The following is a 56,400-nucleotide window of genomic DNA, read 5'->3' on the forward strand; positions in this document are numbered from 1 at the left end:
GACGGGGGACTGCTCGGCGCGGCGTGGCGGCAGCGGTTCCGGGCTACGCCCTTCACCGCTGCCGCCACGCCAGTACTCTCATCCTGATTGACGCGCTGCTCTCATCTTGTTTGACGCGCGGCACCGCACCCGCCATGAGTTGTCTGCGCGATCTCTGGTCCGCCCAGACACCGAGCAACATCGAAAGCAACAAGAACGGCAGTGTTTGGGCGGTCTGCAGCCAGCCGGTTTGTCCAGCCCCCGCGCCGAGGGCGAAGACCGCAACGAGCGGCGTCGCTGCGAGACCGATCTGCTCGGCCGACTGAGCGGCCAGGTTGGACCATGCGAGCCGATGAAATGCAGGCGAAAGACGAGTGACGGGAGATTCGGAAGCGGTGCGAACGGACATTTTGTGATCTCCGGCTATCGAGTCACATCGATGTTCGCTGTCGCCGCTCATATCTACGAGCCGATTCTTGCTCTCCCATTCACTCCAGGTCGATCACCCGCGAAGGGTGCGTGTGCCGCCGCAATCAGAAGGTGATCGTCGCGCGCGCGCCGACGACGAACGTATTGCGCAAGGGGCGCGCCGGGTCGTTCGGATTCTGGCCTGCGCCCGCGTTGAACGTGTATTGCGCGTCAGCGGCCAGCATCCACCATGGTGTGACCTGATACTGGTAGGTCGCCTCGACAGTCGTTTCGCGCGTGCGCACGCCATAGGGGCCGCCGCCGAATGCTAGCTGATCGCGGTCAAGCGACGTGACATGGTTGCCGACTTGGATGTAGGTGACGGCGAGGCCGACGCTGTCGTTGTCCCGGCCCTGGAACGGGGCCTTCAGCACGAGGCCGGCATTGGCCGCGAAGCTCACGAGGTTTCGATCCCCGGGCGCGCCCATTACGCGCGCGAAAACGCCGAGGCTCTTCGGGCCCGACGGGTCGGGGCGCCAAATCATTTGATCGGCGACGGCATAGAAACTGTAGTCGCCGTGACGCGACTGCGCGGTACCGGTCGAAGCGGGATTGGCGAGCGACAACCCGTCGACGCCCATGCGCTGATCGGCGAAGTGGCCGTTGTGATACCAGACGCCGATCTTGTACGTACCCGGCAGGCCGCCGGAGCGTCCGGTGTTCGCATCGCCGTCCGAAGGCGGATTGAGCGCGTACTGCAACTCGCCGATGTAAAGGGCGCCGTTGTGCAGATTGAAGTTCGTACCGCTGAGGTTGTTCGGGTTGTTGCCGAGCGGATCGCCATCGAATACGCCCGCCAACGCGGTGACAGACGGTGCCAGTTGCGCGCGCACCCGCACGCCGAGTGCGGCGAGCGGATAGGCGGGGCCGCCGTTGGGCAGATCGTACGAGGGCAGTGCGGGCCACCCGAACATCGTATTGATGAACGTATTGGCATACGTGCTGCCCATGAATTCCTGATCCAGGCTTTGCTGGCCAATCTTCACGTCGACACGCTTGTCGAGGAACGACTGCTGGTACCACAGCTCCCACAGACGCGTCGTGGCCTGCGCCTCGATGCCGCTCGCGGTGTTGAGTGTGCCGAGGTTCGAAGTGCTCAGATTGCGGCCGTGAATCTGCAGCGCACTGGCGTTGAATGTGCCGCCCGGTAAGCCGATCGCTTTTTGCGTATCGACCGAGAGCGTCATCGTCGTCAGACCATCGTACGCGCCACCGCGATTTAGCCCTCCGCGGAGGTTCGCGAGGTATTCGCTGGTCTCGGTGATCTGCAGCGTTGCTCCGTACTTGCCGAGCCACGGACGGATTCCGCCCATGTCGCCAAGCAGCGTATCGCGTGACCAGATGTCGGTCGGCTTCGCCTGGCTGGCGGCGTCCGCTTGCGCTGCCTTCGGTTCGGCATCGGCTTGCGTATCCGCAAAAGCGCCGGTGCTCGCGAGGCTGGCGTAGAAAGCGACGGCTGCGCACGCAGCGCGGCGCACTGGATGACGAAAGCGTGCGCGAGCGGATAGCGCAAATCTCATTTTTTTCCCTGCATCGATTCGATTGACGTGTGAACGAATGCGCGCCCTGGCATGTATGTGCGACGGAAACGCAGTGCGGGGCATCGTAGAGGTTTCGCAACGCGAAGTCAATCCAAACGAGAATCGTTTGCGTTTATTCGGCCGGGCGTGAAATGTTACCGACTCAGAACCATTGGGCCAGCCCGTAGGGCGCACCATATCGGCCGCCGGCCGGCCAGCGTTCAGGAGCGGGCTTTTTCGCACGCGGGGGGAGTTCGCTTGTCGGGAGTGCGTTTCGCACCGCTGCGGCACGCGCCGGGGCTGGGCGCGCTACCTTGCATTAGGGCTGCTCGACGACAGCGGAGGTCAAGAATGCGCATTTCGGTATGGATGGCGGGCACCGTGTTCGCATTATTGTTGGCGTCCTCAGGTGCGCATGCGCAAGCGGCACCGACGACCGGCGGAACGGCTTGCGCGCAGCTGGGACGAGCGCAACCGTGTGCAACGAGTGTACGGCTGAGGCGTTGCTCAGCGAGGCTACGGCGCGATGCGGCGCGGGATCGACGATGCCAGCGTGAAGCGCGATTGAGCGAGCAGCGGTTGCATGACGAACGCATTGACGAGCAGCGGTTGCATGACGAACGCGTTGACGAGCAGCGGTCGCATGAGGAACGCGTTGACGAGCAGCGGTTGCATGAGGAACGCGCTGACGAACAACGGGTGCACGACGAACGCGTTCACGAACAGCGGCTTCGCGACGAACGCGTTCGCGAACAGCGGTTGCGGGCGGAACGCCGACGAGGTTAGCTGCCGGCGAGCGTACGCTACTCAAAAGCGGACATTTGAACTTAGCGAAAAGCGGACATTACAACTTAGCTGCTACAGCCCGAAAAGTTGATAATTCGCGTTATGTCAAATCAAGGACGGGCATCCCTCCATCATCTCGGGTTGACCCGTCCCGGATCATCGATCGCGAAATCACGCTCGCCCCACGTCTGGAAAGCCGCGTTTGCAAAGTGGTGAAAGCAAGCCGAAAACACATCGGAACTGCTGAATTTCGCTTAGTTTCCCGCAAAAGCTAATGCGTCGAGGGATATACCATTTCGGTTGAGTACCTGACTGGAGACGCCGGATGAAGCAATTTGCTTCCACCCGCCCCGACGTACTGGTAGTCGGCGCAGGACTGGTCGGCTCCGCCGTCGCTTACGGGCTTGCGCGCGAAGGCGCGAAAGTAACCGTGCTCGACCAGGGCGACGATGCTTTCCGTGCATCACGCGGCAATTTCGGACTCGTGTGGATCCAGGGCAAGGGCTATGGCCTGACGCCCTATACACGCTGGTCGCGCGATTCCGCGGCGCGCTGGCCGACGCTTGCGGCGACGCTCGCGGACGAGACGGGCGTTGATGTCGCCCTGCGTCAGCCCGGCGGGTTCCACTTCTGTTTTTCCGAGGATGAGCTGGCGGCACGCGAAACGCGCCTTTCGACGCTGCGGCGCGAAATGGACGGCGACTACCCCTATCAGCTGCTCGACGCGCGCGAAGTCCGCGAGCGACTACCTGCGGTTGGGCCAGCGGTGCTCGGCGCGAGCTATACGCCGATGGACGGCCATGTGAATCCCTTGAAACTGCTGCGCGCGCTGCATGCCGGCATGCAGCAGCGCGGCGTCAGGCTGGTGAGCGGCGAGAACGTGTCACGCATCGCGCCAAACGGCGCAGGTTTTACGGTGCACGGTGTTCGCGGTACCTGGCGCGCAGACAAGGTCGTGCTCGCCGCGGGACTCGGCAATCGAGCGCTCGCGCCACAGGTGGGACTTCATGCACCGGTTGAGCCGAACCGCGGACAGATACTCGTCAGCGAGCGTGTCGCGCCGTTTCTGCATCACCCCACGCTGAACGTTCGGCAAACCGATGAAGGCACCGTGCAGTTCGGCGATTCCATGGAAGACGCAGGCTTCGACGACTTCACCACAACCCGCGTGCTCGCCGACATCGCGCGTCGCGGCGTGCGCACGTTCCCGTTCCTGAAGGACGTGCGCCTCGTGCGAATGTGGGCCGCCCTGCGTGTCTATAGCCCGGACGGTTTTCCGATCTATGACGAGTCGCCCCGCTATCCCGGCGCGTTCGTCGTGACGTGTCACAGCGGCGTGACGTTGGCCGCCGCCCATGCGGCGCGCATCGCGCCGTGGATCGCCGGCGCGCCGACTCCGGAAGAGCTGCCTGCATTTTCCGGCAGTCGCTTCAGCCTTGCCAGCGCCATTCCGGTCCCAGCTCACTGATCTCGCCATGACATCCAAACCGTTATTCAAGACTTTGTCCGACGCTGATGCGCCAGTCCACATCTGGTTCAACGATCGATCGATGCGCGTGCCCGGCGGCCGGTCTGTGGCGGCTGCGCTGCTGACAGCAGGAGTCTCGCGGTTTCGTGCAACGCCCGTCGGCGCTTCGCCCCGCGGGCCCTACTGCATGATGGGCGCGTGCTTCGACTGCCTCGTGGAAATCGATGGCGTGCCGAGCCGGCAGAGCTGCATGGTCACGGTACGCGACGGCATGCGCGTCCGCTCTCAGGAGGGCGCACGTGAACTGCCGCCTGTCGTCGCCCAATCGCCGGAGCACGTCCGTGAGCGTTGAAAACGTTGCTGAACCCGCCCACGAACCGGTCGATGTCGTGGTCGTGGGCGCAGGCCCGGCGGGGCTCTTGGCCGCCGCGCGCGCGGCGAGCGCGGGACTTTCGGTCGTGCTGCTCGATGAACAGGACGCCGTCGGCGGCCAGATCTATCGTGCCATCAGCCATGCCGACGCCCGTCGCACGGACATTCTCGGTCCCGACTACGCGGCAGGCGCAGCCATTGCCGACGCGTTCACCCGCTCGGGCGCACACCACGTCGCCAATGCATCCGTGTGGCAAGTGACCCGGGAGCGCTGTGTACATTATCTGAAGGACGGCAAGGTCGGCAGCTTTCAGGCGCAGCGCATCATTCTCGCGACCGGTGCATTGGAACGCCCGTTCCCGATTCCAGGCTGGACATTGCCGGGCGTGTTGACTGCGGGCGCCGCGCAGATACTGTTGAAGAGCGCGGGTGAAGTGCCGGCGCAGCCGCCCGTGTTGGTCGGCTGCGGCCCCCTGCTCTATTTGCTCGGCTGGCAATACACGCGCGCTGGCGTGCCAATTCGCGCGCTCGTCGATACGACGCGCCACGAAGACCGCTGGCGCGCGAAGCGCTACGTCCTATCGGCTCTGCGCGCGTGGCCTTTGCTCAGCAAGGGCCTGCAGTTGATCCGCACGCTGCGCGAAGCTGGCGTGCCGATCCATGAAGCGGCCGACGATCTACGCATCGAGGCGAAGACGGATGAAGACGGCGTCGAGCGCGCCGCCGCGCTCAGTTTCACAACGCACGGGCGCCAGCATCGCATCGACGCTAACTTATTCCTGCTGCATCAGGGCGTCGTGCCGAACATTCAGTTCCCCCTTTCGTTGCGTGCGCAACATCGTTGGGATGAGGCGCAGCTGTGCTTCGCACCGGTTACCGATGTCTGGGGCGAACTGGACGTGCCCGGCATCTTCATCGCCGGGGATGGCGGCGGCATTATCGGAGCGCAGGCGGCGGCCGTCCAGGGCGCCCTCGCCGGGCTCGCTGTGGCCGAGCAGCTCGGCGCGATCGACCTGTCCACGCGCGATCGCGAAGCTTCGAGCCACCGCCGCAAGCTCGCTGACCTGAAGCGCATCCGCCCTTTTCTCGACAGCCTGTACCGGCCGCGCGACGCAAACCGTATTCCGGCCGACGACGTCATAGTCTGTCGCTGCGAAGAAGTCACCGCGGGCGAAGTGCGCGGTTTCGTTTCCTTGGGTTGCCTGGGGCCCAATCAGGCGAAATCGTTCGGGCGCTGCGGGATGGGACCTTGTCAGGGGCGCATGTGCGGGCTGACGGTAACTGAAATCATCGCGCGCGCACGCGACGTCGCACCCGAGACGGTCGGCTACTACCGCATCCGCCCCCCGATCAAACCTGTCACGCTCGGAGAACTGGCGGGCGACTGAGACCCAGCGCCGCGTGTCGGGCGCATTGTGTGATCACGTCGTTCCAAGCGCGCGTTTGAGAGCAGCCACACCGCTGCGCGGACTAGAGAGCACTGGAACTCGCACCGCTCCCAATTGCGGCACGAGCCGCGCCATCGAAACCTGCGCCAGCACGACGACGTCGACCTGCTCTGCCAGTGTCGAGATCGCGCGCTTCAGAATTTCGTCGTGCCGGGCGCCGTCCCCGCTGATGAGAGCCTCGAACGCACCCTCTGCAATCCGCTCGGTCACTTCGACCGTGCGGCCCAGTTCGTCGGCCTTCTTTTTAACCAGTCGAACGGTCGGTTCGAGCGTGGTCGATACCGTTGCGATCACCCCAATGCGATGACCGACCGAGCTCGCCTCTTCTGCCATCGCCTCATCGATTTTCACGATCGGCGTGGTGACGAACTGGCGCACCGAGTCGACAGCTTCGCCTACCGACGAGCACGCGTTCAAGATGATATCGACGTGCATCGCCTGCGCATTGGCCATGTACGAATGAATCCGGCTCGTAACTTCCGGAGTCAGATGGCCGGCTGCCCGCACGTCAGCGAGCACGCTATCGTCGACGATGTTGATAACACGCGCCCCGGGGATTTGCTCGCTGATTTGCTCTTTGATCGGTTGGACCGTGACCAGTCCCGTGTGAACCACGGCAATTGTCGTCATAGTTTGATGCGGCTCGTAGCAGGTTGCGGTCATCCGACGCGACGTAAGGTAGGGGCGACTGTACAACGTGTCGCGGACGCATCTAGAAATCGGCGACCTTGCCCCACGCCGAATCGCTGAACCGGCTCGGCCGATACGGTTTGGGGTCCACGATCGGTACAGCACCGGTAGCAAGATCCGCGATCAAGTGGCCGGCGCCGGGACCAATGCCGAAACCGTGTCCCGAAAAGCCTGCTGCCAAAATCAATCCCGGCATGCCCGGCACTTCACCAATACCCGGAACACCGTCCGGCGTGCTGTCGACGAAGCCGGCCCACGCGTGGGTGACCTTTGCTCGACCAAGTTCCGGCAGCAGATCGATGGCTCGGCGCTGCGTTTCCCTGATCGTCGGCAGGTCCGGTTTCGGGTCGAGAATGCGCACGCGCTCCATGGGTGTCGGCGCATCGACCCGCCACCGCTTCAATGTTTCATGCCCACCTCGCATACCTTCCAGGCCTCCCGGCAGGAGGTTGCGCCAGCGCTTGGCGAACATCGGCACGAACTGCGGCGCGAATCGCATGAACTGCGGCGTGACATCCACGCGTGCGCGGCCGCTGATGGCCAGTGCGTATCGTCCGTCGCTGCGGCGCGTAACGGATACGCCCGAAGTAAACAGAGCGTCCGGCAATGGATGCTCCACGGGAGACACGCTAAGGATGGATTGGCGGATGGAGGCCTGCGGAAAACGGATGCCGAGCTGGCGGCAGAACGAGGACGCCCACGCGCCTCCCGCTAGCACCACGGTTCTCGTCTTGATGACGCCGGCTTCCGTGATGACGCCGCTGACCCGACCGCCCTCCAATTCGAGGCCGCGGGCCGCACACTGCTGGTGAACGCTGCCACCGAGCTTCATGAGTGCGGCTGCCACGGCCGGCGCAGCCTTGGCAGGGTCCGCCGTGCCATCGCTGGGGGAAAAGACGCCGCCTTTCCAGGCGCGGCCGGTCGCCTGCCCTCGCTCGGCGGCTTGCCGGCTATCGAGCATGTACGTCGTCACGCCGGCGGTCTTCGCAAAATCATGCCAGTTGGACCAACGAGAGAGTTCGGCCTCGTCGTTGCTGAGGTACAGCAGGCCGCAGCGACGAAAGCCCGTGTCTTCACCGGACTGCATCGCAAATTGCTCCCACAGGTCGAGGCTCTTGCTGGCAATCGGCAACTCCCGAGCGTCGCGATTCTGCTGCCGGCACCAGCCCCAATTGCGACTCGACTGCTCGGCGCCGATCCTCCCCTTCTCGATCAAGGCGACCGACACCCCGCGCTGGGCCAGGTAGTAGGCCGAGAAGACGCCGATGATGCCACCCCCGATCACCACCACATCAGCCGCGGCCGGCAGCGTGGGCGAGGTTTGAATGTGTTGCAACGGAGGAGACATGATCAGTTTCGCTCGATGGGAACCCGGAGGTTTTGAATCGCGTAAAACTTCGCCACGCGCTCGCGGCTTTCCCATCCGATCGGTGCGCCTTGCGGCACGAAGAGCGCGTCGCCGGCGCCGAGCGACAGCGTGCTGCCGTCTGGAGCGGCGAACCGAACGCTGCCGGTTAGCAGATGCATGAACTCGTTCACGCGATGCGACCGGACGATCCGATGGTAAGGCGTCGAATCCCACGTGCCAGCGAGGTACTGTGCGCCATCGTCGGTGAAGACATTATCGCTACGGCATTGCGGCGCGGGGCCTAGCAGTATTTCCGCCGGTAGCGACGCGGAGGCCTTGAAGTCGGCGTCGGCCCGCAAGGGGATCAGTCCGCGCTTGGTCGGTTTCTCGCAAGCGGCCACGCAGAACACGAAGCGCACGCGAGACTCGGCCTGGACGCGAAGCGCTGTACCGGCCGCGATGACCGCACCCGCTTGCGGGCCGAGCACCAGCGGAGTCTCTCCAGCTGCTTGCAGCGTGAGGCTTCCTTCGACTACGACGATGGTTTCAATATGAGGAAACCTTGTAATGTCGAGCTCGCCAATGAAGCTTGCCCGACCCGCGGCCATCGAGTCCGGTCCTTCCCACGCGATCTCGCGATGTCGTGCAAACGGGTCGTCGTTGCCGAACGCCGCCCTGCGGAACGAGGTTGAAAGCGGTGCACCGTCCCCACGGTGCAGCACGAGTGCCACGGTCATTTTTGCTCCTGTTCATTGCGCGATTTCCGAACTTGCAGCCTGATCTAGCTCGTATCTGTAAAGCGAAGTCAATTTATCGCGTAACAGGCGGCGCGTGCGGTTGTTCGCGACGAACAAACCGCATGAACATTACGTTTTTGCCGGCGCATGCGGAATTTTGTGCTGCGTTGCCATCGGTGCCGCGGCTCACGGGCGAACCGCTCGGAGTCGGGCGATCGGACGAAGAACGAAACAGCAAATTTCGGAGCGTTGGCGGCGCGCTGGAGCGGTACATTGAACCTTTCCAGGCCATTCTTGGAGGCTGCATTGGCCACGCCACCGTACCTGTCCGCCGTTGCCGAGGCAGCGTTGGAGGCCGACGACAACGTTCCCGGCGAATGTCCATCAACGCAATCGCGCATCCAGACGCTCGATTGGCCCGCACTTTCGGAAACGCTCGACGAAGCGGGTGTTGGCGTCATCCCTCGCCTGCTGTCGGCCTCGCAATGCGAAGCGCTACGCGGCCTCTATAACGACCCAACGCACTTCAGAAGTCGTGTCGTGATGACGCGCCACGGGTTCGGTCGCGGCGAATATCAGTATTTCAGCTACCCGTTGCCCCCTCTTCTCCAGATGTTGCGCGAGACGCTCTACGCGTTTTTGGCTCCAATCGCAAACGGATGGAACGAGCGGCTCGGAATCGGCACCCGTTATCCTCGTACGCACGCGGCGTTCATCCGTCGCTGCCACCACGCGGGTCAAGTGCGCCCCACTCCCTTGCTACTGCAATATGCCGAGGGCGACTACAATTGTCTGCATCAGGATCTCTATGGCGAACACGTTTTTCCGCTTCAGGTTGCGATCCTGTTATCGCAGCCCGGGCGAGATTTCACCGGCGGAGAGTTTGTGCTGACCGAACAGCGTCCGCGCATGCAGTCGCGCGTCGAGGTCGTTCCGCTTGTGCAGGGCGACGCCGCAATATTCGCTGTCAGCCATCGCCCTGCAAAGGGCTCTCGTGGCGCCTATCGGGTCAATATGCGTCACGGGGTGAGCCGCTTGCGGTCGGGGCACCGGCATACGGTCGGCATCATCTTTCATGACGCGCTCTGAGCGTCAGGCGTTCATGCTGCAAAAGCCGATCGACGGATGGTCCGATGTTCATGCACGCATTGTTCAAAAACCGCGCCGAAGCCGGCCGTATGTTGGCCGATCGTTTGAAAGACACTACGTCCCACGACGCGGTCGTGCTTGCACTGCCGCGCGGCGGTGTGCCGGTCGGCGCCGAGATTGCTCGCGCGCTCGGCCTTGAGCTCGACGTGATGCCCGTTCGCAAATTGGGCGTGCCAGGGCAACCCGAACTCGCGATGGGCGCGATTGCTCCGGGTGGCGCCCAGTTCGTCGATCGCGAGATCATGCACTCGGCGCACGTCTCACAAGCCGCATTCGAAAAGGTGTTGGCAGAAGAACAGGCAGAGCTCGCTCGCCGGGAAACGCGCTATCGCGACCATCGCCCGCCCGCTTCCGTGGAAGGAAGAACCGTGATTCTCGTGGATGACGGTATGGCGACCGGCGCCACGATGCGCGCCGCCTTGAGCGCGCTGCGACAACGCAACCCGGCCCACGTGATCGTTGCGCTGCCTGTCGCGCCGCTGGGCGCCGAGTCGGATTTGACGGATCTCGCAGACGAATTCGTCTGCATTGCCCAGCCGGCTCTCTTTTTCAGCGTCGGGCAACACTACGACGAATTCGATCAAACGAGCGACGAGGAGGTCCGCCAGCTCCTCGGCGATGCCAACGACCGCATGTCGGACGCTTAGTCCGTCGCGTTCCGGAAACGAGCGGCGATCAGAGCCTCAGCTCGGGCGCCGTATATCGGCACTCGTACCGCTTGCGCACGGTCCCGTTCTCGTCGGCGCTTTCCAGATAGACGTCGAACTGCCAAAGCCGGGCCATATGTCTGAGCACTTCCTCGGTGTCGCCCGACAAGTGCCGGTTATCGCTCATGAAATGTCGCAGCGTTAAACTCCGGTCACCGCGGGTGTTGACCGACCAGACCTGGATGTTTGGCTCGCGGTGGTGCATGTCGTATTGCCGCGACAATGACTGACGCACGTGCTGATAGCCGCTCTCGTCGTGAATCGCCGATACTTCCAGCGTCTCGCGCGTATCGTCGTCGAGCACCGAGAAGAGCCGCATATCGCGGATCAATTGCGGCGAGAGATACTGCGCGATGAAACTCTCGTCCTTGAAATTGCGCATCGCGTAGTGCAGCGTCTGCAGCCACGGGGATCCGGCGATGTCCGGAAACCACTTGCGGTCCTCTTCGGTGGGCGCCTCGCAGATGCGGCGTATGTCGCTCATCATCGAGAAGCCCAGCGCATAAGGGTTGATCCCGCTGTAATACGGTTTCGTGACGGGGGGCTGATAGATGACGTTGCTGTGTGAATGGAGGAACTCCATCATGAAGCCGTCTTCGAGCAAGCCCTGGTTGTACATCGTGTTGAGCAGCGTGTAATGCCAGAACGTGGCCCAGCCCTCGTTCATGACCTGAGTCTGCCGCTGCGGGTAGAAGTACTGCCCGATCTTGCGCACGATGCGGATCACTTCCCGCTCCCACGGTTCGAGCAGCGGCGCGTTCTTTTCGGCGAAATAGAGCAGATTCTCCTGCGGCTCGGGCGGATAGCGCTCCTCTTCTTCCGCAGCAAGCGGCGTGTGATGCGCGGGCAGCGTTCGCCACAACTCGTTCACCTGCGATTGCAGGTACGCTTCGCGATCGCGGCGCAATTCGGCCTCTTTCGCAAGCGAGGGTTTCTGCGGCCGTTTATAGCGATCGACGCCATAGTTCATCAGTGCATGGCACGAATCGAGCAGTTCTTCCACGCGGTCGAGCCCGTAACGCTCTTCGCACTCGGCGATGTAGTTCTTCGCATAGACGAGGTAATCGATGATCGCGTGCGCGTCGGTCCAGAGCTTGAAGAGGTAGTTGCCCTTGAAGAAGGAGTTGTGCCCGTAGGCGGCGTGCGCGATCACGAGCGCCTGCATCGTCATCGTGTTCTCTTCCATCAGATACGCGATGCAAGGATTCGAATTGATGACGATCTCGTAGGCAAGCCCCATCTGTCCCCGGCGATAGCTTTTTTCCGTCGAAAGGAAATGCTTGCCGAACGACCAATGGCGATAATTGACCGGCATGCCGACGGACGCATAGGCGTCCATCATCTGCTCGGCGCTGATGAGCTCCAACTGGATCGGATAGACATCGAGCTGGTACTGCTCGGCGACTTGCGCAATATGCGTGTCGTACTCTTCGATCAGCTCGAAAGTCCAATCGGACGGCCACGGCAGGGGTCTGCGGTCGGCAACGTTCATGCGAGGTTCCTTCAGCTGCACAACGGGCGCCTCGACCGGGCGGCGCGCCGGCTCGGTCTCGGCGTGCTGCTTGCCTTGCTCGTGCGACCCGCTTGCGTGCGAGCCTTTGCGGCGACGCTCCGGCTGATATCCGCGCGATTCGTTATGCAGATGCTTAGTAGTCATGCGATGCCACCTGCTTTTCGAACAGCTCCCTGAACACAGGGTAGATATCGGCTGCGGCATCCACCTTCTTCATTGCAAGATGCGGCTGCGTCATGGCCAGCTGCGCATACTCCACCCAGAGATTCTGCTCTTCGGGCGCGACTTGAATATACGCGAAGTAACGAACCTTTTGCAGGATGTCGTCCTGCAAAATTCGACGGCATTTCGGCGAATCGTCCGTCCAATTGTCGCCGTCGGACGCCTGTGCGCCGTAAATGTTCCATTCGGTCGGCGAATAGCGCTCGTCCATGATCTTGCGCATGAGTTCGAGCGCGCTCGACACGACGGTGCCGCCGCTTTCCGTCGAATGAAAGAAGGTGTCTTCATCGACTTCTTCCGCCCGGGTATGGTGCCGGATGAAGACGACTTCGATCTTTTCGTAGTTCCGCTTCAAGAAGAGGTAAAGCAGGATGAAGAACCGTTTCGCGAGATCCTTGCGCTGCTCGTCCATCGATCCGGAGACATCCATGAGGCAAAACATGACCGCCTGACTCGAGGGCTGCGGCTGTTTGACGCGGTTGATGTAACGCAGGTCGAATGGATCGATGAAAGGGATGCGCCAGATGCGGCCCCGCAAATGATGGACCTCGTCCTCGAGGAGCCGGATTTCCTCGCTGTTGTCTCCCGGCTCGTTCTTCAGCGCTTCGAGCTGCTGCTCGAGCTCACGGAGCTGATTGACGAGCGGTGCGCCAAGGGCAATGCGGCGCCCGAGCGCACTGCGCAGCGAGCGAACGACATCGATATTGTTCGGCGTTCCCTCCGCCGCCCAGCCCGCGCGGATGTTCTTCCACGTAGGCACGGCAAGCAGATGCGTTTTGACGAGCCGCGGCAGCTCGAGATCGTCGAAGAAATACTGCATGAATTCTTCGCGCGAAAGCTCGAAGACGAAGTCGTCCTGCCCTTCGCCCTCGTTGCTGGCCTGGCTGCCACCGCCTCCGCTGCCGCCGTTCGGGCGCGGAATCTTGTCGCCCCGCACATAGTCTTCATTGCCGGGATGCACGAGCTCGCGCTTGCCGGCCGAGCCGTGCCGGAACATAGGTTCGGCGATATCCTTGCGCGGAATCGTGATGCTCTGCGTGCTTTGAATATCCTTGATGCTGCGATCGCGCACCGCCTCGGAAACAGCCCGCCGAATGTAGTTCTTTACGCGGCGCAAAAAGCGTTCGCGGTTCGCAATGCTCTTGTTCTTCCCTGCCAGCCTGCGGTCGATGATTTGGTGAAGCACATCCAGTCTCCCGCTTCAATTCCTCAAAGCGGTGCGCGCAGCCGCCGGGCAGACGGCATGCCTGCCCACCGCGCGTACCGCGAAACGCCCGGCCGGCGTCGGCCCGCCGGGCGCTGCGCCCTTCGTTACGAGGACTTGCGCACCCGCAAGTACCAGTCGCACAACAGGCGTACTTGTTTCGGCGTGTAGCCTTTCGCAACCATCCGATTGACGAAATCTTCGTGCTTGCGCTGCTCCTCGGCCGAGCCCTTTGCATTGAACGAAATGACCGGCAACAGTTCCTCGGTGTTCGAGAACATTTTCTTCTCGATCACCACGCGCAGCTTCTCGTAGCTGATCCACGCCGGATTCTTGCCGCCGTTTGCCGCCCGTGCCCGCAACACGAAATTGACGATCTCGTTGCGGAAATCTTTCGGATTGCTGATGCCGGCCGGCTTTTCGATCTTTTCCAGTTCGGCGTTCAACGCGGCGCGATCGAAGCTTTCGCCCGTGTCGTGATCGCGGAATTCCTGATCCTGAATCCAGAAGTCGGCATACGTGACGTAGCGGTCGAAGATGTTCTGACCGTACTCCGAATACGATTCGAGGTATGCGGTCTGAATCTCTTTGCCGATGAATTCCGCGTAGCGCGACGCCAGCACATCCTTCACGAACGACAGATACTTTTGTTCGGTCTCCGGCGGGAACTGCTCCCGCTCGACTTGCTGCTCGAGCACATACATGAGGTGAACGGGATTCGCCGCGACCTCGGTCGTATCGAAGTTGAACACGCGCGAGAGAATCTTGAATGCAAAGCGCGTGGACACCCCTGTCATACCTTCGTCGACCCCGGCGTAGTCCCGGTATTCCTGATAGGACTTCGCCTTCGGGTCGGTGTCCTTCAGGTTTTCGCCGTCGTAGACCTGCATCTTCGAGAAGAGATTCGAGTTCTCGGGCTCCTGCAAGCGCGTCAGCACGGAGAACTGCGCCATCATCTTCAGCGTGCCGGGTGCGCATACCGCGTCGGCCAGCGAGGAGTTGCGGATCAGCTTCTCGTAAATCTTGATCTCTTCCGAAACCCGCAGGCAATACGGCACCTTCACGACGAAAATCCGGTCGAGCAATGCCTCGTTGTTGCGGTTGTTCCTGAACGCCTTCCATTCGGACTCGTTCGAGTGCGCCAGAATGATGCCGTCGAACGGTATCGCCCCGAAGCCTTCCGTACCCTTGAAGTTGCCTTCCTGGGTCGCCGTCAGCAGCGGGTGGAGCACTTTGATCGGCGCCTTGAACATTTCGACGAATTCAAGCAACCCTTGATTCGCGAGACACAGGCCACCCGAGTAGCTGTAGGCGTCTGCATCGTCCTGCGCATACTGCTCGAGCTTGCGGATGTCCACTTTGCCGACGAGCGAGGAGATATCCTGATTGTTCTCGTCGCCCGGCTCGGTCTTCGCGATGCCGATCTGGCGGAGGACCGACGGATACCGGCGCACGACGCGAAACTTGCGGATGTCGCCGTTGTACTCGTGCAGGCGCTTGACCGCCCACGGGCTCAGAATGCTTTTGAGGTAGCGGCGAGGAATGCCGTACTGCTCTTCGAGGATCGGGCCGTCCTCGTCGTAGTCGAAGAGCCCGAGCGGCGACTCATTGACCGGCGAGCCCTTGATCGAATAGAACGGCACGCGTTCCATCAGTTGCTTGAGCCGCTCGGCGATGGACGATTTGCCGCCGCCCACCGGCCCCAGCAAGTACAGAATCTGCTTTTTCTCTTCGAGGCCTTGTGCCGCGTGACGGAAGTACGCGACGACCTGCTCGATCACATCCTCCATCCCGTAGAACTCGCGGAATGCCGGATAGACCTTGATGACCTTGTTCGCGAAGATCCGCGACAGCCGCGGGTCGTTGCGTGTATCGACCTGCTCCGGCTCCCCGATAGCCGTCAACATGCGTTCGCTGGCAGTGGCGTACGCGGCGGGATTGTCTTTGCAGAGCGCGAGGTACTCCTCAAGCGAGAACTCTTCCTCTCGCGTTTTTTCGAAGCGGTTCGCGAAACTGCTGTAAATATCCATGCTCCCTCCTCGCCCAAGTATGCGGTCGATGTCGTCTCCAGGCCACTATACCGAAACGACCTCGCTCGAATTCATCCTAAACCCTTTTAAATTATTTTTCACGGCTTACGTTGTTCACGTGACTACTAACTTGGAGATGCGACCGCGCTCGCCTACAATCTACGTCCGCGATGTAGCGTGCCTCTCGCTCCTCTTTCGCTCCCACCTTCGTATACGTTGCAGGTGTCGCGTTCGTCGACACATGTACGCTTCCGTTACAACTTTTCGCGTTGGAGCACCCTCCGCAAAAATGGCGGGCGGCGCCGCGCTGCTTGCGTCCCCATTTAGGGCGGACGCTAACGCGAACGCGTCGTGTGCAGGTGTGAGCCAATACGTTTCGTGCCGCCTCCGCGTGCTCTGCTCTATCTGATTTAACGGCCGGCGCGAACTTGCGCTTAAGCGATTTCCGAGGACGCGCCCCCCCGAGGAAACCCGCGGCGGGGCGGTATTGGCGAGGGGGGAATCAGCAAGCCGCTGCGTCGAGCTCGGCGCGCGTTGGAATCGAAGGCTGCGCGCCCGCGCGCGTCACGGAGATCGCCGCAGCGCGTTGTGCGAAACGCAGTGCTGCATCGGTGCTGGCGCCTTGCGCAAGCTGCGCGGCGAATGCGCCGATGAATGTATCGCCGGCCGCGGTGGTGTCGACTGCGGCCACACGCGGCGCCGGTACGTGGACCGGATCATCGCCGCCGAATGCCGCCACCACGCCCGCGGAACCCAGGGTGATCAATACATTGCGCGCACCTTGGGCCACGAGCGCCTGCGCCGCCACGACCGCGTCTCGAGGTGAGCCGATCGGCAAGCCCGTGAGGGTTGCCGCCTCCAACTCGTTCGGAACGAGGTAATCGACGAGTGGCAGCCACTGCGCCGGCAAAGGCCCGGTGACGGGTGCGGGATTCAGAATGACCGTCTTGCCGAGCCGGCGAGCTGCCGCAAGGGCAGCCATGACGGTCGCGGGCGGAGTCTCGAGCTGGCACACGACGACATCCGCCCGGGCCAGCACCGCTTCGTGCCGCGCGATATCGTCCGGCGTCAGCGCGCCGTTGCTGCCGGCGACGATGACGATCGAATTGCGGCCGCCATCGTCGACCAGAATCAGCGCGACGCCGGTAGGCGTCGAAGGCGTCGCGACAAGTGCGGCGCAGTCGATTCCTTCCGATTCGAGGCCCGCGCGCAGCGTGGCGCCATTCGAATCGTCGCCGATTCGGCCGATCATCGAAACCTGAGCGCCGAGTCGCGCCGCCGCGACGGCCTGGTTGCCGCCCTTGCCTCCCGGTACCTGCGCGAACGTCTGTCCGGCGAGCGTTTCGCCCGGCAGCGGCATGCGCGCAACCCGCGCGACCAAATCCATATTGAGGCTGCCGACCACCGCCACGCGCGCCGTGGCGCGCACCTGGCCCGGCACAACGTGTGCGTTCGCCGGCCCGTTCGCTGCTGTCATCCTGTTGTTCTCCGTCGAGATTGGCGGGCCTATACGTACTGCGCCGCGCCCGCATAGACCGCGGTCGATTCCCGCAGCACGAGGCGCGGCGAAACGACGCGACGCTGAGTCGGCCCCGACATCGAACCGTTGATCCGAGCGATCAACATTTCGGCCGCGGCCTCGCCGAGCGCGCGCACCGAATGCCCCACCGTCGAAAGCGCCGGATAAGTATAAGCGGCGAGTTCGATGTCATCGAAACCGATGATCGAGCATTGGCGCGGCACCGCAATGCCGCGTTCCGCCGCGACACGCAATGCGCCGATACCCATCATGTCGTTACAGGCGAAGATCGCGCTCGGCCGCACGGTATCGAAAAGGCGCCCCGCCGCATCTTGGCCGCCAGGGCCCGAGAAATCGCTTTCGACGATGGCCGACGGCTCGATCTCGATACCGCGCTCGGACATCGCCCGAATGAAGCCATGCACACGCATGGCGCTGACCGCCGTCGAAACCGGCCCCGAGATGCATCCAATTCTGACGTGTCCGAGTTCGAGCAAGTGGCGGGTCGCGAGATAGGCACCGCGTTCGTGATCGATCTGGACGAGATCGGCGGCGAGCCCCTGGATATTTCGATCGACGACGACGAGCGGCTCGCGCGCATCGGCAAGACTGGCCGCCAGCACCGCATCTTCGCCGGCCGATGCGATGATGAGTCCGTCGATGCGCTTTTCCTGCAACACGCGCAGATAGTTGCGCTGTTTGGCCGGATCGTCGTCCGAATTGCAGAAGAACATGCAGTAGCCCTCGCGCGCGCAGCCGTCCTCGATTCCGCGCGCCAGTTCGGCAAAGTACGGATCGCTGCTATTGGGCACGACGAGCCCGATCGTGGCGGTGGTCTTGGCCTTCAGGGAACGCGCCACGGCGGAGGGCACGTAGTTGAGTTGGCTGATCGCGCGCTCCACTTTCGCGCGCACATCCGCGGACACCGGCCGCGTGTTGTTGACCACGTGCGAAACCGTGGTGAACGACACGCCGGCGATGGCCGCCACATCCTTGATCGTTGCCATAACCCGTTTCTCTCTCGCTTGTTTTTCTTTGCCGCGGTCAAACCGCCTTTGTGCCCTGTTCTCTTTGCCCCGCCGCGCATCGCCTGCCGCGGCGGAACACGCTCTCTCAACTGCGTTTGCGGCTTCGGTAGGTGTCGAGCACGACCGCAACCACGATGACGGCCCCCGTGATGATCCGCTTCGTCGGCTCGTTCGCGCCCACTTGCGCGAGACCGGCCGCCAGCACCGAAATGATCAGCACGCCGAAGAAGGTGCTGATAACGGAACCGCGTCCGCCCATCAGGCTCGTGCCGCCTATCACCACGGCCGCGATGACCTGCAACTCCGCGCCGGCGCCCGCATTGGGATCGGCCGCTTCAAGCCGCGACACCTGAAAAAGCGCGGCAAGTCCGGAGAGCGCGCCCATCAGCGCAAACACCGCGACCTTGTAGGGCCGCGGATCGACGCCAGCCAGCCGCACCGCCTCCTCGTTCGTGCCGATGCCCACGAGGTGGCGGCCGAAAACAGTGCGCGTGAGCACGACCTGCGCGGCGATCATCACCGCCACCGCGATCAGGAAGGCCGGCGATATGCCGACCGCGATCGGGTTCGACAGGAAATCGAACGCATCGCCGATATACGCCGTGCGCGAATTCGTCATCTGATAAGCCAGGCCGCGCGCCGCTTCCAGGACGCCGAGCGAGACGATGAACGACGGAATCCGCCAGCCGACCGTCACCCCGCCGGTGATCGCGCCGGTCAATGCCGCGGCCGCCATGCCGGCGAGCGCGGCCGGCACAGGCGGCCAGTGCCATTGGAGCGCAGCGACGCTGACGACGGATGCGGACAGCGCCAGCACGGAGCCGACCGACAAATCGATGCCCGCGACGATCAGCACGAACGTCATGCCGACCGACATGACGACGAGGTCGGGAATCTGGTTGGCGATCGTGCTGAACGTATCGTAGGTCAGGAAGTGCGAGCTCAGCAGCGAAAAGAGCGCAACCATCACGGCCAGCGCACCCGCCAGGCCGAGGTAATTCGAAAGTCCAAGCCGAGTGCCGCCCGGCTTCACGCTCGGCGTCTCGTCAGCAAGGACAGGCGCACCGTCGGGGCGCGCGGATGGATCGGTCATGAAGCACTCCGTGCATTTCGTTCATGATCGGGAGCCGTTGGGCGAGTCCCCTTCATATGTCCTGCGAACGCTGCGGCGAGCAGCGCGTCCTGGCTCCATTCGTCGCGCTCGAACATGCCGGTCAAGCGCCCTGCCGACATGACGGCGATTCGATCGCAGATCAGCATCAATTCACGCAGATCGCTCGAAACGACGACGAGCGCGCGACCTTCGCGCGCGAGCGCCCCCATCAACCCGTAGATATCGAACTTCGCGCCGACGTCGATGCCCCGCGTCGGTTCGTCGAAAAGCAGCACGTCCGCCTCGCGCGCGAGCCAGCGCCCGATCACGACTTTTTGCTGATTGCCTCCCGATAGCTCGCCCACAGGCTGGGTCGGCCCGCTCGCGCGTACGCGAAGCGCGTCCATCTGGGTGCGCGCGAGCGCCTGCTCGCGCCGCGCGTCGATGAAACCCCAGCGTGCCACGCTTCCAATGTTGCCGAGCGACACATTGGCGGCGATCGAATGCGGCAGCAGCAGGCCCTCGCCCTTGCGATCCTCGGTGATCAGCGCAATGCCGTGCCGTACCGCATCGGCTGGCGAGCCGATATGCACCGGTGTCGGGGGCCGGCCCACTGCGATCGTGCCGGAATCGGCCCGGTCTGCGCCGTAGATGAGCCGCATGAGCTCCGTCCGACCGGCACCGATCAGACCGCTCACGCCCAGTATCTCGCCTTCCCGGACCTCGAACGACACGTCATGCACGACGTCGCCGCGTCCCAGCCCTTGCACCTTCAAAAGCGGCGCGCCGATCCGGCGCTCGCCGAGGTCGATGCGCTCGCCGATGACCCGCCCGACCATCAGCGTCACGAGCCGCTCGCTCGAGACGTCGGCCATCCGGGCTGTATGGACAAGTCTGCCATCGCGCAGCACCGCCACGCGATCGGCAATTCGCGCGAGTTCCTCGAGCCTATGCGAAATGTAGACGATCGCGACGCCATTCGCCTTCAGGCGCGCAATTTGATCGAACAGCAGGTCGACTTCGCGATCCGTCAGCATGGCGGTCGGCTCGTCGAAGATCAGCACACGCGTGTCGCCGATCAGATTGCGCGCGATCTCGACCATTTGCTGATGGCCAATGCCGAGCGCGCCAACGGGCGTGTCGGGATCGATCGAATCGAGTCCGACTCGCGCCATCGCGCGGTGTGCGTCCCGAGCCAGGCGCCGGCGGTCGATCCAGCCGAGGGCATGCGGCCCGCGGCGCGGCAAGTTGTCGAAAAACAGGTTCTCGGCGACCGTCAGCGTCGGCAACAGGTTCAACTCCTGCATGACCATCCGCACGCCGAGCGCCTCGGCTTCGCCGCGGCTCGCCGGCGCATAGGGCTTGCCGCCGAGCCGCATGGCTCCGCCCGTGGGGGCGACGAGGCCACCGATGATTTTCGAGAGCGTGCTTTTACCGGCACCGTTCTCGCCGGTCAAGGCCAAGACCTCGCCTGAGCGAAGCGCAAGCGTCACATCGGACAGCACCGGCTCGGCATAGGTCTTGCCGATCCCGCTCACCGCAAGCACTGCATCTGTATCGTCTGCGTCGGTCGAATCCATCGCGATCCTGTTCTCGAGGCCGCCCATCCCATTCCGGCGACATCGTGCGCCGCGCTGGCCTGTCGCATCACGCCTATTCTCACGGATAACGGCACCGGCGCGCGATACTTGAGTATTCGACTGAGGAGTGGGCCGGGCCGCGAGGGCGGCCCGCTGAGGCTTGAGCCGCGTTATTGTTACTTGACGACGCCGGCTTTGGTGACGAGGTCCACCGGCGTTTCGACGACGCTCGACAGGTCGGCCTGCTTCTTGTGCTCGGCAATCGCCTTGAGCGCCGTGTCGATGCCGAATACGGCTTGCTTGGCGGCGTATTGGTCGGCAGTCGCGAGGATCCGGCCATCCTTGAGCATCGGCTTGATGGCGCCGATGTTGTCGTAGCCCACCACGTAGACCTTGCCTTGCTTGCCTGCCGCGCGCACGGCCGAGACGGCACCGATCGCCATATTGTCGTTGCCGCACAGCAACGCTTTCAGGTTCGGGTACTGGTTGAGCATGGCCGAAGCAATGGCATTGCCCTTGTCGATCTCCCATTCGCCGGACTGGACCGAGACGACCTTGGCGCCGACTTTTTGCATCGCGGCCTTGAACCCTGCGGTGCGTTGCTGAGCATTGGTGGTCGTCGAAACGCCTTCGATGATGCCGACTTCGTCACCCGCCTTGAGTTTCTTCGCGAGTTCGTCGCCGACCTTCTCGGCGCCCTTCGCGTTGTCCGGACCGACGAACGGTACATTCAGGTCCTTGGACTTCACTACGTCGGGATCGAGCCGATTATCGATATTGACGACGATGATTCCGGCATCGACGGCCTTTTTGACGACCGGTACGAGCGCCTTGGAATCGGCCGGTGCGAGCACGATCGCATCGACTTTCGAATTGATCATTTGCTCCACGATATTGATCTGCGCCGCCGTATCGGTCTCGTTCTTGATACCGTTCGTAATCAGCTCGAACTTGCCGGCATTGTGCTTTTGATAGTCCTTCGCGCCGTTTTCCATGGTCAGGAAGAACTCGTTCGCGAGCGATTTCATCACGAGCGCCACTTTCGGCTTATGGGCCGTTTGCGCGGCTGCATCGGTGGCAGCGAACGGCGCGGCGGCGACAGCAACGAGGCTGGCCGCGACGGCAAGCATGCGGCGACGGGTGCGATGAACCATGAGCTTCTCCTTTTTTCGCATATTGTGATCGGCTCGCTAAAGCCTGGATTTTCGATTCGAACGTACGCTCGAAATCACCGGTATCGCCGTGCGATATGCGGGCGACGATATTTTGCGCGAAAAACCGCGCGCAACGCGCGATCCGGACCCCATATGCTGGACCGTTCCGCGGGCGCGCGCAAGGAGAAAGGGAAGAAGCCTCGTTAAAGTTGAAGCTTGGTCAAAGTTTATCGACGGAAGAGCCCTCGACTTTGCCGTCGATGATGTCGCGGGCGTACTGCAAGCCGATCTTGTGGGCCGCGATCTGATCGTCGAGCGGTTCGTGCTCCGGCACGCCGAACATTTCGGATTTGCCACGCTCGCCGCTCGCATTGCGAGAAATCATCACGACGATGTCGAAATGTCGCGGCGCGCTTGGCGCCTCGTCCGGCTCTTTTGCACGCCGCAACGCCTGCACGCCGATCGAAAACCCTTTGTACTGTTCTGTGAATGGTTCCGACATGGACCGAACCCCCGTGCGGTTGCACATAGGTTGAGGGCGACTGCCCGCCGAGCCCGCGAAACCCTCGCGCAGGCCTCCGGTGTAGGCTGCACGCAAAAGCTGTTCCGCGTGTGGATGAAGGCTGGGCTGTGGGCGGTGCCCCGATGACTGCATCCTGCGGGCGGTAAATAACAGAGAATTTGAAGAAATTACGCGCTCCTTTCGCCAAGCGGCCCGACTCCCGCGACGATTCGTCGCATTTCTTCTATGATGACTGCCAAGACGGCCCGCTACCCCCTACACCGATAAAGACGCCATGGGCCGACGTCTCGTCGTTGATGCGTAAAGCATAGCGGAGGCAACGAATGGCATGGAGACAGAACCGGTGGTTCAAGCGCTGGGTCGTCACGATCCTGGTTTGGGCCGTACCGGTGGCGCTCGTGGCGGTGCACGAAATTCGCGAAGAAATGGCTTACAACGTCGTCGATCGCGATCGTGCGCTGACCACCTGGGTGCTCGACGACGCGCAACGCGCGGCCGGCGCTACGGCCCGCTGTCACGGCACGCCGGACGAGGCGCGTGCCGCCGGCTGCCCGAGCGACGTCCTGGCGGCCAACGCGCCGCGCCAGCAAGCCGCGATCGACGAATATATCGTGCGGCGCAACACGCTTGCCAGTTATCTTTGGCACGCTTTCGTCGGCTACTGGGTCGTGCCGGCAGCCTTTCTCTTCGCATTGGGTCTCGTCGTGGCCGGCGTCAGGCGCGCACTGCGCCGCCCGCCCGTGCCCAAACGCCCGGTGGCTCACTGACGTGAAATCGGGACAGGTACGGGCATGCACCGTGCTTGTTACCTCGACACGCGCAGAATGCGCGGGATCGACGCTTCGTCCAAACCTGCCGTCGAAGGTTTGACCGACGGATCAATACGGAGAATGAGCCATGAACAAACAACAACGCTTCATGCTGAAGGCGGCAACCGCGGTGGTGGCCGGCGGCCTTGCACTCGCGGGCTGTACCACGACCACGAACAACGGCAGCCCGACGGCGCAAAGTCCAGGCAGCACGTCGTCGAAGCGCCAGGAGATCAATAGTGGCGTCGATGCGGCGTTGTCGCGGATGTACGCGCAGGTGCCCGGCTCCCGTGATCTGGTCTCGAGGGCGCGCGGCGTCCTGGTATTCCCGAAGGTCCTGCAAGCAGGCTTCGTGGTCGGCGGCGAATTCGGCGAAGGAGCGTTGCGTACGGGCGGTACGACCCAGGGCTACTACAACCTGATCTCCGGTTCGTTCGGGCTGCAGGCTGGGGCTCAATCGAAAACGGTCGTCTTTCTCTTCATGACCGATGACGCGCTCAAGGCGTTTCAGCAGCGCCAGGGATGGTCCGTAGGAGGCGACGCCTCGGTCGCGCTCCTGAAGATGGGAGCCAACGGCGCCGTCGACACCACCACCGCCACCAAGCCCGTCCAAGTCATCGTCATGACCAATGCAGGCCTGATGGGCGATCTCTCCCTGCAGGGCATGAAGATTTCCCGCATCAATCTCTAAAGCAGGCGTTTTGCCCTAGCGCGGCGCGCTCGCGCCGCGCTTGTGTCGCCCTCGCCGGCTTTTGCGCTCAGCTTGTTTTCGAATCGATTACCTTGAAGCGCGAGCGCTTCTGAGCGCGGATGACCGTCTGATAAGCCTCCAGGTACTGCCCAGCCATGAAATGCGAGGTGAAGCGTTCCTCGAAGCGTTTGCGCACTCCCGCACGGGAGACGGTATGCAGCCGGTTGACCGCGGCGACGGCGCTGATCTCGTCTTCGACGATGAACCCTGACACCCCTTCGTCGACCACCTCGGGCACCGAGCCGCGATTGAACGCGATCACGGGCGTGCCGCAGGCCATGGCTTCGATCATGACGAGACCGAACGGCTCCGGCCAATCGACCGGGAACAGCAGTGCGTGCGCGCCCGACAGAAACGTCGCCTTCTCGTCATCGGCGATTTCGCCGATGAACTCGACGTGCGGCAAGTCGAAAAGCGGCTTGATCTCGCGCTCGAAATACTCTCGATCGGCTGCGTCGATCTTGGCCGCGATGCGAATCGGCAAGCCGCAATGCGAGGCAATCCGTATCGCCGTGTCGACGCGCTTTTCGGGTGAAATGCGGCCTAAAAACGCGAGGTACCGCTGTTCGACCGGCTGCGGCTCGTAAAGCGTGCGCGGCAGGCCGTGGTACACCGTCCTCAGCCATTTCGCCTGCGGCATCGGATGGCGCTGAGCATTGGAGATCGAGATGACGGGCGCCGTATCGAAGGTGTCGAAAACGGGCTGCTGCTCGGGCAGGTCGAGTCGGCCGTGCAGCGTCGTGACGAACGGCGTGTCCTGCCGGTTGAACAGCGAAAACGAGTAGTAGTCCATATGGAAATGCAGGACATCGAACTCGTCTGCGCGACGTCGCACGAGTTCCATCAGCAGCATATGCGGCGCAATGCGGTCGCGAATAGCCGGGTCGAGCCGCAGCGCCCGCGGCCAGACGGCCTCGAGCTTCGCACTCGTTTTGGAATCGCCGCTCGCAAAAAGCGTGACGTCGTGGCCCAGATCCACGAGCGCCTCGGTGATGTATGAGACGACGCGTTCCGTGCCGCCGTAAAGCTTCGGCGGAACGGATTCGGTCAAAGGTGCGATCTGCGCAATCTTCATTCGGTGTGAACTCCATGCAAGCGGGCGAGGTTCCGGACAACGCGGCGCCCGGGCGCCGTGTCAGTTCGACCGATCAGGGCGAGACCCGGGCCGTTCGCATCGCGGCGGCACTCGAGCCTTCATTATTGAGTACGGCTCTCGGAAGGAAACGCGCCATTTTCACTTATTCCCGGCTGTTACAGTCGGGAAACATGCGCCAGGCGACTGTTTCAATCGTGTTTGCAGGGAAATGCCTTGCCGAGGCCGAGCGAAACACTCGTACTGGCGTTGTAATCGGCCAGTTTCGGGTTTTCGGCCACGTATTTCCGGACCGCATCGACGAGCTGCTGGGGCTTCACGCCGCTCGGCAGGCAGAAATACTGGCCCACTCGCGGTCCCGTGGTGCCGCCGATCGCGTCGATCGTGTTATAGACGCCGTCGGCGACTCCCAGTACGTACGCCTTGCATGCCGCGCGCGAAACCGTATCGGTTCGACCGCACAACCCATTGAGCTCGCTCCCCGAAAACGCAAATGCCGCCACCGGCATGGCGAGTGCCCCAAGGCATATCAAAGCCCGCAACATGGTTATCCTTTTCTCCGAGCGGTAAATCCGCGGGCTGTGAACCGGTCCCGTACCTCGCGACCGGTCGACCCGTCAGGCAGGCACGGCGCCAGCCGTGCCAAAAAACGCTTATTTTGCACCGTTTTGCCCGCTTGCAGGGGCCACAGCGGACGCACTCGCGGCGTCGCGGGCGAACATGGCCTCCAGCCCTTCGGTCGCGTCCTTCGCGTGATATTGCTTCGCGAAGTCCAGTGCGGTCATGCCGATCTGGTTCTTGACCCGCGGGTCCGCCCCTGCATCCAGCAGCACTTTCATCGTCGTGATGTGATTGCCCCGCGCGGCCATCATGAGCGGCGTCGTGCCGTTCGGCGAAGGCGTATCGAGATAGGCGGAATGGTCGATCAGCAGTTGGACGATATCGTCGTGACCGTTTGCCGCGGCATAGTGCAATGGCGCCCAGCCCTTTTTGTTGACTTCGGCATCCTTGTCGATCAGCAGCTTGACGAGATCCATATCGCCGTTCAACGCGGCGAGCATCATGGCGTTTTCATCGGCGCTATCCACCTTGTCCAGATCGGTCTTGGGATTCGACGCGAGCACTTTGGCCACCTTGTCCGACTTCTCGCGTGCGGCAAGGACGATGAGCGGCATGTGCAGCTTGTCGGGCGTCGTCATGTTCGGATCCGCGCCTTGCGCGAGCAGCTTGGCAATGCGCTTGTCATCGTCGAATTTGACGGCTTTCACGATGCTGTCGGTGTCGGCTCCGTAGGCCGGCGCCACGGCGGCCGCGGCCACGAGCGCGGTTGCGCACGCGGCAAGCGCCCGGTGCAGGCGACTGGCGGTTCTCAGGCGGCAGGCGGCGCGGCCGAGGCGTTGAATGAGCGGCAGGGTGAGCGTGTTCATAGGCAATATGGTTTTCCTTTCTGTTGCCTGACAAAGGCGAACGTGTCGTTCAGCTCGAGGAAGGCACGGCCGAGGCGAATAGTCGGAAGAAATTCCGGGTCGTCGCTTCGGCGAGCGCTTCCGTGGGCATATCGCGTATCTGTGCGATGAAAGCTCCGACATGGCTGACGTACGCAGGTTCATTGGGTTTGCCACGGTAGGGAACCGGTGCGAGGTACGGCGAATCGGTTTCGATCAGCAAGCGCTCGAGCGGTACACGCCGTGCGACGTCCTGCACATCGGTCGCGCTCTTGAACGTGACGATGCCGGACAGCGAAATGTGGAAGTTCTGCGCGAGCGCGCGCTCGGCGATCGGCCACGGCTCCGTGAAGCAATGCATGACGCCGCCCGGGACGTGAGCCGCTTCTTCCTCCATGATCCGCAACGTATCGTCGGCCGACGCTCGCGTATGGACGATGAGCGGCTTCATCGTCGCGCGCGCGGCGCGGATATGCGTACGAAAGCGCTCGCGCTGCCATTCCATGTCGGCGATCGAGCGGCCTTCGAGCCGGTAGTAATCCAGTCCGGTCTCGCCGATCGCCACGACCTTCGGATGCTTCGCGAGCTCGACCAGTTCCGACACGGTGGGCTCGCGCGCGTCTTCATGGTCGGGATGCACGCCGACCGACGCAAAGACGTTTTCATGCGCCGAAGCAATGTCGAGCACGGCCGGAAGCGTCTCGAGATCGACGCTGACGCATAGCGCGTGCGTCACATGCTGAGCCCGCATGTTCTCGAGCACTTCGGGCAGGCGATCGGCCAGTCCTTCGAAGTTGATATGGCAATGAGAATCGACAAACATCCTGTGTTCCTTTGCGCAACGGCCGAACGGATTCGCTATGCGATCCGCTTGCCGAGAATGACGAGATCGCGCTCCACGCCGTCCAGCACCGCGACACGGGGCAGCGTGCCCCAGTCTTCGAACCCCGCCCGGCGAAACAAGGCGAGACTGGGCGCATTGTGGCCGAAGATGAATCCAAGCGCGGTATCGATCTGAAGACCGGGCGCCGCTTCGAGCGCTTTTTCCAGCAGTTGCCTGCCTAATCCACGGCCGCGTGCGCACTCGTCGAGGTAAATGCTGAGCTCGGCCGTGCGCGCATAGGCCGGACGCCCGTAGAAGTCGGAAAAGCTCAGCCAGCCGATCATGCGCCCCGCGCCATTGGGATCGTCGCGCTCCGGCTGCTCGGCGACCCACAATGGCCGACGCGCCGCGCCGTGGGCGTGGAACCACCGCAGGCGGCTCTCGACCGTCACGGGTTCGAGGTCGGCCGTGACGCTGCGCGAGGCGATCGTCGAATTGTAAATGGCGACGATCGCGGCAAGATCGTCGAGGGTTGCATCCCGAATGTGTATCGACATGGCGTGGGCTCGTTTCAAGCGTGCGCGGACTGGACGAAGAGCTCGCGGTAACCGAGAAACAGCGCCTCGAAGACGAGACGCGCGTTGAGCGGATGGTTTTCGACCGCACGTTCACGCGCGACGGTCTTCATATAGCGCGCGAACGCATTGGCGTCGATCCGCTGCGCGCAGTGCGCGAGATCGCGCGCCGCCGCAGGAAAGTAGCGCGGCCGATGGGCGGTGCGCTCGGCGAGCAAGTCGTAAAGCCAGCGCTGCAGCCAGCCGAGCACGACGGGCACCGGAAGCTTTTGCAGCGCCTCGGCGCAAGCGAAGGCGTCGCATTGCGGGCCGGCAGCGAGCTGCTTGAGCGTGAACTCGCGCAGCGGCCGGTTTTCGTCCGCGGCGAGCGCCAGTGCGGCGAGCGGTGCGCCGCCCGCCATGGCGAGTAGCGCGTCGGCGTCCGCCACACCTTGCTGCGCAAGCCAGTCGCGCGCGAGTTCGGGGGCGGGCGTCGGCATCGGCCATTGGCGGCACCGGCTGACGATCGTCGGCAAAAGCCTGTCGAGGCGTGCCGAGACGAGCAGAAAGACGACGCCGGGCGGCGGCTCCTCCAATGTCTTCAGGAGCGCGTTGGCCGCCGCCGCGTTGAGCGCTTCGGCCGGATAGACGAGCACCACGCGCGCGCCGCCGCGATGTGCGCCCACGCCGCAAAAATCGAGCAGCGCCCGCACCTGCTCGATCTTGATTTCCTTGCTGAGCGTGCGCGTCTTTTTGCCATCTTCGCTGTCCGCTTTCTCGTCCCGCTCAGCGGCAGCCGCCGACGAGCCCAGCTCCGAGGCCAGCGCTTCCGGGAACAGGGCCCGGTAGTCGGGGTGGTTGCCCTGGACGAACCAGTTGCAGGCCGCGCAGGCCCCGCAGGGTTCGCCGTTGGCGCGCGGGGCCTCGCACAGCAGGCCTTGCGCGACGTGCTGCGCGAAACGAAGTTTGCCGATACCGGCTTGGCCGTACAGCAAAAGCGCGTGCGGCCACTGCCCGCGCAACGATTGCAAGCGGTTCCAGTCGTCCAGTTGCCAAGGATGAATCATCGTCGAATCGTCCAGACGTTGCGTTTCAATGAGAAGCGGTCGCGGTGCCGCGTTCGTCGCGGCCGATTCGCCTCAAAGCGTCGACACCAGCTGCGCGAGCTGGTGACGGATTTCGTCGATGCCGAGCGTCGCATCGACAACCACGAACCGGTGCGGGGCTTCTTGCGCGCGCCGCAGATACTCGGCGCGGGTACGCTCGAAAAACGCGAGCGTCTCGCTCTCGAATTTGTCGGGCGAGCGCACCGCGCCGCGCCGCTCGCTGGCGGTCTGCGGCGGCACATCGAAAAGCACGGTCAGATCCGGCTGGAATCCGCCCTGCACCCAGCGTTCGAGCGCCTCGAGCTTATCGCGCGGCAAGCCCCGGCCGCCGCCTTGATAGGCGAACGTCGCATCGGTGAACCTGTCGCTCAAGACCCAGTCGCCGCGTGCCAGCGCAGGCTCGATGACCTGCGCGAGATGTTCCCGGCGTGCCGCGAACATCAGGAGCGCCTCAGTCTCGAGGTCCATCCGTTCGTGGAGCAGCAACTCGCGCAAGGCTTCGCCGAGCGGTGTGCCCCCGGGCTCGCGCGTCGTGACGACAGCGCTGCCCGCAGGGTTCAGCTTGTCTTCGAGACGTTCCCGAAACCATGCCAGATGCGTCGTTTTGCCTGCGCCGTCGATGCCTTCGAAGGTGATGAATTTGCCGCGCGCCATTTAGGGTTGACCTCGAATATATTTATCGACCGCCTTGTTGTGATCGCCGAGCGTATCGGAGAAGACACTGGTGCCGTCGCCGCGCGAGACGAAATAGAGCGCGCCCGTTGGCGCCGGCTTCGCCGCCGCCTCGAGCGATGCCGCGCCCGCAAGCGCAATAGGCGTCGGCGGCAAGCCGCGTCGCAGATAGGTGTTGTACGGGGTATCGGTTTGCAAGTCCCGCTTGCGCAGCCGGCCGGAATAGGCGTCGCCCAGCCCGTAGATCACCGACGGATCGGTTTGCAAGGGCATGCCGATACGCAACCGGTTGGCGAACACCGCCGCGACCAGCGGACGGTCCGCGGCCCTGCCCGTCTCCTTCTCGACGAGCGACGCCATCGTCAGCGCCTCATACGGCGTCTGGTACGGCAACCCAGGAGCGCGCTCGGCCCAGACGCGCGCGAGCTGCTGCTGCATCAACCGGTACGCGCGCCGGTACACGTCGATATCGCTCGATCCCTTGTCGAACAGGTACGTATCCGGGAAGAAAAGACCCTCGGCATTCGTGAGGTCCTTTTCCTGCGCCCCGATCGCTGCCAGCAACTGGGCGTCCGTCATGCCCGCGGTGTCGTGCTTGAGCGACGGGTCGGCGTCGATTTCGGCGCGCATGCGCTTGAACGACCAGCCTTCGATGATGGTGACGACGTCCTCGTTCGTGTCGCCGAGCGCCAGCTTTTGCAGCACTTCATACGGCGTCACACCGCTCTTGAACTCATAGTTGCCGGATTTCAGCCGCGTTTGCAGGCCCAGCGCGCGCGTCATCAGAACGAACGGTTCGGGTGCGAGCGCCACGCCGGCTCGGACGAGTTGCAACGCGACGCTGCGCACACTGCTGTGCGGCTTGATGGTGACATCGACCACGGGAGCCGACAGCGTGACCGGGCTCGTGGCCCAGAAATATCCGCCGCCCGCGGCGGCGGCAAGCAAAACCACGGCAACTGCACCGAGGGCGAAGCATTTCTTCAGAAGGGACATGCGAAACAAGGCTCGGGTAGACCCCATATAATAGCTTGCTCGCATCAGCCAAAGTCAGGATTGACCGGATATCGAATCCATGAATGCCCCCCACGCCCCCGATTTGCCCCCCGCTTCGCCCGCACCGGACCTATCCCGCCCGGCTGCCGGCGAATTCGACGCGGTTCTCGCGCGCGGCGCTTTCATGCCGCTCGACCAATTCGGTGTCATCGAGGCCACGGGAGACGACGCCGCGAGCTTCCTTCACGGCCAGCTGACGAACGACATCCAGCATCTGGACGCCGCGAGTGCACGGCTCGCTGGCTACTGTTCGCCGAAAGGCCGGCTCATCGCCTCCATGCTCACCTGGCGCGCCGGGCAATCGATTCGGCTGCTCGTCGCGCGATCGGTTTGCGCGAATGTTCAAAAGCGGCTGTCGATGTTCGTGTTGCGCGCGAAGGCAAAGCTTGCCGATATCACGGATGCGGTCACCGTGATCGGCTTCGCGGGCGATGTGCGTGAAGCGCTTTCCAGCGTATTCGAAGCGCTGCCCGACGGCGTGCATGTGCAGGTCGCCGGTCCCTTGGGTTCGCTCGTGCGTGTGCCCGACGCGAACGGCCGCGCTCGCTATTTGTGGATCGGCCCGAAAGCCGAGGTCGAGGCGTGCCTGCCGGAGCTCGAAGCCCGTCTCGCGCGCGTTTCCTCGGCCGTTTGGGATTGGCTGGACATCCGCGCAGGCGAGCCGCGCATCGCCGCGGACGTGGTCGAACAGTTCGTGCCGCAAATGGTCAATTTCGACGCGTTGGGCGCCGTCAACTTTCGTAAAGGCTGCTATCCGGGCCAGGAGGTCGTTGCACGCAGCCAGTACCGCGGCACGATCAAGCGGCGCGTGGCACTCGCGCATATCGCCGGCGATAGCGGCGCGGTGCGCGCCGGCGCCGAACTCTTTCACTCGGCCGATCCGGGCCAGCCGTGCGGGATGATCGTCAATGTCGCGGCGGCGCCACGAGGCGGTTTCGACGCGCTCGTCGAAATCAAGCTTGTGTCGCTCGAGGAAGGCGTCGTTCGAGTCGGCACCGCCGAGGGGCCGGAACTCGCGTTCGAGCCGTTGCCGTACGCATTGCCCACGGAAGCCTGACGCGACAGATGTGCCTCATCGTCTTCGACTGGCGGCCCGATGCGGCACACGGCCCTCTGTTCACGCTCGCCGCCAATCGCGACGAATATTTTCGGCGCGAGACCGCTCCGCTCGGATGGTGGACCGATCTTCCGCAAGTACTGGCCGGCCGCGACCTGGCCGGCGGCGGGACTTGGCTGGGCGTATCGCGCGACGGACGCTTCGCCGCGCTCACGAATTACCGCGCCCCGCTCGACACGCGGCCCGAAGCACCGACGCGCGGGATGCTCGTCGCGGACTATCTCGCCGGCGAGCGTCTTGCGCCGCTCGATTACCTCGCGCGGGTAGCCGAGCGCGGCGCAATCTACAACGGCTTCAATCTGCTGGCAGGCGATTTTGTCCGGCGCGAGCTCGCGTGGTACTGCAACCGGGGCGAAGCTCTGCCCGTCCTACTACCGCGCGGAACACACGGTATTTCGAATGCGGTGCTCGATACGCCTTGGCCCAAGCTCGCGAGAAAGCGCGCCGAACTGGCTGCGCTTACGAGTGCTGGCAACGGGCAAGCCCCGCTTGCGGCGCTCACCGAACTGATGCTCGACAGACAGATTGCGGCCGACGACACGCTGCCTCGCACGGGCATCCCGCTCGAACGCGAACGCGCGCTGTCCGCGGCGTTCATCGAGACGCCCGATTACGGGACCCGCGGGACGACGGCCTTGCGCGTCGATATCGGGAGCACGGGCCTTCAGGTCCATATCGCCGAGCGCAGCGACGATGACGGATCGCATCGCTTGCGCCGCCCGGGCGACGTCGAACGCATCTTCGATTTCCGGATCGACGGCGGCGCCTCGAACACCGGGGGCTGACGATTCACGCTGGACTGCTTGGACTGCTTGGACCGCTTGGATCGCTGGGCTGGCGCTGCATTTCGATATCTTCGTGCCGCAAGCGGACGCCCGGAAGCATGGCCGGATGCGTAAACACATAAAAGCGTTCGTCGCGTATCGCGTCGAACGTCGCGGCGGCGATATCGGTGGCCGTGAGCCGTCCGGCACGCACGGCTTTGCGCAACTCGCGCGCAGCGAGAATCTGCGACGCCGTCGGTCCCGTGTCGTTGCGCCAGCGCGCGGGGCGCGCGCGCTCGGCATCGGCGATGCCTGTCGGTGCGAACGCCGGGCTCAGCAGGGAGCACCCCACCGGGGCGCCCACCTTGCGCAAATCGTGATAGAGCGTTTCGGTCAGTCCGACGACGGCATGCTTCGAGGCGTTGTAGACGCTCATCAATGGCGGCGCGAGGAATCCCGCGACGGACGCGGTATTCACGATATGCGCAGGCTCGTTCTGCCCGATCATGATCGGCGTGAACACGCGCACACCATGCGCCACACCCATTACGTTCACGCCGAAGACCCACGCCCAATCGTTCGCGCTCATCTCCCAGGCGAGGCCGCTTGCACCCACGCCGGCATTGTTGAACAGCAGATGCGCTTTGCCATAGCTATCGAGCGTCTTGCGGGCGAGCGCTTCGACCGCGCCGCCGTCCGAGACATCGGTGGGCGCAGCGACGGCCTGCGCACCGGCCGCTCTCAGCGTCGCTGCCGTATCGGCCAGAGCATCGGAATCGATATCCGCGAGCACGAGTCTCATGCCGAGCGCGGCGCCCTGTTCGGCAAACGCGCGGCCCAATCCGCTCGCCGCACCGGTAATCACGGCAACCTTGCCTTCGAACGCCTGCATGACGAACTCCGAGTCCTCAAACGAGCTTGACGAGTTGCTTGCCGAAGTTACGCCCTTTGAGAAGCCCCATCAAAGCTTCGGGCGCACGCTCGAGCCCCTCCATTATGCTTTCGCGATAGTTCAGCTTCTTTTGCGCAACGAGCGAGGCGAGCTCGGCCAACGCTCGCGGCCAGATATCCATATGCTCGGTCACGATGAAACCCTGCAATGTCAGGCGCATCGCCAGGATCAGCGCAGGCTGCCGAAGCGGCTGGGGCGCTCCGTCGTAGCCCGCGATCATGCCGCATAACGCGATGCGCCCAAACGGGTTCATCCGCGTGAGCGTCGCATCGAGCGAGGCGCCGCCCACGTTTTCGAAGCAGCCATCGACGCCCTCGGGCGTGGCAGCCTCGAGGTCCTCCTGGAGCTTGCCGGCCTTATAGTCGACACAGGCGTCGAAGCCGAGTGTCTGCGTCACATAGCGGCACTTCTCGGCGCCGCCGGCAATCCCCACGGCGCGGCATCCGGCCAACTTCGCCAACTGGCCCACGACGCTGCCGACGGCACCGCTGGCCGCGCTGACGACGATCGTCTGCCCTGCCCACGGCGCGATGATCTCGTTGAACCCGTACCACGCCGTCACGCCCGGCATTCCCGCGACGCCAAGATAAGCCGAGAGCGGGATCGCCGTATCGTCGACCTTCGTTACGCCCGTGCCGTCCGATGTGCCGAATTCCTGCCAACCGAATACGCCCGTGACCTTGTCGCCCACGGAGAAGCGTGCATTGCGCGATTCCACGACTTCACCGGCCGTTGCGCCGATCATCACTTCGCCGAGCGGTTGCGGCGCGGCGTACGACTTCGTTTCGTTCATCCGGCCGCGCATGTACGGGTCGATCGACAGCCAATGATTACGGACACGAAACTGCCCGTCGGCAAGCGGCTCGAGCGGCGTTGCGACGAGCTGGAAGTTGTCGGCCGTCATGGCGCCCTGTGGACGCGAGACGAGCAGCACGCGGCGGTTCACCTGAGTCATGGCGATCTTCTCCTTCGATAAGCGTCCGGCAAGCGCAACGCCGAAAACGATCCAATCCCCTCGGACGGCGGCAGCCCGGGGGCCGTGGCCGCCCGAGCGGCAGGCGCGAGGATCAGCCGTCGCTGGGGCCTGGTTTGCCCGCCGGTATGCGCCGGGTTCGCTGCTCGACGATGTCCCGGCCGACGGCCAGACGCCGCATGTATTTGAACGTGCCGAGTGCCTTGGCGACGAAGTGGCCCTCGCTGTCGCGCACCTCGCCTTCGCAATACGCCATCGTCGTCGAACGATGCAGCACGCGGCCGAATGCGCGCAACTCGCCGCGCCCGGGTTGCATGAAATTCACCTTCATTTCGACCGTGACTACGCCCATACCGTCGCCGGCCAGGCTGCGCGCGGCGGTCGCGAGCGCAACATCGGCCAGCGTCATGGTGACGCCGCCGTGCGCGACCTGCCATGTGTTCATATGGGTTGCGTCGAGCGGCAGTTCGACCTCGCTGACACCGTCGGCGGCGGATACGAGACGCACACCGAGGTGATCGACGAAGGGGCTTTCGATCACATTGGCATGACCGGCGGAAGGCGGAGTGTGCGGCATCGCGGTTTTTGCGGGGGCTGGTGGGTCTCAGATTTCGTAGTCGATGCACTGGCGCGCTTCGCGCACAGCGCCGACGAACGACTTGAGCGCTTCGTGCGTGGGATGAACCTGATACGCGTCGAGCGCGGCCTTGTCGGCGAAATCGGACACGAGTACGACGTCGTAGGTCGATTCGAGCCCGGGCTCGGCAATGCCGACTTCGATGCGCAGAATGCCCGGCACGATATCGCGGCAGCCTTCGAGCTTTTCCTTCAGCTTCAATGCGTTTTCGGCGCGCGTTGCACCTTCTGCCGTGTCCTTCAATTTCCACATGACGATGTGTCGAATCACGCTGAGCTCCGTTCGTTTGCGTTCGGCCGGCTGTCGCGCCGACGGTCGGCCTGTCAGATGTCAGCGACGGATGATACCCGTTTCGTTTCAAGCCCGTCTGAGGCCGACTACCGCAATGCGTCCTCGGCGCGAGCGCGCGCAATGCCAGCCGCCGCCATGTCCCGCCACGCTCGTTCGAGCGAGCCCTCGAGGTCGATGGCTCGGCAGGCGTCTTCGACGACGACGGCTTCGAAGCCCGCGGCCCGTGCATCGAGCGCGGTCCATGCCACGCAGTAGTCCGTTGCGAGACCGCAGCACCAGACCCGCTTGACGCCCGACTCCCGCAAATAGCCGGCCAGTCCGGTCGGCGTTTCGCGATCGGCCTCGACGAAGGCCGAGTAACTGTCGATCGTGCGGCGATAGCCCTTGCGAATGACGAGCCTCGCATGGGCGATGTCGAGCGATTCGTGCAGCGCCGCGCCCGCCGTGCCCTGCACGCAGTGCACGGGCCACAGCACCTGATCGCCGTACGGCAACGCGATGCGCTCGAACGGTGACTTCCCGGCATGGCTCGCGGCGAACGAGATGTGGTCCCGCGGATGCCAGTCCTGAGTCACGACCACATGTTCGAACGCGCGTGCGAGCCGATTCGCCACGGGCACGACTTCGTCACCGCGTGCTACGGCCAGGGCACCGCCCGGCATGAAGTCGTTTTGCAGATCGATTACGAGGAGGGCCTCGTCTTGCCCTTTCATGTTCGCTCCTTCGTCGGCCACACATGATCCCGGAACATATCGCGCAGCTTCATCTTCGATAGTTTGCCCGTCGCCGTATGGGGCAATTCAGGCACGAAAACGATGTCGTCGGGAATCCACCACTTCGCCAGTTTGCCTTCGTAAAATGCGCGCAGCGCCTCGCGAGTCAGGCCATCGCCGGTCGGCCGTTTGACGACGACGAGCAGCGGACGTTCGCCCCATTTCGGATGCGGGCATGCGACGCAAGCTGCTTCGGCGACATCGGGATGGGCGACGGCGATATTCTCCACCTCGCTCGAGCTGATCCATTCGCCGCCGGATTTGATGACGTCCTTGCTGCGATCGGTGATATGCAGGAAGCCTTCGCGGTCGATCGTCGCCACGTCGCCCGTCGGGAACCAACCGTCGACGAGCGCGGACGTTTCGGTCGCGAAGTAGCGGTCGATCACCCATGGGCCGCGTACGTATAGATCGCCGAACGCCACGCCGTCGCGCGGCAATTCCACGCCGTTCGCATCGACGATCTTCATATCGACGCCGAAGATGACCGTGCCCTGCTTTTCAAGCAACCGCCGCTGTTCTTCGCGCGGGCGCTGCGATTGCTCCCAGTTGAGTCGCGCAAGCGTGCCAAGCGGTGAAAGCTCGGTCATGCCCCAGGCATGGATCACGCGCACGCCATAATCGTCTTCGAAGCTGCGCAGCATCGCCGGGGGACAGCTGGAGCCGCCGATGACCGTGCGTTCGAGCGACGAAAAGCGCTTGCCGCCTTCGCGCACGTGGGCGAGCAAGCCCATCCAGACCGTGGGCACGCCAGCCGAAAAGGTGACCCGCTCCGCCTCCATCAGTTCGTAAAGCGATTTGCCGTCGAGATCCTTGCCCGGCAGCACCAGCTTTGCCCCGTTCAGAGGCGCCGCGTGAGGGATGCCCCAGGCGTTGACATGGAACATGGGCACGACGGGGAGCACCGAATCGCGCGCCGAAATTCCCATCGCGCCGGTCAGCGATGCGCCGTAGGCATGCAGCACCACGGACCGATGCGAGTACAGCGCGCCTTTCGGATGCCCCGTCGTACCCGACGTATAGCAAAGATAGGAGGCGAGCCGCTCGTCGAGCTCGGGCCACTCGAAGTCACCCTCCTCGGCCGCGAGCAGTGGCTCGTAGTACAGCAAAGGCACATTGCCCGGAGGGCTTTCCTTCGGCGCATCCCCGAGCGCGATCCAGCCCTTCACGTTCGGGCAGCGCGGCGCGAGCTCGGCCACGAGCGGCGCGAACGTCGTATCGAACAGAACGTATCGATCGTCGGCATGCGCAACGATATAGGCAATCTGTTCTGGAAAAAGCCGCGGATTGATCGTATGGCAAACCGCACCGAACCCCGTCGTCCCATAATAGGCTTCGAGGTGACGATAGCCGTTCCACGCCAAAGTACCGACGCGCTCTCCGGGCTGCACGCCCAGCCGGATCAGCGCCTGCGCGAGTTGTCGGGCGCGCTTTTCGCAATCGCGATAGGTATAGCGGTGAATATCGCCCTCGATGCGCCGGGAAACGATCTCCGTCTCCCCCGCATAACGCGCGGCATGCCGCAGCAGCATCGAAACGTTGAGCGGTATGTCCATCATCTGGCCCAGCAACGGCTCGGTCATGGCGGCGCCCTCCCATTTTCGTTGTCGTCCCGCGACCGCGTCCGGTCCACTCGAGTGCCCGCAGCCCGGGCTCGCGCGGCTTCCGACGCGCCCTCGGCCGGCGCCTTACAATAGCGGGTAACTCAAAGGCACCTCAATATGTCGTTTTCCCCAAGCATCGCAGCACGGCTCGACGCCCCCGATGAACTCGCGAGCGCGCTGGGCACCGCGCGCAGCGGCTCGTTCGCCGAGCTCGGCTCCGCGTTTTTCACGCGGCTGCCCGCGGCCCCGCTACCCGCACCTTATCTGGTGGCGTTTTCGGCCGACGCGGCAGCGCTCGTGGGGCTCGAGCCGCGCATCGCCGAGACGCCCGGCTTCGTCGAGCTTTTCAGCGGCAATGCGACACGCGAATGGCCGCAGGCGGCGCTGCCGTACGCCTCTGTCTACTCGGGGCACCAATTCGGCGTCTGGGCGGGACAGCTTGGCGACGGCCGCGCGCTCTCGCTCGGCGAGCTCGAGCACGGCGGTCTGCGCAACGAGCTGCAGCTAAAAGGCAGCGGCCGCACCCCCTACTCGCGCATGGGGGATGGACGCGCCGTCCTGCGCTCTTCGATCCGCGAATTTCTCTGCTCGGAGGCCATGCATCACCTCGGCATTCCGACGACGCGTGCACTATGCGTGATCGGATCCGATCAACCCGTGCGCCGCGAGGAGATCGAAACGGCGGCTGTCGTCACACGGGTGGCGCCGAGCTTCGTTCGTTTCGGACATTTCGAGCATTTCTATGCGGGCGAGCAGATCGACGCGCTGCGCGCGCTCGCGGATCATGTGATCGATCGTTTTTACCCGCAGTGCCGGGAAACGCCGGACCCTTATGTCGCCATGCTTGCACAGATAGTCACCCGTACCGCCGACATGGTTGCGCAGTGGCAGGCAGTGGGTTTTTGCCACGGCGTCATGAATACGGACAACATGTCGGTACTGGGCCTCACGATCGACTACGGTCCGTTCGGCTTTCTCGATGCCTTCGACGCCAACCACATCTGCAACCATTCGGATACGCAGGGCCGCTACGCGTACCGCATGCAGCCGCAGATCGCCTATTGGAACTGCTTTTGCCTGGCGCAGGCGCTGCTGCCGCTCATCGGCGCGCATCACGAGGAGAGTGTGCGCGCCGAGCGGTCGGTCGCCGACGCGCAACAGGCGCTCGAAGGATTCAAGGCCCGCTTCGCACCGGCGTTCGAACGCCGGATGTGCGACAAGCTCGGCTTGTCGGACGTGCGTCCGGGCGATGACAAGCTCGTCGACCGACTGCTCGAACTCATGCATGCCAGCCGTGCCGATTTCACGCTGACGTTCCGCCGCCTCGCGCAGGTCTCGAAGGACGACGCGCGCGGCGATGCGCCGGTGCGCGATATGTTCCTCGATCGGGAAGCGTTCGACCGATGGGCCGCGGACTATCGCGCGCGGCTTGCGTTGGACCCGCGCGACGACGCCACGCGCCGCGAGGCGATGAATCGCATCAATCCGAAGTATGTGCTGCGCAATCATCTGGCCGAAACCGCGATCAGGCGGGCGACGGAAAAGGACTTTTCCGAAGCGGCGCGCCTTGCCGCGGTGCTCTCGCGGCCATTCGACGAGCAGCCGGAATTCGAGGACTACGCGGCGCTGCCGCCAGAGTGGGCGGGCACGCTCTCGGTGAGTTGCTCGTCGTAGCCCTCTTCACGCTCTCAACGAGCGCCCGCCAAGCGGGTGCCATTCGATGGAGACATCTCCCCATGAACCGTCATACCGATCCTCACGATCCGCTCGCCTCCCCGGCTCCCACCGACGAAGACTATCCGCTGGGCAAACCCGACGAAGCGTGGCGCGATCAGCTCTCCGAAACCGAGTACGAGGTTACGCGCCATGCCGCCACGGAGCGGCCTTTCACGGGCCGGTACTGGGATCACTGGGAACGCGGCATTTACGATTGCGTGTGCTGCGGAACGCCGCTTTTCGAGTCGTCGACGAAATTCGACGCAGGCTGCGGCTGGCCCAGCTATTTCAAGCCCATCAACGGCGAGGTCATCGAAGAGCGTACCGATCGCTCGCATGGCATGCTGCGCATCGAAGTGCGTTGCAAGCACTGCGGCGCACACCTGGGCCATGTATTCGAGGATGGTCCGGCACCGACGGGGCTGCGTTACTGCATCAATTCGGCTGCGCTACAATTCGACCCCAAGTAGCGCCGCCCGGCGTGCCGCCCCTGGTTCTCGAGCGGGGCCGAACAGGGTGGCCGCGTTCGCCGACATTTCGTCGCCTTCTTCCGACACCCTCGGCCATTCATGAAATTTCTCTTCGACCTCTTCCCGATCATCCTCTTTTTCGTCGCATTCAAGGTCTGGGGCATCTTCACGGCGACAGCCGTCGCCATTGCCGCGACCTTGCTGCAAGTTGCCTGGGTCGCGTTTCGCCATCGCAAGGTCGATACGATGCTGTGGGTCAGTCTCGCCGTCATCGTCGTCTTTGGGGGTGCGACGCTCGTCTTGCACGATCAGAAATTCATTCAGTGGAAACCGACCGCGCTTTACTGGCTCTTCGCGTTGGGCCTGCTCGTCGCGCGCTATGGCTTTCGCAAGAACCTGATCGAGACCATGATGGGCAAACAGCTGAGCCTGCCCGGCGGCGTCTGGGACAAGCTCAACGTGGCGTGGGCGCTTTTTTTCGTGGCGCTCGGTGTGGCCAACCTCTATGTGGTCGGCAATTTCACGGAGTCGCAGTGGGTCAACTTCAAGCTGTTCGGCACGACGGGGGCGATGGTCGTCTTCATCGTCGCGCAGAGTCTGTGGCTTGCGAAGTATTTGAAGGAGGAGTGAGCGATGAGTGAACTGTCGAGCAGCGCTTTCGTCGAAGCGGGACCCGCCGCGCGCATTGCCTTCATCGAGGCGCGCCTGAGTGCGGCGCTGCCCGTCTCGTCACTCACGGTCCGCGATGACAGCGCGCTGCATGCGGGTCATGCCGGCGCGGCCGCCGGCGGGCATTATGCGGTGACGCTCGTATCGTCCGCGTTTGCGGGCAAACCCCGGCTGGCGCGGCATCGGCTGGTGTATGATGCGCTGGCCGACGTGATGCAGCGCGGCATTCACGCGCTCGCCATCACGGCCTACACGCCCGAAGAATTCGCGCGGCTCGGCGATGCGCCGTCTTCGACGTCCTGAATACGACGCCCCGAACGATCAACACGCATCGTATCGAACCCGTGCGAAGCATTCGCGGCGCAACGATTGACCGAACCCTTCCCGTTAGGAAACGTTAGGAACTCTCGATGACCTTTAACCAACCCCGTCTTTGGGTGCTGCTGGCTGCGTTCGCCGCCGCCCCGGCTTTTGCGCAAAATGTTGCCGTCGTGAACGGAACGCCGATTCCGAAATCGCGCGCGGACGCGCTCGTGGGTCAGCTCGTCAAGCAGGGGCAGCAGGATTCGCCGCAATTGCAACAAGCTGTGCGCGATGAACTGATCAATCGCGAAATTCTGATGCAGGAAGCCGTGCGCGAAGGCATTCCGTCGCACCCCGACGTCAAGGCCCAGATCGCCGTCGCTCAGCAAACGGTCGTCCTGCGTGCGCTCATCGAGGACTTCGTCAAGAAGCACGCGCCGAGCGATGCCGAGGTCAAGGCGCGCTATGACGAACTCGTCAAGCAAGCCGCCGGCAACGAACTGCACTTGCATCACATCCTCGTCGAGAACGAACAGCAGGCAAAAGACCTGATCGCCAAGATCAAGGGCGGTGCAAGTTTCGAAGACCTGGCGAAGCAGTATTCGAAAGATCCCGGTTCGGCGAAAAACGGCGGCGACCTCGATTGGTCGAATCCGAAGGCTTACGTGCCGGAATTCGCGCAGGCCGCGGAACACCTGAAGAAAGGCCAGATGACGGACGCGCCCGTCCATACACAGTTCGGCTGGCACATCATCCGGCTCGACGATACGCGAGCCATCGCCCCGCCGCCGCTCGATCAGGTCAAGCCGCAGATCGTTCAGCAGATGCAGCAGGAAAAACTGCAGGCGTTCGAGCAGAACCTGCGCGCCCAGGCCAAGATCCAGTAATCGCAGGCCGCCCCTCGAGCGACAAAGCCGCCCTTCATCGGGCGGCTTTGTCGTTTCAGGACCCAAGCGCCGCGGCGAGGCGGTGCCTTGCGCTCAGCCGAGCCAGCGCCGTGCGTTTCGGAACACGCGCATCCACGGACTCGCCTCGCCCCAGCCCTCGGGGTGCCAGCTCATCTGCACCGTGCGATGCACACGCTCCATGTGGGGCATCAGCACGGTGAAGCGGCCATCGGGCGTCGTCACCGAAGTGATGCCGTTCGGCGAGCCGTTGGGATTGAACGGATACCGCTCCGTCGCCTCGCCGCGATGATCGATATAGCGCATCGCGACGCTTACCCGGGACGCGTCGCCTTGCTGCGAGAAGTCTGCAAAGCCTTCGCCGTGTGCGACGGCAACCGGAAGGCGCGAGCCTTCCATGCCCGCAAAGAAAATCGACGGCGAAGGTTCGACGCGCACGAACGAAAAGCGCGCTTCGAACTGCTCGGACTTGTTACGTGTGAACTTCGGCCACGCTTCGGCGCCGGGAATCATCGAAGCAAGACTGCTGAGCATCTGGCAGCCGTTGCAGATGCCGAGCGCGAACGTCTCGGGACGGCCGAAGAACGCGGCAAACATGTCCGCGAGCCGCGGATTGAAGCGGATCGTCTTCGCCCAGCCTTCGCCGGCGCCCAGCACATCGCCATACGAAAAGCCGCCGCATGCGACGGCACCCGCGAAGTCGGCAAGCGTCGTACGGCCCGACAGCAGATCGCTCATATGGACATCATGAGCATCGAAACCGGCGCGATCGAATGCATAGGCCGTTTCGAGGTGGGAGTTCACGCCCTGCTCGCGCAGGATCGCCACGCGCGGGCGTGCGCCCGTGCCGATGAACGGCGCGGCAATGTCCTCGCTCGGATCGAACGTCACATGCGGCGCGATTCCCGGGTCGGCCGCATCGAGCAATGTCTCGTACTCGGCGTCGGCGCAGGCGGGATTGTCGCGCAGCCGTGCGATGCGCCAGCTCACCTCGGTCCACGCCCGCTGCAGCTCGGTGCGCGGCGCGTCATAGATCTTCTTGGCGTCGCGGTAGATCTCGACGACATCGCGCTCGTTCGGCTTGCCGATCACGTGCGAGCACGCGCCCAGCCCGTGCTGGCGCAACAGCGCGAGCACGGTGTCGCGCTCGCTCGCACGCACTTGCACGACGGCGCCGAGTTCCTCGTTGAACAGCGCACGCAGCGTGCGGTCGTCGCGACGCCCGCTCGTTTGCTTCGCCCAATCCTTGGCGTCCCCGTAATCGAACTCATGACCGGCATCGAGCGCGAGCATGTCCACGTTCAACGAAACGCCCACATGCCCGGCAAATGCCATTTCGCAAACCGTGGCCCACAGTCCGCCATCGGAGCGATCGTGATAGGCCAGCAGCAAGCCGTCGGCATTGAGCGTTTGAATCGCCGTGAAAAAGCGCTTGAGATCTTCGGGGTCGTCGACGTCCGGCACGCTGTCGCCGACTTGCTGCGTGACTTGTGCGAGGATGCTGCCCCCGAGCCGATGCTTGCCGTGGCCCAAATCGATCGCGATCAGCACGCTGTCGCCGACCTCGGCCGCACGCCGCAACTGCGGCGTCAGATGCCGGCGAACGTCGTCGACAGGCGCGAATGCCGAAATGATCAGCGAAACGGGCGCCGTGACTTCCTTTGCCACACCGCGCTCGTCCCATTTCGTTTTCATCGACAGCGAATCCTTGCCGACCGGAATGCTGATACCGAGCGCCGGGCACAGTTCCATGCCGATCGCCTTGACGGTATCGAACAGCGCGGCATCCTCGCCAGGGCTACCGCACGCGGCCATCCAGTTGGCCGACAGCTTGAGTTTGTCGAGCGAAGCAATGGGCGCAGCGGCGATGTTCGTGATGGCCTCGCCGACGGCCATCCGGCCGGACGCGGGTGCATCGATGACGGCCAGCGGCGCGCGCTCCGCCATCGTCATGGCTTCGCCGCGAAAACCCGCGTAGTCGACCGCTGTGATCGCGCAGTCGGCCACCGGTACTTGCCATGGGCCGACCATCTGGTCGCGCACGCTCGTGCCGCCGACGGTACGGTCGCCGATCGTGATCAGGAAGGACTTGCTTGCCACGCTCGGATGCTTGAGCACCGCCACCGCCGTCTCGGCGAGCGACAAACCGGTCACGTCGACCGGTACCCGCGCAGCACTCACGCGCGCGACATCGCGGTGCATGCGCGGGGGCTTGCCCAGCAGCACATCCATCGGCATATCGACGGGATACTGCGCCGAGCCCTCGCCTTGCGTGTCGACCAGTTGAAGCTGGCGCGCCTCGGTCGCGACACCGACGACGGCGAGCGGGCAGCGCTCGCGGACGCAGATGGCCTCGAAACGCGGCAGATCGGCCGGTGCAATCGCCAGCACATAGCGTTCTTGCGCTTCGTTCGACCAGATTTCGCGGGGCGACAATCCACTCTCTTCGAGCGGCACGCGGCGCAGTTCGAAGCGCGCGCCTTTGCCCGCGCCATCGACGAGCTCGGGGAATGCGTTGGACAGACCGCCCGCGCCGACGTCATGAATGCTGAGAATCGGGTTGCCGGCGCCCAACTGCCAGCAAGCGTTGATGACTTCCTGCGCACGACGCTCGATTTCCGGATTGCCGCGTTGGACCGAGTCGAAATCGAGTTCCGCCGTGTTCGCGCCCGTTGCCATCGAACTCGCGGCGCCACCGCCCATGCCGATGCGCATGCCGGGGCCGCCGATCTGAATCAGCAGCGAGCCTGCCGGCAAGTCGTGCTTGTGCGTGTGGGCATCCGAGATGTTGCCGATGCCGCCCGCGATCATGATCGGCTTGTGGTAGCCCCGTACCTGGCCTCCGACGTTTTGCTCGTAGACGCGGAAATAGCCGCCCAGATTCGGCCGCCCGAATTCGTTATTGAACGCAGCGCCGCCGAGCGGACCGTCGATCATGATCTGCAACGGCGATGCGATGCGCTCTGGGCGGCCGTAGGCGCCGTATGCGTCCGCAGGATTGCGCACGGCGAGCGGCACGGTGGCGTCACGGGCGTTTTCCCATGGCTCGAGCGCGTCCGGCAGTGCGAGATTCGACACCGAGAATCCGGTGAGCCCCGCCTTCGGCCGCGCGCCGCGTCCCGTCGCGCCTTCATCGCGAATTTCGCCGCCCGCGCCCGTCGCGGCGCCCGCGAACGGCGAGATGGCGGTCGGATGGTTATGCGTTTCGACCTTCATCAGCGTGTGCGTGAGCTCGACGTGGCGGCCGTAGCGCTCGTCGAACACGCCTGCGCCGTCACCCGCATCGGCGGCCTGTCGCGGAAACCAGCGCTCAGCCGAGCCGCCCGCCATGATCGCCGAATTGTCCGAATAGGCGACGATCGTGCCTTGGGGATTGAGCTTTTCGGTGTTCTTGATCATCGCGAAAAGCGACATGTCCTGCGGCTCGCCGTCGATCGTCCATTGCGCGTTGAAGATCTTGTGCCGGCAGTGCTCGCTGTTCGCCTGTGCGAACATCATCAGCTCGACGTCGCTCGGATTGCGCGCGAGCTTCGTGAAGGCATCGACGAGATAGTCGATCTCGTCGTCTGCCAGCGCAAGGCCCAGCTCGCTGTTGGCCTGCACGAGCGCGGCCCGGCCCGCGGCGAGGACATCGACCGTCGAAAGCGGCTTGGCGGGCAATTCGTCGAACAGATGGTGCGCATCGTCGCGCGAGGCCACGATACTTTCGGTCATCCTGTCGTGCAGCGCCGCCGCGACCGCGGCGCGCGCTTCGTCCGAAAGTCCTTTTTTGGCCCCGACGCCCAGAAAGCCCGCTTTGAGCGTCACCGCGTACTCGATTCCGCGCTCGATGCGCCGCACGTGATCGAGACCGCAGTGATGAGCGATGTCGGTCGCCTTGCTGGCCCACGGCGAAATCGTGCCGAAGCGGGGCAGGACGAGAAACGTTTCGCCCGCACCGCGCCCTTCGCCGGCCGCGAACGGCGCGCCGTAGTGGAGCAGCGCCTCGATGCGCTCGTTATCCTCGCGCGAGAGCGGCTCGGCCGCACTGACGAAGTGCAGATATTGCCCGCGGACATCGACGATATTCGCGTCGATGCGGCCGAGCGTGTCGATGAGACGGGATTGACGGAAGTCGGAGAGCGCCGAAGCACCGGGAAAGCACGAGAAGTGAGCCATGAAAGGACGTGGGCGTCGATGGGTCGGGCACGCGCATCACTGGCCACGCGTGCGGACGACATGAAGCGAAAGGAAGACCAGCATTATACCCGGAAGTCAGCCCCCAATAAGCCGCTGCCCTCCAAGCCGCGATCCCGCCGCGGCGCGCGCGCGGCCATGGCCCGGGACCGGTTTCGCTCGCGCGGGTGAGGCGTGCCGGCCCGATTGGCGCTATCATGCGCGGTTTGCTTCCTCGACGCGAAGGCGCAATGCGAGCGCGCCTCGCGGTTTGCACGGCTGAAGAGCAATCATTCAATGGATGTCATCGTCATAGGCGGCGGGGTCGTCGGCGTCGCCACCGCATATCAGCTGCATTCGGCCGGACATCGCGTCTGCGTCATCGAGCGCCATGCAACCGTTGCGCAAGGTGCCACCTATGGGCATGGCGGCGCGCTCCTGCCCACGCCGCTCGATGTATGGTTCGGCCCCACATTCGTGCCCAATGCGCGGGTACCGCGCAGCGGTCTCGTCTACAAGCCGGGCTTCAACGGCAGCACGCGGCGCTTCATGCAGCGCCTCGCTGCCTTTCAGGAGCCGGATGCGTTTCGGGACCAGTATCGGCGCCTCGGGCCGCTCGTCGATCTGTCGCGCGAGACGCTCGCGGCGCTCGAGACGCGCTTCGATTTCGAATTCGAGCAGCGCAGTGGAATGCTTCACGTCGTGCAGCACCCGCGCGAGTGGGAGCTTGCGCAAAGCGCGCTCGATTTGCTGCGCGAGTTCGAAATCCAGCATCAGGTGCTCACGGCGCGCGAATGTGCCGATCTCGAGCATTCGATACCCACCGATCCCGAGTTTGCGGGCGGCGTGTTCTTCGAGCATGAGCGCCTGGGCAATTGCCCGCTGTTCACGAAGCTCGTCAAACAAGTGCTCGAGGAGCAAGCCGGTGTCCGGTTCATGTTCGGCCGCGCAGTCGAAGCCTTGCGGCTCGACGAACAGCGCGCGGCGGTGGAGCTTGCGCCCGTGCCGAGCGAACGCGCGAGCGCACGGGAAGTCGATGTCGTCTCGGCCGACGCGATCGTCGTTGCCGCGGGCGCCGGCAGCCTCCCCCTCATCGAACGGGCCACGACGAATCTGCCCTTGCACCCGGCCCGCTTTTTCGCATTGACGGCACCGATCGCCTACGAGGAGTGTGTGCCGCACGTCGCGGTCGTCGATACGATCCGGCGCATTACGATGACGCGCGTGAATCAGAGGGTGCGTGTGGCGGGTGCGGCACTGGTACAGCCCGAGCGCGAAATCGCGAAACCGGCGCCGGAACCGCTTGCCACGGCCGCAACGGCCCTACTGGCGCAAGCCACGCATGACTGGATACCGGGCGCCGCCAAGATTTCGGCCGCGCACTCGTGGGATGGTGTCCAGTTGCTTTCGCCGGATGGGTTGCCCGTCGTCGGTCGGGCGTCGCATCCGCGGCTCTTTGTCAATCTCGCGCACGGCCCGGCCGGTTGGGGGCTCGCCTGTGGGTCTGCTAAAGTGCTTGCTGAAATCATCAGCGGCACCGAGCCCAGTGTTCCGCCCGATACGCTTGCCGCGTTGCGCGCCGATCGTTTCGCGAGCTGAGCGAACCACCGCACGGCCGCAAGCGTGCGGCCACCCACCGCCGAGGCACGCCATGGGTGGCGAACGATCGGTCTCGCGCCCGTTGCCGCTGAAACGCTCCCGGACACCCGAGCCCCATGACAGAAGCCGCCTCGCCCCCGCCGCATTCCAGTTTTGTCCATCCGCAGGAGCGACCGCTGCCGCTTTATTCGGTGACGCAAGTGCGCGAAATCGAGCATCGTGCGGCGGCAGGGTTGCCTGCCAACACGCTGATGACGCGCGCCGCTGCGGCAGCGGCGCGATGCCTGCTCGAGCAGGCCGGACACGACGGTTCCTTGGCGGGCGGATGGCCCGTCTGGCTCGCGGCAGGCCCCGGTAACAACGGCGGTGATGCGCTCATGTGCGCAACGGGGCTGCACCAGGCCGGCGTGCCTGTCGAAGTGTGCATGCCGGTCGAGGTCAAACCCGACGATGCGCGCTGGGCGCTCGGTACGGCGCGCTCGGCCGGCGTGCCGATCTCGCATGTGCCGCCGGCATCGTTCGAGCGCTACGGCTGGATCGTCGACGGTCTGTTCGGGATCGGGCTCGCGCGTCCGCTCGAGGGCATTTTCGCCGAGCTCGCCGGCCGCATCGGCGCGCACGCCCGCGGACGCGGCCGCGTGCTCGCGCTCGACGTGCCGAGCGGGCTGGACAGCGACTCGGGCACCATCGTCGGCGGCGCCGTTGCCGCTTGCGCTTCGCACACGATCACGTTCATCGGCGCGAAACCAGGCCTTTACATGGGCCACGGCCGCGATTTGAGCGGCACTTTATGGGTTGCACCGCTCGACATCGACGCTGACGCCATCGCGCTGTCGACGCCTGTCGCTCAGTTGAACGCGCCAGCTCTCTTCACCGACGTTTTTCCTGCGCGCACATTCGCATCGCATAAAGGGACGTTCGGTAGCCTTGCGGTGGTCGGTGGCGACACCGGTATGTGCGGCGCACCGATTCTCGCGGCGCGGGCCGCGCTGCATGCCGGGGCGGGCAAAGTGCACGTCGCCTTTCTCGGTAGCGGCGCGCCGCCCTACGATCCGCCCTACCCCGAATTGATGCTGCATCCGCTCGATACGCTTCGCCTCGCGAGCATGGACGCGCTGGCGATCGGCTGCGGCATGGGACAAAGCGAACGCGCGGCCGATGTGCTTGCAGAAGCTATCGCGCTCGATATGCCGAAACTGCTCGATGCGGACGCGCTCAATTTGCTGGCGCAGCGGGCCCATCTCGCGCAGGCGCTCGTCGAGCGCGGCGCAGCGGGCGCAGCGACTGTCCTGACGCCGCATCCGCTCGAGGCGGCGCGTCTAATGGGCTGTGACGCGGCGACGGTGCAGCGCGATCGCGTCACAGCCGCGCGAACGCTGGCTTCCAGGTTCGGTGCAATTGTCGTCCTGAAAGGCGCAGGAACCGTCATTGCGGCTCCCGATACGCGCGTGGCGATCAACCCGACCGGCGGCGCTGCGTTGGCCAGCGGAGGCACGGGGGATGTGCTCGGTGGCATCATCGGCGCCTTGCTCGCTCAGCGCCTGCCGGCCTTCGAGGCCGCGCTTGCCGGTGTCTATCTCCATGGTCTTGCCGCGGATACGCTGACGGCCCACGGGATTGGGCCGGCCGGCTTGACGGCGGGAGAACTCGCCGCGACGGTGCGCGCGTCCATTAATCGGCTGATATATCCGACACGCGAGTGACGCGTGCACGTAATGCGAGCGCCCCTCCAACGCCGCTATACTGTTCGACCCCGCCACATTGCTTGAGAGGCGTGCGCCGTCCGCCATCGCGGCCGGCGGCGCGCAGCGGGTCGCAGCAGCAAGCGAAAGCCGGCCCGGCCACCTGTGCCGCGGCCTTCGTTCGAGCCCCCAACGATCGACCGACAGCCATGACGACGAACTCGCTTTCCTCCTGGTCCGCGCTGCAAGCGCATTACGACACGATTCGCGAAGCGCGGCTGCGCGACTGGTTCGCCGCCGACACCAGCCCCACCCGCGCCGAGCGCTTCACCTTTGAAGGAGGCGGCCTCGTCGCCGACTTCTCGAAAAACCGGATCACCGACGACACGCTGCGCCTGCTCGTTGCGCTCGCGCGCGAAGCGGGTGTCGAAGCGCGTCGCGACGCCATGTTCGAAGGCGCCATCGTCAACCCCACGGAGGGCCGTGCGGCGTTGCATACCGCGTTGCGAGCCACGCGCGCCGATGCCCCCTACCACGAGCAAATCAGCGCCGAGCGCGCCAAGATGGCCGCCTTCGCCGAACGCGTGAGGAGCGGCGCATGGACCGGGTACACCGGCAAGCGCATCCGTCATGTCGTCAATATCGGGATCGGCGGTTCGGACCTCGGCCCGAAAATGGTCGTCCATGCGCTCGATCATCTCGCGCATCCCGAGATCGCCAGCTACTTCGTTTCCAACGTCGACGGTGCCGATCTCGCTCGCGTCCTTGCGCGCATCGATCCGGAGGAGACGCTCGCGATCGTCGTTTCGAAGACGTTCACGACGCTCGAGACCATGACGAACGCGCGCTCGCTGCGCGACTGGTTCGTGCAACGAGGCTGCCCCGAGCAAGCGCTCGCCAAGCATTTCGTCGGCGTGTCCGCCAATCCGGGCGAAGTCGTCAAGTTCGGCATCGATGAACAGAACATCTTCGAAATGTGGGACTGGGTGGGCGGGCGCTATTCGCTGTGGTCGGCTGTGGGTCTTTCGATCATGATCGCCGTCGGGCCCGAGCATTTCGACGCGCTGCTAGCCGGCGCGGATGCCATGGATACCCACTTCCGGCAAGCCCCGCTCGAGCGCAACCTGCCGGTACTGATGGGACTCGTCGGCATCTGGTACCGCAATTTCTTCGGCTCGCAAAGCTATCTCGTCGCGCCGTACTCCGAGGCGCTGCACTACTTGCCGTCGTATTTGCAGCAGCTCGAAATGGAGAGCAACGGCAAGTCCGCGCGGCTGGACGGACAATTCGTCGACTACGCGACTTCGGCCGTCACGTGGGGCGAACCGGGCACGAACGGACAGCACGCGTTCTTCCAGATGCTGCATCAAGGCCCGACCATCGTGCCGATCGACTTCATCGCGGTGCTCACGCCCGAGCATCCGCTCGCGAGCCACCATCCGAAGCTACTCGCCAATTGCTTCGCGCAAAGCGAAGCGCTCATGCTCGGGCGGACGGTCGAAGAAGCACGCAAGGTCGCCGGCCCCGACAAGCCGGAGCTCGTGCCGCACCTCGTCTTTCCGGGTAACCGGCCATCGACGACACTGCTCGTCGACGCATTGACGCCCCACGCGCTGGGTGCGCTCATTGCACTGTATGAGCACAAGGTGCTCGTACAAGCCACGATCTGGAACATCAACCCGTTCGATCAATGGGGCGTGGAACTCGGCAAGATACTCGGCAAAGTCGTGGAGGCGGACCTCGTCGCGGCGCAGTTCGACGCATCCAGGCACGATTCGTCCACTTCCGCGCTGATCGCGCGAGCGCGCGAAGCCAGCAAGCGTTGAACCTCCACCGGGCGGGCTCGGCTCACTGACGGCGCTCGCCCTAACGATGCGCAACCCGGCCCGCATCGAGCGTCACGATGCGCGCGCAACGACGCGCAAGTTCGAGATCGTGCGTGACGAGCACGAGCGTGGCCCCGTGTGCCGCGTTCATCTCGAACATGAGATCGATGACCGCGTGCCCGGTCGCGGCATCGAGACTGCCTGTCGGCTCGTCTGCGAAGAGGATGGCCGGGCGTGTGACGAAGGCACGGGCGAGCGCGACCCGCTGCTGCTCGCCGCCGGACAGGACCTTCGGATAGTGCCCGGTGCGCGCGCCGAGGCCGACCTGATCGAGCAGCGCGCGGGCACGGCCCGTTGCCTCGTGCGATGTGACGGCGCCTTGCAACTCGAGCGGCAAGCGCACGTTCTCGAGGGCGGTCAGATGCGGCATCAGCTGAAACGATTGAAAGACGAATCCGACCGTGCCGTTTCGGAGATTCGCCCGTTCATCCTCCGACAACGTTTCGAGCGCCTTGCCGAACAATCGAACCGAGCCCGACGTGGCATTGTCCAATCCCGCGAGCAAGCCCAGCAACGTCGATTTGCCGGAGCCGGAGGCACCGACGATTGCCACGCTGCTGCCGGGCGTGACCTCGAGTGTGATGTCCTCGAGTATCGTCAGCTCGCCCGTTGCGTCCTTGACCCGCTTGAACAAATTGCGTACTTCGATGATGGGATCGGTATTTTTCTGCATGAGGAAGGCGCGTCGCTCGAAAGTAGGTGCGCTCGCCGGCAATCTTCGCCGAGCGTTGCTGGCAATCGCGCTCGCCGTCGTCGCGACCTCGGCCGTCGCTACGGCGGACGCCGCCGCGCCGGCCAAGCCGGTCATCGTCGTGCTCGGCGACAGTCTTTCGGCCGAGTACGGCCTGCCCAGAGATTCAGGATGGGTTGCGCTGCTGAGGCGCCGCCTGGCGAACGAGCGCATCGATTATAGCGTCGCCAATGCAAGCATCAGCGGCGACACGACGAGCGGCGGCCGCGCGCGCCTGCCCGAATTGATATCGCGCCTCAAGCCGTCGATCGTGATCGTCGAGTTGGGCGCCAACGACGCGTTGCGCGGTGTCCCGCTATCGACGACGGAAGACAACCTGCGCACGATCATCAAAGACGCGCAGCAAAGCAAGGCGAAGGTCTTGCTCGTCGGCATGTATGTGCCGGCCAATTACGGCCCCGCCTATACGGAGCGGTTCCATCGAATCTACGGCGCGCTCGCCAAGGAACTCGATGTACGGCTCGTCCCGTTTCTGCTCGCCGGCATCGAAAACAAGCCGGACATGTTCCAGAGCGATCAGATGCACCCGACCGAGCAGGCGCAGCCGGTACTGCTCGATAACGTCTGGCCTGCTCTCGCGCCGCTCCTGCAGCGCCGGCAAATCCGCTAAGCCGGATCTGCCGGCAATCGATCAATCGGTACTACCTGATTTGCCGTCCGCCGCTCCGTAGAACTTCACCTTCGAGCGCGCGCACAGTGCATCGATATAAGCCTGCATATCGGTCTGTCCGCTCATCTGGGACAGTTGCTGTTGCGCTCCCGCAAGCCGGGCGGGGTCGATCGGCGCACCGGGCAGCACGGCATTCACACGATAGACGGCGTAACCGGCCTCGCCAAGATCCACGCCGGTGTAGACGGGCAGCTTGCTGGAATCGACCTTGAAGATCGCGCTCAACGCCGGGGGCGGGACGCTTTGCGCATCCGTGCGCGAGAGCTTCATCTCGGCGCCGAAGCCCGCGGTCGACTTGGACTTTTGCAATTCCGCAAGCTTGGCGGCTCCCTCCTTGCGGGCGAGCTCGGCAGCCTGCTCGGCCACGTAGCGGGCGCGCACGGCATCCTTGATCGATGCCAGCGGCAGCGTGGCAGCCGGTTTGAAGTCGGTCACGCGAGCCGAGATCAGCGTGTTATTGCCGACGTCGATCGCCTGCGTGTTGTTATGGTCCTTGACGGCATCGTTGGCGAAGACAGCAGCCAGGAACTTCGGATTGTTGAGCGGGCTGTCCGGCGGCAGCGACGCGCTGGGCTTGTTGGTGACCGTGGCCGTTTGCAGCGTCAACTTGAATTTGTCGGCAACCGGCTGCAGGCTCTTCGCCTGTTCGTAGACCGTCGACGTGAATGCGTCGGAGCCGTCGCTGAAAGCCTTGGCGGCCTGCTGCGACTTCAGCTCCTTCTCGATCTGATCCTTCACGCTGGCGAACGGCTTGACGACGGGCGGCTTTTCGTCGGTCAGCACGATCACGTGGTAGCCGAACGCCGAACGCACCACGTCGCTGACATCGCCCTTTTTCTTCAACGCGAGTGCGGCCGCGTCGAACGCCTTGTCGCCCGTGATCACGCCGCCTGTCGACCAGCCGAGGTCACCGCCCTTCGATGCCGAGCCCGGGTCCTTCGATTCTTTCTGAGCGATCTGCGCGAACTGATCGGGATGCGCCTTCACCTGCGCCAGTACATCCTGCGCCGTTTTCTTCGCGGCCGCGTCCTCATCGGGCTTCGCACCGCTCGGCGACGGAATCAGAATCTGGCTCACGCGCACTTCACGCGGTGTCGTAAAACGCGCCGTGTTGTCGTCGTAGTACTTCTTCGCATCGGCTTCGGTCGGGTTGATCCCGGCGCCGAGCGTAGCCGGGGAGAACACGACGTACTGGATGGATGCCGTCGGCGGCGTCGCGAAATCGGCGCGATGCGCATCGTAGTACGCGGCGAGCTGCGCGTCGTCCACCTTGACCTTCGAGGCGTAATCGCTGGCGTGCAGCACCAGCGGCTGCACCGAGCGCTGTTGCTCGGCAAGTTGAGCCAGGTGCTCGGCAACGCTCTTGGGCACGAACGCGCTCGCCTGGATGCTATCGGGGATCTGGTCCATCGCCAGGCCGTAACGGACACGCTCCTGGTATTGATCGGGTGTCATGCCCTGCATCGCGAGCAACTGGGTATAACGATCGACGTCGATCGACCCGTCGGGCTTGCGCAGCGACGCAATCACCGGATCGGCCAGCAGCGCACGACGCACGGCGTCATCCGATGCGCTCAGGTGCTCGCGCTGCGCCTCATCGGCCAGCACGCGCTGCTGAATCAGGCTGTCGAGCAATTCGCGCCGGCGCTCGGGGGTATCGAACATCTTCGCGTCGAAGCGCGCACCGAGCACCTGCCGCGCCTGATCGAGCTGCCGACGCATCGCGTCGTCGAATTCCGCGCGGGTGATTTTATGGCCGTTGACGCTCGCCACATTGGCGCTTTCGTCGAAGAACCCGCGGAAACCCTGAATACCGATGAAGCCCAGCCCCGGCACGATGACGAGGACGAGCATGAACATCATCAGGCGCTTGTGGTTGCGAAAGAAATCGAGCATGCGTGACTGGTTACGTTGGACAAAAACGCCCAATAGTACAACAGCTGCAACCGGCGGCGACAAATCCGCTTCTGGCGGAAAGACGGGCTTGCCAGCCGGCATGCCGCGTCGGCACAATAGCCGGGCGTCGCCATGCTGCGTGAGTCACACGTTCGCGAGCGCGGCGTGCCGCGGGAGGCGGTCATGCTCTACGACTGGCTGGAAGCGCAGCGCGCGTTGGCGCGCTCCGTTGGCGCGTGGACCGAATATACCGGGCGCCTTTTCGGATTGCCCGTAGCGCCGGGCGGTATCGCCGTTCCGGGCAGCGGCTGGTTCGGCCGCTTCATTCAGACCGCCGCCCAAGCGCCGGGCTTCGATATTCATTCGGTGACGATCGGCGAACGCCAGGTGAGCGTGAAGGAAACCGTCGTCGCGGCAACACCGTTTTGCGCACTGCGTCACTTCGCCCGCGAAGGCTTGGTCGTGCGCTCGGCCCCGTATCCCGTTCTCGTCTGCGCGCCGCTGGCCGGCCATCACGCCGTCATGATGCGCGAGATGGTCGAAACGCTGCTGGAGGACACCGACGTCTATGTGACCGATTGGGCCAACGCGCGAGACGTTCCGATAACGGCCGGCAGATTCGGGCTCGACGACTACGTCCAGACCATCGAACGGTTTTTGCGCATGCTCGGCGGCGCCGGAGTGCATGTCCTGGCCGTATGCCAGGCCACCGCACCCGCTGCTGCCGCAGCCGCCCTCGTCGCCGCCTGCGGCGAGCCGGCGCCGCTCAGCCTCACGCTGATGGGCGGTCCCATCGATGCGCGCATCAATCCGACGGCCATCGGCCGCTTCGCGCTCGCTCACAGCATCGACTGGTTCCGCGACACCGTCATCGATATCGTGCCGTCGCGTTATGCGGGAGCAGGCCGACGGGTCTATCCAGGCTATCTTCAACATGCGGCGCTCATGGCCGCGCATCCGCACCGCCAGCTCGCTCTCGAGTCGCAGTACTGGACGAACCGGATGAGTGCGGACGAGGCAAAAACAGCCGAGAGCCGACGCGCGCTCGACGAGTACGCCGCCGTGCTCGATATGACCGAGGACTATTTCCTCGATACCCTGCAGGTCGTGTTCCGCGAGCATCGGCTCGCGCGCGGTATTTGGCACGTCGCGGGACGCCATATCGATGGCTCGGCGCTTGCTCGCACCGCCCTTTGCACGGTCGAGGGAGATCGCGACGACATCACCGGCGCGGGCCAGACGCATGCCGCCCATACCGTTTTGACGTCCGTGCCGCAGCGCTCGAGAATGCGCCTGACGATCGCCGATTGCGATCACTACGGTCTTTTTACCGGAGCCCGCTGGCGCGAAGCGATCCACCCCGAGCTGGCCCGTTTCTGGCGCTCGGCGTCGGTGCGTCGTCGTGGCTCCCCGGTCCGGCCATCCCCGACGTCCGAATCGCGCGCAATCGATTCAGGTCAGGCTGCGGCGATGAGCGTGCGCCGATGATATCCGGAACACGGATCGAATTCGAGGGAGGCCCCAAATGTATCGACACATCCTCGCCCCTATCGACGGCAGTGCCACGTCCACGCGCGCGCTCGAGGCCGCGCTCCGGTTCGCCAGCGGCTCGGACGCCGAATTGCTTGCACTTTATGTCGTGGACGTGCCGGTCATCGGCTCGGAGGCGCCTGGCTACGATCCCAACCTGGTGCGCGATGCGCTTTTCGAGCAGGGAGCGCGCGTGGTCGACGAAGCGAC

General features: G+C 64.0%; 51 protein-coding genes and 1 pseudogene (1 of these 52 only partly in view). 20 read left to right on the top strand and 32 right to left on the bottom strand.

The window, feature by feature from the left end; translation table 11 throughout:
- Positions 1-133 precede the first annotated feature (133 nt).
- From GWC77_RS16385 to GWC77_RS16395, 3 genes and pseudogenes are all read right to left on the bottom strand, one after another.
- Positions 134-388 (bottom strand): annotated as a pseudogene (locus GWC77_RS16385) (MFS transporter); the annotation flags it as partial.
- A gap of 124 nt (positions 389-512) precedes the next feature.
- Positions 513-1,967 (bottom strand): carbohydrate porin, encoded by a 1,455-nt coding sequence (locus GWC77_RS16390; RefSeq protein ID WP_173258596.1) that lies wholly within the window; start codon positions 1,965-1,967, stop codon positions 513-515.
- 516 nt (positions 1,968-2,483) lie between these two features.
- Complete coding sequence (locus GWC77_RS16395; RefSeq protein WP_173258598.1) at positions 2,484-2,687, bottom strand: hypothetical protein; 204 nt, start codon at positions 2,685-2,687, stop codon at positions 2,484-2,486.
- Between the two features lie 391 nt (positions 2,688-3,078).
- On the opposite strand from GWC77_RS16395, the gene GWC77_RS16400 reads away from it, so the two are divergent.
- Genes GWC77_RS16400 through GWC77_RS16410 form a run of 3 tightly spaced genes read left to right on the top strand, consistent with a single transcriptional unit; the run spans position 3,079 to position 5,981 of the window.
- Positions 3,079-4,221: an FAD-binding oxidoreductase gene (locus tag GWC77_RS16400; RefSeq protein ID WP_173258599.1), complete on the top strand. Its 1,143-nt coding sequence runs from the start codon at positions 3,079-3,081 to the stop codon at positions 4,219-4,221.
- A 7-nt stretch (positions 4,222-4,228) separates the two neighbouring features.
- Positions 4,229-4,573 (top strand): (2Fe-2S)-binding protein, encoded by a 345-nt coding sequence (locus tag GWC77_RS16405; protein ID WP_173258601.1) that lies wholly within the window; start codon positions 4,229-4,231, stop codon positions 4,571-4,573.
- Entirely contained in the window at positions 4,563-5,981 is a 1,419-nt protein-coding gene (locus GWC77_RS16410; protein ID WP_173258594.1) for a (2Fe-2S)-binding protein, read from the top strand. Before GWC77_RS16405 ends, GWC77_RS16410 begins: the two co-directional genes overlap by 11 nt.
- Before the next feature lie 33 nt (positions 5,982-6,014).
- On the opposite strand, the gene GWC77_RS16415 is transcribed toward GWC77_RS16410, so the two are convergent.
- The 3 genes from GWC77_RS16415 to GWC77_RS16425 form a co-directional block, all read right to left on the bottom strand.
- Complete coding sequence (locus GWC77_RS16415) at positions 6,015-6,671, bottom strand: aspartate/glutamate racemase family protein (protein ID WP_173258603.1); 657 nt, start codon at positions 6,669-6,671, stop codon at positions 6,015-6,017.
- Between the two features lie 82 nt (positions 6,672-6,753).
- Entirely contained in the window at positions 6,754-8,079 is a 1,326-nt protein-coding gene (locus GWC77_RS16420) for an FAD-binding oxidoreductase (protein ID WP_173258605.1), read from the bottom strand.
- 2 nt (positions 8,080-8,081) lie between these two features.
- Positions 8,082-8,816 carry a cupin domain-containing protein gene (locus GWC77_RS16425; protein ID WP_173258607.1) on the bottom strand — a complete coding sequence of 245 codons (735 nt, stop codon included), beginning with the start codon at positions 8,814-8,816 and terminating at the stop codon, positions 8,082-8,084.
- Between the two features lie 399 nt (positions 8,817-9,215).
- Here GWC77_RS16425 and GWC77_RS16430 point away from each other — a divergent pair, with 399 nt between their 5' ends.
- Both GWC77_RS16430 and GWC77_RS16435 read left to right on the top strand, forming a co-directional pair.
- The gene (locus tag GWC77_RS16430) at positions 9,216-9,905 is read left to right on the top strand and encodes a 2OG-Fe(II) oxygenase (protein ID WP_367949056.1); all 690 of its coding nucleotides are present in this window, start codon (positions 9,216-9,218) and stop codon (positions 9,903-9,905) included.
- Positions 9,906-9,955: 50 nt separating this feature from the next.
- On the top strand, positions 9,956-10,612 hold the full coding sequence (locus GWC77_RS16435; protein WP_173258709.1) for a phosphoribosyltransferase: 657 nt from the start codon (positions 9,956-9,958) through the stop codon (positions 10,610-10,612).
- Positions 10,613-10,640: 28 nt separating this feature from the next.
- Here the strand turns inward: GWC77_RS16435 and GWC77_RS16440 are convergent, their stop codons facing one another.
- The 9 genes from GWC77_RS16440 to GWC77_RS16480 all read right to left on the bottom strand — a co-directional run bounded on the left by GWC77_RS16440 (position 10,641) and on the right by GWC77_RS16480 (position 22,517).
- Positions 10,641-12,329, bottom strand: coding sequence for a SpoVR family protein (locus GWC77_RS16440; protein WP_173258611.1), 1,689 nt, complete (start codon positions 12,327-12,329; stop codon positions 10,641-10,643).
- Complete coding sequence (locus GWC77_RS16445) at positions 12,319-13,593, bottom strand: YeaH/YhbH family protein (protein ID WP_173258613.1); 1,275 nt, start codon at positions 13,591-13,593, stop codon at positions 12,319-12,321. Before GWC77_RS16445 ends, GWC77_RS16440 begins: the two co-directional genes overlap by 11 nt.
- A gap of 125 nt (positions 13,594-13,718) precedes the next feature.
- Positions 13,719-15,641, bottom strand: coding sequence for a PrkA family serine protein kinase (locus GWC77_RS16450; RefSeq protein ID WP_173258615.1), 1,923 nt, complete (start codon positions 15,639-15,641; stop codon positions 13,719-13,721).
- Positions 15,642-16,143: 502 nt separating this feature from the next.
- Entirely contained in the window at positions 16,144-17,118 is a 975-nt protein-coding gene (gene rbsK / locus GWC77_RS16455; protein ID WP_173258617.1) for a ribokinase, read from the bottom strand.
- A gap of 29 nt (positions 17,119-17,147) precedes the next feature.
- Positions 17,148-18,167: a LacI family DNA-binding transcriptional regulator gene (locus tag GWC77_RS16460; RefSeq protein ID WP_173258619.1), complete on the bottom strand. Its 1,020-nt coding sequence runs from the start codon at positions 18,165-18,167 to the stop codon at positions 17,148-17,150.
- A 106-nt stretch (positions 18,168-18,273) separates the two neighbouring features.
- Entirely contained in the window at positions 18,274-19,281 is a 1,008-nt protein-coding gene (locus GWC77_RS16465; RefSeq protein ID WP_173258621.1) for an ABC transporter permease, read from the bottom strand.
- The gene (locus GWC77_RS16470) at positions 19,278-20,861 is read right to left on the bottom strand and encodes a sugar ABC transporter ATP-binding protein (RefSeq protein ID WP_173258622.1); all 1,584 of its coding nucleotides are present in this window, start codon (positions 20,859-20,861) and stop codon (positions 19,278-19,280) included. The genes GWC77_RS16465 and GWC77_RS16470 overlap by 4 nt, the downstream gene beginning before the upstream one ends.
- A 176-nt stretch (positions 20,862-21,037) precedes the next feature.
- Positions 21,038-22,015: a sugar ABC transporter substrate-binding protein gene (locus GWC77_RS16475; RefSeq protein ID WP_173258624.1), complete on the bottom strand. Its 978-nt coding sequence runs from the start codon at positions 22,013-22,015 to the stop codon at positions 21,038-21,040.
- 220 nt (positions 22,016-22,235) lie between these two features.
- Entirely contained in the window at positions 22,236-22,517 is a 282-nt protein-coding gene (locus GWC77_RS16480; RefSeq protein WP_173258626.1) for a hypothetical protein, read from the bottom strand.
- 344 nt (positions 22,518-22,861) lie between these two features.
- Here GWC77_RS16480 and GWC77_RS16485 point away from each other — a divergent pair, with 344 nt between their 5' ends.
- Complete coding sequence (locus tag GWC77_RS16485; RefSeq protein WP_173258628.1) at positions 22,862-23,305, top strand: hypothetical protein; 444 nt, start codon at positions 22,862-22,864, stop codon at positions 23,303-23,305.
- Between the two features lie 130 nt (positions 23,306-23,435).
- The gene (locus GWC77_RS16490; RefSeq protein WP_254367000.1) at positions 23,436-24,038 is read left to right on the top strand and encodes a YSC84-related protein; all 603 of its coding nucleotides are present in this window, start codon (positions 23,436-23,438) and stop codon (positions 24,036-24,038) included.
- A 67-nt stretch (positions 24,039-24,105) separates the two neighbouring features.
- On the opposite strand, the gene GWC77_RS16495 is transcribed toward GWC77_RS16490, so the two are convergent.
- The 8 genes from GWC77_RS16495 to mltG all read right to left on the bottom strand — a co-directional run bounded on the left by GWC77_RS16495 (position 24,106) and on the right by mltG (position 30,787).
- Complete coding sequence (locus tag GWC77_RS16495; protein ID WP_173258630.1) at positions 24,106-25,173, bottom strand: glycosyltransferase family 4 protein; 1,068 nt, start codon at positions 25,171-25,173, stop codon at positions 24,106-24,108.
- 209 nt (positions 25,174-25,382) lie between these two features.
- Positions 25,383-25,736, bottom strand: a complete 354-nt coding sequence (locus tag GWC77_RS16500) for a Rap1a/Tai family immunity protein (RefSeq protein ID WP_173258632.1) — start codon at positions 25,734-25,736, stop codon at positions 25,383-25,385.
- Between the two features lie 108 nt (positions 25,737-25,844).
- Entirely contained in the window at positions 25,845-26,618 is a 774-nt protein-coding gene (locus tag GWC77_RS16505) for an ankyrin repeat domain-containing protein (protein ID WP_173258634.1), read from the bottom strand.
- Between the two features lie 49 nt (positions 26,619-26,667).
- Positions 26,668-27,459 carry a TatD family hydrolase gene (locus tag GWC77_RS16510; protein WP_173258636.1) on the bottom strand — a complete coding sequence of 264 codons (792 nt, stop codon included), beginning with the start codon at positions 27,457-27,459 and terminating at the stop codon, positions 26,668-26,670.
- Between the two features lie 35 nt (positions 27,460-27,494).
- Complete coding sequence (locus GWC77_RS16515; protein WP_173258638.1) at positions 27,495-28,016, bottom strand: GNAT family N-acetyltransferase; 522 nt, start codon at positions 28,014-28,016, stop codon at positions 27,495-27,497.
- A 14-nt stretch (positions 28,017-28,030) separates the two neighbouring features.
- Entirely contained in the window at positions 28,031-29,080 is a 1,050-nt protein-coding gene (locus GWC77_RS16520; RefSeq protein WP_173258639.1) for a DNA polymerase III subunit delta', read from the bottom strand.
- 72 nt (positions 29,081-29,152) lie between these two features.
- Entirely contained in the window at positions 29,153-29,773 is a 621-nt protein-coding gene (gene tmk / locus GWC77_RS16525; RefSeq protein WP_173258641.1) for a dTMP kinase, read from the bottom strand.
- Positions 29,774-30,787 carry an endolytic transglycosylase MltG gene (gene mltG / locus GWC77_RS16530; RefSeq protein WP_173258643.1) on the bottom strand — a complete coding sequence of 338 codons (1,014 nt, stop codon included), beginning with the start codon at positions 30,785-30,787 and terminating at the stop codon, positions 29,774-29,776. It abuts the gene before it with no gap.
- 79 nt (positions 30,788-30,866) lie between these two features.
- Here mltG and GWC77_RS16535 point away from each other — a divergent pair, with 79 nt between their 5' ends.
- Both GWC77_RS16535 and GWC77_RS16540 read left to right on the top strand, forming a co-directional pair.
- A complete protein-coding gene (locus tag GWC77_RS16535) occupies positions 30,867-31,904 on the top strand; it encodes a folate-binding protein YgfZ (RefSeq protein ID WP_173258645.1) in 1,038 nt (345 codons plus the stop codon).
- Positions 31,905-31,912: 8 nt separating this feature from the next.
- Positions 31,913-32,749 (top strand): NRDE family protein, encoded by an 837-nt coding sequence (locus GWC77_RS16540; protein WP_173258647.1) that lies wholly within the window; start codon positions 31,913-31,915, stop codon positions 32,747-32,749.
- 4 nt (positions 32,750-32,753) lie between these two features.
- On the opposite strand, the gene GWC77_RS16545 is transcribed toward GWC77_RS16540, so the two are convergent.
- The 6 genes from GWC77_RS16545 to GWC77_RS16570 form a co-directional block, all read right to left on the bottom strand.
- Positions 32,754-33,620 (bottom strand): SDR family NAD(P)-dependent oxidoreductase, encoded by an 867-nt coding sequence (locus GWC77_RS16545; protein ID WP_173258649.1) that lies wholly within the window; start codon positions 33,618-33,620, stop codon positions 32,754-32,756.
- Positions 33,621-33,636: 16 nt separating this feature from the next.
- Positions 33,637-34,635 carry an NADP-dependent oxidoreductase gene (locus GWC77_RS16550; protein WP_173258651.1) on the bottom strand — a complete coding sequence of 333 codons (999 nt, stop codon included), beginning with the start codon at positions 34,633-34,635 and terminating at the stop codon, positions 33,637-33,639.
- Positions 34,636-34,747: 112 nt separating this feature from the next.
- Entirely contained in the window at positions 34,748-35,230 is a 483-nt protein-coding gene (locus GWC77_RS16555) for a PaaI family thioesterase (protein ID WP_173258652.1), read from the bottom strand.
- A 27-nt stretch (positions 35,231-35,257) separates the two neighbouring features.
- Positions 35,258-35,560 carry a Dabb family protein gene (locus GWC77_RS16560; RefSeq protein WP_367949055.1) on the bottom strand — a complete coding sequence of 101 codons (303 nt, stop codon included), beginning with the start codon at positions 35,558-35,560 and terminating at the stop codon, positions 35,258-35,260.
- Positions 35,561-35,667: 107 nt separating this feature from the next.
- A complete protein-coding gene (gene pncA, locus GWC77_RS16565; RefSeq protein WP_173258653.1) occupies positions 35,668-36,294 on the bottom strand; it encodes a bifunctional nicotinamidase/pyrazinamidase in 627 nt (208 codons plus the stop codon).
- Complete coding sequence (locus tag GWC77_RS16570) at positions 36,291-37,937, bottom strand: 3-(methylthio)propionyl-CoA ligase (RefSeq protein WP_173258654.1); 1,647 nt, start codon at positions 37,935-37,937, stop codon at positions 36,291-36,293. Before GWC77_RS16570 ends, pncA begins: the two co-directional genes overlap by 4 nt.
- 138 nt (positions 37,938-38,075) lie before the next feature.
- On the opposite strand from GWC77_RS16570, the gene GWC77_RS16575 reads away from it, so the two are divergent.
- From GWC77_RS16575 to GWC77_RS16595, 5 genes are all read left to right on the top strand, one after another.
- Positions 38,076-39,632, top strand: coding sequence for a YdiU family protein (locus tag GWC77_RS16575; RefSeq protein ID WP_173258656.1), 1,557 nt, complete (start codon positions 38,076-38,078; stop codon positions 39,630-39,632).
- Between the two features lie 62 nt (positions 39,633-39,694).
- Positions 39,695-40,144, top strand: coding sequence for a peptide-methionine (R)-S-oxide reductase MsrB (msrB, locus tag GWC77_RS16580; RefSeq protein WP_254367001.1), 450 nt, complete (start codon positions 39,695-39,697; stop codon positions 40,142-40,144).
- 99 nt (positions 40,145-40,243) lie between these two features.
- On the top strand, positions 40,244-40,774 hold the full coding sequence (locus GWC77_RS16585; protein ID WP_173258658.1) for a septation protein A: 531 nt from the start codon (positions 40,244-40,246) through the stop codon (positions 40,772-40,774).
- A 3-nt stretch (positions 40,775-40,777) separates the two neighbouring features.
- Positions 40,778-41,116 (top strand): BolA family transcriptional regulator, encoded by a 339-nt coding sequence (locus GWC77_RS16590; protein WP_173258660.1) that lies wholly within the window; start codon positions 40,778-40,780, stop codon positions 41,114-41,116.
- A gap of 107 nt (positions 41,117-41,223) precedes the next feature.
- On the top strand, positions 41,224-42,003 hold the full coding sequence (locus tag GWC77_RS16595) for a peptidylprolyl isomerase (RefSeq protein ID WP_173258662.1): 780 nt from the start codon (positions 41,224-41,226) through the stop codon (positions 42,001-42,003).
- A 93-nt stretch (positions 42,004-42,096) separates the two neighbouring features.
- On the opposite strand, the gene purL is transcribed toward GWC77_RS16595, so the two are convergent.
- A complete protein-coding gene (purL, locus tag GWC77_RS16600) occupies positions 42,097-46,179 on the bottom strand; it encodes a phosphoribosylformylglycinamidine synthase (protein ID WP_173258664.1) in 4,083 nt (1,360 codons plus the stop codon).
- Positions 46,180-46,473: 294 nt separating this feature from the next.
- On the opposite strand from purL, the gene GWC77_RS16605 reads away from it, so the two are divergent.
- From GWC77_RS16605 to pgi, 3 genes are all read left to right on the top strand, one after another.
- A complete protein-coding gene (locus GWC77_RS16605; RefSeq protein WP_173258666.1) occupies positions 46,474-47,775 on the top strand; it encodes an FAD-dependent oxidoreductase in 1,302 nt (433 codons plus the stop codon).
- Positions 47,776-47,891: 116 nt separating this feature from the next.
- Positions 47,892-49,478 carry an NAD(P)H-hydrate dehydratase gene (locus GWC77_RS16610; protein ID WP_173258667.1) on the top strand — a complete coding sequence of 529 codons (1,587 nt, stop codon included), beginning with the start codon at positions 47,892-47,894 and terminating at the stop codon, positions 49,476-49,478.
- A 188-nt stretch (positions 49,479-49,666) separates the two neighbouring features.
- Positions 49,667-51,283: a glucose-6-phosphate isomerase gene (gene pgi / locus GWC77_RS16615; protein ID WP_173258669.1), complete on the top strand. Its 1,617-nt coding sequence runs from the start codon at positions 49,667-49,669 to the stop codon at positions 51,281-51,283.
- A 40-nt stretch (positions 51,284-51,323) separates the two neighbouring features.
- Here the strand turns inward: pgi and GWC77_RS16620 are convergent, their stop codons facing one another.
- A complete protein-coding gene (locus GWC77_RS16620) occupies positions 51,324-52,016 on the bottom strand; it encodes an ABC transporter ATP-binding protein (RefSeq protein ID WP_173258671.1) in 693 nt (230 codons plus the stop codon).
- Between GWC77_RS16620 and GWC77_RS16625 the strand changes: the two genes are divergently transcribed.
- The gene (locus tag GWC77_RS16625; RefSeq protein WP_254367002.1) at positions 52,015-52,704 is read left to right on the top strand and encodes an arylesterase; all 690 of its coding nucleotides are present in this window, start codon (positions 52,015-52,017) and stop codon (positions 52,702-52,704) included. The two genes, GWC77_RS16620 and GWC77_RS16625, sit on opposite strands and share 2 nt — an antisense overlap.
- A 21-nt stretch (positions 52,705-52,725) precedes the next feature.
- Here GWC77_RS16625 and GWC77_RS16630 read toward each other — a convergent pair whose 3' ends face one another.
- On the bottom strand, positions 52,726-54,660 hold the full coding sequence (locus GWC77_RS16630) for a SurA N-terminal domain-containing protein (RefSeq protein ID WP_173258674.1): 1,935 nt from the start codon (positions 54,658-54,660) through the stop codon (positions 52,726-52,728).
- A gap of 132 nt (positions 54,661-54,792) precedes the next feature.
- Here GWC77_RS16630 and phaZ point away from each other — a divergent pair, with 132 nt between their 5' ends.
- Positions 54,793-56,148: a polyhydroxyalkanoate depolymerase gene (gene phaZ, locus GWC77_RS16635; protein ID WP_254367003.1), complete on the top strand. Its 1,356-nt coding sequence runs from the start codon at positions 54,793-54,795 to the stop codon at positions 56,146-56,148.
- A 37-nt stretch (positions 56,149-56,185) separates the two neighbouring features.
- Positions 56,186-56,400 carry the 5' end (the start) of a universal stress protein gene (locus GWC77_RS16640; RefSeq protein WP_173258676.1) on the top strand. 253 nt of this gene lie beyond the right edge of the window, so 215 of the gene's 468 nt are visible here — the first part of the coding sequence; the start codon lies at positions 56,186-56,188; its stop codon lies beyond the right edge, outside the window.

Source organism: Paraburkholderia sp. NMBU_R16 (assembly GCF_013282575.1).
In the GTDB taxonomy this organism is placed as follows: Bacteria; Pseudomonadota; Gammaproteobacteria; order Burkholderiales; family Burkholderiaceae; genus Trinickia.

What these genes read in the sequence shown, in the direction of transcription:
- GWC77_RS16415 (WP_173258603.1), bottom strand. Translation starts at nt 6,671, where the DNA reads ATGACGACAATTGCCGTGGTTCACACGGGACTGGTCACGGTCCAACCG.
- GWC77_RS16510 (WP_173258636.1), bottom strand. Translation starts at nt 27,459, where the DNA reads ATGTTTGTCGATTCTCATTGCCATATCAACTTCGAAGGACTGGCCGAT.
- rbsK (WP_173258617.1), bottom strand. Translation starts at nt 17,118, where the DNA reads ATGACAGCAGCGAACGGGCCGGCGAACGCACACGTTGTGCCGGGCCAG.
- GWC77_RS16495 (WP_173258630.1), bottom strand. Translation starts at nt 25,173, where the DNA reads ATGAAGATTGCGCAGATCGCACCTTTGACCGAATCCGTTCCGCCGAAG.
- GWC77_RS16585 (WP_173258658.1), top strand. Translation starts at nt 40,244, where the DNA reads ATGAAATTTCTCTTCGACCTCTTCCCGATCATCCTCTTTTTCGTCGCA.
- GWC77_RS16605 (WP_173258666.1), top strand. Translation starts at nt 46,474, where the DNA reads ATGGATGTCATCGTCATAGGCGGCGGGGTCGTCGGCGTCGCCACCGCA.
- GWC77_RS16450 (WP_173258615.1), bottom strand. Translation starts at nt 15,641, where the DNA reads ATGGATATTTACAGCAGTTTCGCGAACCGCTTCGAAAAAACGCGAGAG.
- GWC77_RS16535 (WP_173258645.1), top strand. Translation starts at nt 30,867, where the DNA reads ATGAATGCCCCCCACGCCCCCGATTTGCCCCCCGCTTCGCCCGCACCG.
- GWC77_RS16540 (WP_173258647.1), top strand. Translation starts at nt 31,913, where the DNA reads ATGTGCCTCATCGTCTTCGACTGGCGGCCCGATGCGGCACACGGCCCT.
- GWC77_RS16435 (WP_173258709.1), top strand. Translation starts at nt 9,956, where the DNA reads ATGCACGCATTGTTCAAAAACCGCGCCGAAGCCGGCCGTATGTTGGCC.
- GWC77_RS16555 (WP_173258652.1), bottom strand. Translation starts at nt 35,230, where the DNA reads ATGCCGCACACTCCGCCTTCCGCCGGTCATGCCAATGTGATCGAAAGC.
- msrB (WP_254367001.1), top strand. Translation starts at nt 39,695, where the DNA reads ATGAACCGTCATACCGATCCTCACGATCCGCTCGCCTCCCCGGCTCCC.
- GWC77_RS16390 (WP_173258596.1), bottom strand. Translation starts at nt 1,967, where the DNA reads ATGAGATTTGCGCTATCCGCTCGCGCACGCTTTCGTCATCCAGTGCGC.
- purL (WP_173258664.1), bottom strand. Translation starts at nt 46,179, where the DNA reads ATGGCTCACTTCTCGTGCTTTCCCGGTGCTTCGGCGCTCTCCGACTTC.
- GWC77_RS16595 (WP_173258662.1), top strand. Translation starts at nt 41,224, where the DNA reads ATGACCTTTAACCAACCCCGTCTTTGGGTGCTGCTGGCTGCGTTCGCC.
- GWC77_RS16625 (WP_254367002.1), top strand. Translation starts at nt 52,015, where the DNA reads ATGAGGAAGGCGCGTCGCTCGAAAGTAGGTGCGCTCGCCGGCAATCTT.
- GWC77_RS16465 (WP_173258621.1), bottom strand. Translation starts at nt 19,281, where the DNA reads ATGACCGATCCATCCGCGCGCCCCGACGGTGCGCCTGTCCTTGCTGAC.
- mltG (WP_173258643.1), bottom strand. Translation starts at nt 30,787, where the DNA reads ATGTCCCTTCTGAAGAAATGCTTCGCCCTCGGTGCAGTTGCCGTGGTT.
- GWC77_RS16630 (WP_173258674.1), bottom strand. Translation starts at nt 54,660, where the DNA reads ATGCTCGATTTCTTTCGCAACCACAAGCGCCTGATGATGTTCATGCTC.
- GWC77_RS16550 (WP_173258651.1), bottom strand. Translation starts at nt 34,635, where the DNA reads ATGACTCAGGTGAACCGCCGCGTGCTGCTCGTCTCGCGTCCACAGGGC.
- GWC77_RS16575 (WP_173258656.1), top strand. Translation starts at nt 38,076, where the DNA reads ATGTCGTTTTCCCCAAGCATCGCAGCACGGCTCGACGCCCCCGATGAA.
- GWC77_RS16485 (WP_173258628.1), top strand. Translation starts at nt 22,862, where the DNA reads ATGGCATGGAGACAGAACCGGTGGTTCAAGCGCTGGGTCGTCACGATC.
- pncA (WP_173258653.1), bottom strand. Translation starts at nt 36,294, where the DNA reads ATGAAAGGGCAAGACGAGGCCCTCCTCGTAATCGATCTGCAAAACGAC.
- tmk (WP_173258641.1), bottom strand. Translation starts at nt 29,773, where the DNA reads ATGGCGCGCGGCAAATTCATCACCTTCGAAGGCATCGACGGCGCAGGC.
- GWC77_RS16420 (WP_173258605.1), bottom strand. Translation starts at nt 8,079, where the DNA reads ATGTCTCCTCCGTTGCAACACATTCAAACCTCGCCCACGCTGCCGGCC.
- GWC77_RS16590 (WP_173258660.1), top strand. Translation starts at nt 40,778, where the DNA reads ATGAGTGAACTGTCGAGCAGCGCTTTCGTCGAAGCGGGACCCGCCGCG.
- GWC77_RS16475 (WP_173258624.1), bottom strand. Translation starts at nt 22,015, where the DNA reads ATGGTTCATCGCACCCGTCGCCGCATGCTTGCCGTCGCGGCCAGCCTC.
- GWC77_RS16400 (WP_173258599.1), top strand. Translation starts at nt 3,079, where the DNA reads ATGAAGCAATTTGCTTCCACCCGCCCCGACGTACTGGTAGTCGGCGCA.
- GWC77_RS16460 (WP_173258619.1), bottom strand. Translation starts at nt 18,167, where the DNA reads ATGGCAACGATCAAGGATGTGGCGGCCATCGCCGGCGTGTCGTTCACC.
- GWC77_RS16570 (WP_173258654.1), bottom strand. Translation starts at nt 37,937, where the DNA reads ATGACCGAGCCGTTGCTGGGCCAGATGATGGACATACCGCTCAACGTT.
- GWC77_RS16620 (WP_173258671.1), bottom strand. Translation starts at nt 52,016, where the DNA reads ATGCAGAAAAATACCGATCCCATCATCGAAGTACGCAATTTGTTCAAG.
- GWC77_RS16440 (WP_173258611.1), bottom strand. Translation starts at nt 12,329, where the DNA reads ATGACTACTAAGCATCTGCATAACGAATCGCGCGGATATCAGCCGGAG.
- GWC77_RS16470 (WP_173258622.1), bottom strand. Translation starts at nt 20,861, where the DNA reads ATGGATTCGACCGACGCAGACGATACAGATGCAGTGCTTGCGGTGAGC.
- GWC77_RS16425 (WP_173258607.1), bottom strand. Translation starts at nt 8,816, where the DNA reads ATGACCGTGGCACTCGTGCTGCACCGTGGGGACGGTGCACCGCTTTCA.
- GWC77_RS16610 (WP_173258667.1), top strand. Translation starts at nt 47,892, where the DNA reads ATGACAGAAGCCGCCTCGCCCCCGCCGCATTCCAGTTTTGTCCATCCG.
- pgi (WP_173258669.1), top strand. Translation starts at nt 49,667, where the DNA reads ATGACGACGAACTCGCTTTCCTCCTGGTCCGCGCTGCAAGCGCATTAC.
- GWC77_RS16480 (WP_173258626.1), bottom strand. Translation starts at nt 22,517, where the DNA reads ATGTCGGAACCATTCACAGAACAGTACAAAGGGTTTTCGATCGGCGTG.
- phaZ (WP_254367003.1), top strand. Translation starts at nt 54,793, where the DNA reads ATGCTGCGTGAGTCACACGTTCGCGAGCGCGGCGTGCCGCGGGAGGCG.
- GWC77_RS16520 (WP_173258639.1), bottom strand. Translation starts at nt 29,080, where the DNA reads ATGATTCATCCTTGGCAACTGGACGACTGGAACCGCTTGCAATCGTTG.
- GWC77_RS16515 (WP_173258638.1), bottom strand. Translation starts at nt 28,016, where the DNA reads ATGTCGATACACATTCGGGATGCAACCCTCGACGATCTTGCCGCGATC.
- GWC77_RS16405 (WP_173258601.1), top strand. Translation starts at nt 4,229, where the DNA reads ATGACATCCAAACCGTTATTCAAGACTTTGTCCGACGCTGATGCGCCA.
- GWC77_RS16545 (WP_173258649.1), bottom strand. Translation starts at nt 33,620, where the DNA reads ATGCAGGCGTTCGAAGGCAAGGTTGCCGTGATTACCGGTGCGGCGAGC.
- GWC77_RS16500 (WP_173258632.1), bottom strand. Translation starts at nt 25,736, where the DNA reads ATGTTGCGGGCTTTGATATGCCTTGGGGCACTCGCCATGCCGGTGGCG.
- GWC77_RS16505 (WP_173258634.1), bottom strand. Translation starts at nt 26,618, where the DNA reads ATGAACACGCTCACCCTGCCGCTCATTCAACGCCTCGGCCGCGCCGCC.
- GWC77_RS16490 (WP_254367000.1), top strand. Translation starts at nt 23,436, where the DNA reads ATGAACAAACAACAACGCTTCATGCTGAAGGCGGCAACCGCGGTGGTG.